Source organism: Acinetobacter chengduensis (genome assembly GCF_003664645.1).
GTDB lineage: Bacteria > Pseudomonadota > Gammaproteobacteria > Pseudomonadales > Moraxellaceae > Acinetobacter > Acinetobacter chengduensis.
Genome location: NZ_RCHC01000003.1, coordinates 115344 through 173014 on the forward strand (window position 1 = coordinate 115344; position 57671 = coordinate 173014).

A 57671-nucleotide genomic window follows, 5' to 3' on the forward strand; every position below is an offset into this window, starting at 1 on the left:
CAGAGCGTCCAGGCGCATTGCTGACATTCTTGGAACGTCTTGGCCCAACGCATAATATCACGTTATTCCACTACCGTAATCATGGTGCGGCTGAAGGTCGTGTCTTAGTAGGCATGGAAGCAACCGATGCCAAACAAAACCCTGATGGTTTAGTCGAAACATTGGAAAGTATTACTTATCCTTATGCTGAAATTACCAACAACTTGGGTTACCAACGCTTCTTGAAATAACAACTTTATAATTAAAAAGCCTGCATTCATGCAGGCTTTTTAGTCTCAGATCAACATGTCTAAATAACTAAAAAACCATCTACAATAGTTCGCTTATGTTGATTGCAAGCAATCTGATATTGAAAATAATTCAATTTTCAATTGCTCCTCTTTAAATTGCTTTTCAAACTTTTTGCAAAATTTATTCAGCTTTTCTGCGTGTTCTGGTACAGCAATCCAATAATATTGATCTGCATAAATGAGTAACATCCGATAATGATGTGCAACTAATCGCTCATAAATTTTAGATAAAATCATCTCAATGACTTGTTCTTTGACTTGATAATTTTTTCCAATCTTGTCTTTATGTTTATCATAATGGTATAGCGTGGGTTGCACCGCTTGCATTATTTCAAATTGTGCTTTGTCTAAATCTATCGCCAAGTCTTGCAACACAGCAGCCTGATGAATTTGGCTGTCTAAAGTATGTTCGGGATGTAACCCGACTAGATAACTTCGAGTATGATCCTTATTTTTCTCAGTCATCATCCATGCTTTAAAATGTGAAAAATCACGGCGCTGGCTTTCTTTAGGTACTTTTTTAAAATCTAGCTCTGGAAACCACTGCTGTAGAATTTTATAAATTTTTTTATCATTCATGGTGATCGCACTTAAATATAAGGCCAAACAATCGACCCATTTTAACCATTAAAAGCCTTTTGCATACACATTCATCAATTGAATTGACTCATGAGCTAAAGCATAGCAATGCAACTTGAACGATTGATGACAACAATTTAAATAGGCTAAATTCAATCCTATTATACAAAAAACCCCTTAATAAAAGCCTTCCATTTACAGCTAAATCAATCCATTCGAACCATAGGTTCAGATGCAGTAAACACCCGATTAAAATGATGAGTAATATTTTGGATTAACTCATCATTGGCGGGTACAAGCATCCAATATGGGTTGTCGTGCTCAATGGCCAGTAGCACCAAATCGTAAGGCTCCACAAACATTTGTATATTGCTTAAAATCACTTTATAGGTAAATTCAAAATCATAAGCATGCAGTTGATCTTCTTCATACTCCACATTTAGGTCTGCGCTTTCATACATATCGTGAAAAGTCGCCAGCTCATCTTGAATATGATTTTTTAATTCATTCCAATCAATTTGAAATTGTTGTAGTCGATGACATTCAGCGATCCCATTTTGCTGTATGTCTAGACCATCTAAGCGCATTAAATTGGGATAAAGCTGATTAATCCATGCTTCAAAGTTAGAAAATAGTTCTGGCTCATCGGGTAAAGGCACATCCTTTAATTCTGGAAATGCCAATCGTATTTGTTCATACAAAATTGCACTCATCTCCCACTCCTTACAGCGTGGCCCAGTATTTGGCTTTTATTTCTTTACAGCATGTAAGCTGAATAGCTGGACAGATCAGAAAAAGATACTATATCGAGAATAAGCTTAGATGAATCTGTTGCAAGCAAACAGCAGATAATCGTTAGTAAATATGATCGCAATTCAAAAGGACGAGATATGGCGCAATTTGCAGTCATTGGTTTGGGTAGTTTTGGCGCAACAGTCGCGACTGAATTAATTGGACTTCATCATGATGTGATTGGAATAGACAGTAATAAAAAATATGTAGAAAGTATTTCGGAGCAACTAACACATGCGGTCATTGCCGATGCAACCGATGAACATGTGCTTCAGGAATTAAATATACAAAACTGCGATGCTGCTGTTGTTGCGATTGGTGAAGATATTGAAGCCAGTATTTTATGTGTGCTTCATCTAAAAAATATGGGTTTAAAAAAGATTTGGGTAAAAGCAAAATCCAAAGCACACCACATGATTTTAACGCATTTGGGCGTGACCAAAATTATTCACCCAGAAGAAGACATGGGCGTTCGTGTCGCGCAATCGCTCAGCTACCCAATGGTCAGTCGTTATATGGTTTTAGAAGATGATCATTACATTGTAAAAGTTCAACTTAAAGAAGCACAAAATGGTTTGCGTTTTCATCAGTTAATGGATCAAAGTGAAGTAAAAACCTTATTGCATAAACGAGATAAGGAAATTTTATTTAGTATTGACCCTAATATGATTCTGCAAACCAATGATATTTTAGTTGTTGAAGGTTTACTCGAACCCCTACGCCGTCTAGCTAAGCACTTTAAAACCGAATGAAACTACATAATAAAAAGCGCAAGACCCTCAATCTCAGCCCACCCAGTATATTAGCACTGGGCTTCTTGAGTTTGATTTGTATTGGTACTTTGTTGCTGAAACTACCCTTTGCACATCATCAAGAACTCAGCTGGTTACATGCTTTGTTTACTGCAACCTCTGCGGTGACCATTACCGGATTATCCGTGGTCAATGTGGGCGAAGCATATACCGTTTTTGGCAAAGTCATTATTATGCTTTTGCTTCAATGTGGTGGTTTAGGCTTTATGACCTTTGCCATATTAGCCGTCATGAGCCTGTCCCCCAAAATTGGCTTAAAACAGCAAATTTTAGCGCAAGATACCATTGGAGAAACCAGTTTACGCAAAGTAAGTTACACCGTTAAAGGTGTATTACTCTACTCCTTATTTTTTGAAGCCATTGGCACCATTGTATTAACGCTCGCATGGCTCGATGATTATAATTTTGCCCAAGCATTTTTTTATGCCGCCTTCTACAGCATTTCAGCCTTTAACAATGGGGGCTTTTCACTTTTCCCCAATAGCTTAATGAGCTTTGCAGACCAATACGTGATTACCTTTACCATCAGTATGCTGTATATCATTGGTGGGGTTGGTTTCTTGGTGCTGATGGACATTAAACGACATAAAAAATGGCGAAGCTTAAGCACCAACAGCAAACTGATTTTAAGTAGCATCTTAGGTTTAAATATTACTGCATTTCTGATTATGTGGGGTTTAGAAGCCAATAATCCTCTAACCTTGGCGCACATGAGTTTGGGGGATCAAGCCGTCAATGCTTGGTTCCATGCGACCGTGCCCCGTTCATCTGGATTTAATAGCTTGCCGCTTGAGCACATGAGCAATGCATCTGCATTAGTCACCATGCTTCTGATGTTTATTGGTGGCGGTTCACTCAGTACAGCGGGGGGCATTAAAGTGGGCACCTTTATTATTATGGTGCTTAGCGTAATTACTTTTTTAAGACGTCAAGATGAACTGCGCGTGTTCAACCATTCGGTATCTAAAGTTACATCATTTAAAGCATTTGCTGTAGTTTCTATTACCGTGATGCTGATTTTTCTTGGCTTCTTCAGTTTGTTGCTCCTTGAGCCAAATAAAAACTTTTTAGACCTATTATTTGAAACGGTTTCAGCTGCTTGTACAGTGGGCTTATCGCGTGGCATTACGGGTGAATTACAACCTACAAGTCTATGGATACTCATGCTACTGATGTTCGCTGGTCGTTTAGGGCCACTGACCTTGGCTTACTTAATTGCCACACCTAAAAAGAGTCGCTTAAAACATCCTCAAGCTGAAATTCAAATTGGATAATAAGAGCTGACTGTTATCAACCATCTGCATTGTTCCTATAAAAAAACCACGCCGAAGCGTGGTTTTTTTATGACTATGTAATTCATGACTCAATCACATTAGTACCAATTCATTAAAGATACACCCAAGCCAACATAGGTTGCGCGGTGGTTATAATCAATTAAGCTTTCGCCGTAGCCATCAAATAATTGCACTGTACCACGCAATTTACCGCTGATTGGGAATGACCAATCAAACTGCATTGCACCATGAGAGTCATCACCACCTTTTAAAGAGTGACGTAGCATGAGGCTAAACTCGTGATCATTCCAACGATAAAATGCCGTCATATCACCACGGCCCACATAGTTTTTAATATCTGGGTTATTGTCGTCTGGCATGTTTTCTTCAAGTCTATACCAAGGACGAAGCATCAGCGCAAAGTTATCACGCTCAAAACCTAGATTTAAAATGACACGGTTCCAGCTACGCGACCACGGATCAGAACGACCATTTGATTGGTGGTTAAAGGTCAAACCCAACATGCGCCAATTTAAGCCCAGTAACTCATAATTAGTACGAAAAACAATACTGGCTTCTGGCTCATAATTGGTCTCACGAAATGGACGTGATTCATCTTCGTTATATACCTGCCATCGAGATGACTGCGTATAACCTAACCAAACATCGCCATTGTCACCAAACAAGTTTTCGACCGCTTTGGTTTTTAACGACAACTGGAATTTAGCCTCCATCGATGTTAAACGTGTTTCTTCCGCTGCTGTCACTTTATTGAGTGGATTTGGGCTATTAGGTTGCTGATTTTTATCCGAACTCCAAAAGCCAGGTAATAAATACACTGGCTGATAGGCACGAATATTCCATGTACCTAACTTGCTTTCAGGCGAAAGCTCCCAACGTCGATCTAATAAAGACAAATCAGGAGATAACTTCGGCGCTTCGACTGCAAATAAATGCTCAGACAGTGCATTATTTACTTTATCTTTCAAGCTAAGCTTGGCCGTCGGTTCAGGTTTAATTTCCTGAGCGGCTTGACGTTCCGAAACCAACGATGGCGCATTCACAGCAGGCAAAGGTCTAAACAAAGTGTCATAGCACGTCAAACGCTCAACGTTTGAATCCAATGCTATACATGCCTGTGCAGATGCTGGGTTAGGCGTATCTTTTACGAGAGGCGTAGATGCTGTTTGTACATCAGCATGCGCGGTTACGGCCACGCATGCAGTAAAAGCAACACCATACTGTAAAGACTTACGCACAGAGTTACGAAACGTCATAAAGTTCCCTTCTTGTTTTATTTATTTAGTTCACTTGTTTAATATCAAAACCAAGTTCCACCAAGATGTCACGTTTCGCAACAGGTGCAACCACAGCTTTAGTTGGCTTTTGCGATTGAATATAGGTTGTCGCTACACGCTTCAAATCATCCAAGTTCACCGCAAGCAAACGCGTACGCAATAACTTACGATAAGCAGGTGTACGCTTATGAAGCAATGAATAACATGCAGTAATCGCTTCACCTGCTGGTGAACCCGGTTTGTCCATGCTTGCAATTAAACCTAAAATCGCTTCTTCCAACTGATGCTCTTGTTGTGGCGCATTTAACAACCATTCAATGCTGGCATCAAAATCAAGGAATGTTTCTGCCAAACGTGGATCACGGTAGCTATAGAATCGGAATGAACATGCATTGCCGTCATAGCTTGCACCGCCACCATAAGCACCACCTTTTTCACGAATGGCACTGTGCAAGAAGCCATTACGCAAATAAACAGCCAACACCATTAACGGCGCTGCATCTGGGTGTGATACTTCAACAGCAGGATAAGCAGCTGAACAGAATTGAACATTGGCTTGAATTAACCATGCTTCATCATTTTCTGTAACTGTTGCTTTAACTTGAGTCAACTCGCGATCATTTGGTTCAATTGATAATTTATCCCAAATGGTTTGAATTTCTTCAACTAAACGTTCAGATTGATGCTCTTCACATACCAACAAGAATTGTTTAGGTGCTTTTAAAATACGATGATGAATCAACTTCAATTCGGCAATTAGGGCATCGTAAGCGGTTTCATCTTGTTCAATTTTCGCTGTAAGCTCTGTTAACCAATTCAGTGCACCTAAACCGGTATTATTGTAATCACGTAATGCTAATGCACTGTGATTACGCCCAGCAATTTGCATCGCATAGCTATGACCAGCACCAGACACACGTGACTGCCAACGTGTTTTACGTTGTTGTAATAACTCGATAATACGATCTTTTTCATCAAAACGTAGTTGCTCGAACGCTACTTTTAACAAACGAATCGCGTCTAAATTATTGACCAAAGACTTCGTGGTCAAAGTTAACCATGCTGTAATTTGGTTTTTATCATCAAGTTTAGAGCGTAATGAAGCCCCCATACCTAAGCCACCACTCACAGCTGTTTGCAACTGTTGTAGTTCTAGATAGTCATACTCACCAGCACCCACTTCACCCATCAAAATAGACAATAAGTTGAAATACGGCGACTGTACGATATCTTGTGGAATTTGTACCAATACTTGTTGGTAATAAATCCCGTTGGTTCCCGCATGGTATAAATTCAATGGCGTATCTAAACCATTACTGATAATTTCACGCAGTTGACCTTGTACAATCTGCAATTCTGCAGGTACATCTTCTAAACCGACTTTAGGTAAAAGATTCAAGTCATCTGGTGTATCTTGGCGTATTTTCAATGCTTCAGTTTGGGCTTCAATTTGAGCTTTCTGTTCATCAGTTAACGCTGCACCAATTGCTTCCAAACGCGCTTTTTCTGTTGCAGCTTCTTTTGCTGACTTTTCAGCATCCGGAACCAACGTCATTTGTACACGGTGCGGGTTATCAATCAAATGCGTTTGGATCAAGTTTGAAAGCCACATTGGATCTTTCAATTCTTCTTTCACTTGTTCAATGGCACTATCTACATCCCACACATGAACAGGATCAGAATGATGGATTGCGCTACCTAAACCATTCAAAATGAGGCTTAAGCCGTATGGTGTACCATCACCATTAATTTCACGTTGGTGCAATTCAATTTGATGCAAAATTGCCTCAACCATTTGTGCATCAACTGGTGCAGAAGCGACCTGTTCAAGCACTTTAAACACGCCCGCTTTAAATTCTTCAGCATGCTCAGGATTTGAACCTTGTACACCACAGTAGAAAGTCATTTCAAAGTTTGAATCATCTACACCCATAATTGGGCCTGTAGACTGCGCATAACCACAAGTTTCTAGGTAATGGCGTAAAGGCGAAGCAGAATCTTCTAGTAAAATCCCTTCAACCAAACGCATGCCTAAGCGCAATTTAATATCGCTTGCTTCAGGCAATAACCATGAAATGATGTGATAAGTTTTATCTTTCAGATCTTCTGCATCTACTGCATAGCTTTCTGTGACTGTGACTGGAGCTGTTAAACGACGTTCTGCTTTAGAGTATAAAGTCTCACCTTGCTTAAACTTAGACAGTGCCAGTGTTTCAAATTGCTCTTGTAGGTTATATGCAGACTCATTACCAAAGGTCATAAACACCGCATTACTTGGGTGATAATGCGATTTGTAAAAACTTACTAGCTCTTCATAGCTCAAATCTGGAATATCTTTTGGATCACCACCAGAATTGTAGTGGTATGTTGTTTCTGGGAATAAATGATGTGCTAACTGATGATAGAGCTGATCTGAAGGTGAGCTCATTGCCCCTTTCATTTCATTAAAAACTACGCCTTTATAAACAGGCTCGCCATTTTCTAGCTCAATACGAATACCTTCTTGAGCAAAATCTAATGGATTTAGATTGGCTGCAAAAGCCGCATCCATATACACTTCAAGAAGGTTTTGGAAGTCTTTTTTGTTTTGTGTCGCAAATGGATATGCTGTCCAGTCCGCGGCTGTAAACGCGTTCATAAAGGTATTCAGTGAACGACGAATCATTAAGAAGAACGGATCGCGTACTGGGAATTTTTCTGAGCCACACAATGCTGTGTGCTCTAAAATGTGTGCTTCACCTTTTGAATCCATTGGCTGGGTGCGAAAAGCCACTAAAAACACGTTTTCATCATGATTGGCAGCCAAATGATAATGCACTGCACCAGTCACTTTATGTTTATATTCAGACACTAAAATGTCTAGGGCTTCAACATGGTGTTGACGTACCAACTGAAACGCAGGATGTACAGTTTGTGAAATGGTTTCAGTGACATCTACAGTCATGTGGTCTCCTCAATTTAAAGCATTTTTTAAGTGTTCTGAGTATAACCCGAAAAACATCAATTCGATTCATTGATTGATAATTTTCCAAGCAAGTTAGTCTACTTTCCAAATGCTTTCAATGCAGGCCATTTTAAAGCCAATAATTTAGCTTTGACTAAACCAAATAAAAGAATGGATTAGCTCTATTATAAAGAAACCGATCCAACATTTTTATCGCGAGCTTTAGCCCAAATCACACAAAGCACTATAGCAACCAATAACACCGCTGAGGCAGCAAATCGGCTTAAATCCAAACCACCTGAGCTAATCGGTTTATCTAAAAAGTCTCCGACCACGGCACCCAAAGGACGAGTTAAAACAAAAGCCACCCAAAACAGTAGCGTACGTGACACAGAACTAAAACGGTACAAGGCCAAAATGAATAGAATTAGGCCACTAAATAACGCAATACCACCCGTATACCCCAAGCCAGCACTATCAGCAGACCAATCCCCTAAGGCAGTACCCAATGTTTGCGAAAATGTAATCGTTAACCAGTAAAATAGCTCTGCACGAGGATGATTAACCGCATGTGGTGAAATACTACCTTCAGATTTATGCCAGATAAAAAGTGAAATCAGCACTAAACTCAACAGTAGCGTACTCCCACCGACATAGCCAATTCCTAAAGAGCGATCGACAAAATCAGCTAAAGTTGTACCTACGGTGGTACTGGCAATAATGGTCGCCCAATATAAAAAAGGCTGATATGTTTTAGCCCGAATTTGTGCAATTACTAGTGCAATAAAAATCACTGCAAAGATAAACGTACTGACCAAATAACCCAAATTCATAGACATAGAAACCGCATCACCAGCAGTTTCGCCAAAGGTTGTAGCAAAAATTTTTGTGAGCCAAAACAAGGCGGTAATTTGCGGAACTTTCGAAAGCAATTCTTTTGAATATGCTGTGTCATTGGTCGCAATCATTTTAAAATGCTTCATCTATAAAACATAATCATGATTGTTGGTCTCAGAACTTAAAAATAGATTAAAACAATATGACTTTGCTATGACAAACCGATACAAAACGATGAATGGACAGATTTATGTATAGCACAATCAAGTGAAAAATCTTGAGCGTAAAAAAACCCTATCAAAATAGGGTTTTTCATTTCTATATAAAAGTTAAGCGATCAGATATTTAAAATAGTTGTAGTTTGGATGACTTTCTACAAATACATAATTCTGCTTTTGATAAAAACCAGCTGCGCCTTTTTGCTCTGTATTCAAGCAAAGTGCTGAATAAAATGGCTTGGCTTGTTTTTCTAAATGTTGTAATAAAGCTTTCCCTACGCCGTATTGACGGTATTTTGGATGCACATAAAAACGGCGTACACGGCCAATACGGTTTTCGACTCCAGCATCGCCCCACTGTTGATTTAAACCACCGCAACCAATCAGCTGATCTTGATCATAGGCCAACAGTAAAAACTCACCAGTCTGATCAAAACGATTTTTTCCACTTTTGAATTCCTCTATAAGTCTGTAAATAAATTGATAGCCTTCTTGTTGTGCCAATGCTGCGAGTTGCTCGATTTGCGCTGGCAAACCATCGGCTTGTCGAATACTAATTTCCATATACTCACACTTATAATTCATCGTTTTTTATCATTCATACCACCCTAAACGGATAATATGACCCAATGCACCTATCAAAATAAAAAAATCACAATTGATCAATAGCAAAGCGCTACAAATGAAATATAAATCGTGAAAAAACCCAATATATAAGTATATTTTGCTTAATTTTCGCCCAAAACCCACTAAATGAATTTTATTCAACAAACTACAGCAATCCTGAGCATTCGTGTAAACTTAGTTTTTTATTTTTTGATGTGACCGAAAGACATGGCAACTGTTGATCTTTTTGCAATTGGTAATGCGTTAATTGACCAAGAATTTAAAGTATCTGATCAATTCCTTCTTGAACAAAACTTGCAAAAAGGCACCATGCAACTAGCTGATGGTGAGACACAAGCAACGCTTTTCCAAAATCTCCAAGCAAGCCAAGATTATAAAGGCCAAGCTTCTGGTGGTTCAGCAGCCAATACAACAGTTGCATTTAGCGCACTCGGTGGCTCTGCATTTTATGGTTGCCGCGTAGGGAATGACGATTTAGGTTCAATTTACCTTAACGGTTTAAATGACGCAGGTATTGCCACTACCGAAAAATCAATTAGTGAAGGTGTTACTGGCACATGTATGGTTCTTGTGAGCGAAGACAGCGAACGTACTATGCATACTTATCTTGGTATTACAGCTGAATTGTCTGAAGCACAAATTGACTTTACGCCATTGGCAACAGCGAAATGGTTATACTTAGAAGGCTATTTATCAACCAGCGAAACTGCACGTAAAGCGGTTAAACAAGCCCGTGAAATTGCACAAGCAAATAATGTAAAAATTGCCTTAACATTATCTGACCCAGCAATGGTGCAATATGCACGTGATGGCCTCGATGAGCTTGTAGGTAACGGCGTAGACTTACTTTTATGTAATGAGCAAGAAGCCTTGATGTATACACGTACGGATAGCATTGATGCAGCATTAGAAGCACTTAAAGCATTAAGTAAAGACGTTGTCATTACAATGGGCGAACATGGTGCTTGTGTTTTTCATGCTGGCCAAACGTTTAGCGTTGCTGGCCGTGCAGTAAATGCAGTAGATACAAATGGTGCTGGTGATGCATTTGCAGGCGCATTTTTATATGCTTTAAATGCTGACTTCAATATTCAAACTGCTGCTGAACTTGCGATCTTAATTTCAAGTGAAGTCGTTGCTCAATTTGGCCCACGTCTTGCTAATGATCACTACGCAACGCTCTTGAATAGCTTTCAGAAGGAATATGCTTAATGTATAAAATTTGCATGACTGAGGATGTTCCAGAACGCGAAGCACGTTCTTATGAACTTCCTAATGGCGATACCATTTTTATTACGCAACGTGATGGTGGCTTCTTTGCCTACCAAAACCTTTGCCCTCATTTGCAAGTAGAGCTTGAGTTTCTAGAAAATCAATTTTTAGATCGTGATCAAGAAATGATTGAGTGCTCAACTCACGGTGCACTTTTTTTAGTCGAAACTGGTGAATGTGTATCTGGCCCATGTCAAGGTCAAGCACTTGAAAAAGTAGAGATTACCGTGCATTCTGATGGCGGAATCTATCTTAACGAAGAATAAAACCTAAAGGTCTTGCCATGCCAAACTTTTTCACAGAAATCGACTTAATTCCTTTTCATTTAAGTCTCATTGCTGTGGTCTTGCTTGGTGTGGCTGAAACCATTGGTTTTTATCTTCATCTTCGTCCGAGCATGTTATTAAAAAAAATATCGCCTAAACAGCTCGACGACTTACCCATTTTGAATGTTAAATTTTCTAAGATGCTGATTATGTTCTTTTTACTCATGAACTTCAGTCTGGCAGGATATTTTTTACAACTGTGTATTTATGCACAAGAATTGGCTTTTTTCCCTTGGTATTATTTGGCGCTACCCGCATTGATTATTGCCATCTTTTTTACCGTTTTTATGATCCATTGTTTAGATCAAGTGATTCCAAGCAAATATCAACGCCCCAACGTAAACTTACTTGGTCGTCTTGCAACGATCTCAAGTGGTAATGCCCGTCCTGGCTTTTCAGCACAAGCACGTGTGCGCGATGAATTTGGTCAGCTTCATTATGTTCAAGTTGAACCTGAATTTGGTGAACTCGAATTTCAATCACAAATTATTTTGATCCGTTTAAAACGATCGCATTATGTGGCCAAAAAAATCTGCGAAGCGAATCAGCTTTTTAAACTTGATCTTGATACTTAAGAATCAATACTTCGTCTAAAAGTATTTACTATAAAAAAGCCCTTACAGCATCAATCTATAAGAGCACCTAAGATACAATCAAAATGATTATTTATTTTTTAAGAAAACCAGAGACCAAACCCAATACTTGTTGAATGTCTGCATTTGCCTCAGTTTTGCTGGTTTGTTCGCCTTGAGGGGTTAAAGCATCAATAATTTGCGGTAACACTGATGAAATTGCGCTATAGACATCTTGCTTTGGCATTTGAGTTTCTTGGGCAACCTGCTCGACCTCTTGATCATCAAAAAGGCTTTGAACTTGCTGAGGATTCACAGCCAAGTTATCACCTTCACCCGTAGAAACCCAATCATCCACCTGACTGCTAAAGCCTTGGCCTCTGAGCTTATCTAAAGCACCTTGAAGACCACCTTGCTTTTGGATCCATGCCAAGACTAAAGGCAAAACCGCAATTAATAAAGATGATGCTTTAGAACCGCCCACACCTGCACCAGACTGCTGACCTGCACCTAATTGACCTAAAACAGACCCAAGAATACCACCCAATCCACCTTGTGCATTACTTTGCTGATTACTTGCACCGCCTAATTGACCCAGTACAGAACCTAGAATTCCACCTAGTCCACCAGCACCTGCATTTGTATTCTGCTGATTACTTGCACCACCCAAGGCCTGCTTCGCTAGAATTTCCACAATATTGGTTAAATTTGTCATGTTTATTATCCAAATAAAATTATCACTACAGCATACGATGCTTTTATTTCATCCATTGTTGATCTTTGTTAATTTTATTTAGTCAAAAGACATGAGCATCATTTTACCAACGGAATTTGTTCCAGTTTTCTGGGTTCGCCCAAAATTTTGAATTAAACCAGTCTGGTACATGCTTATAGGTCAAAATATTAAATTGCCATAAAGCAAAATCACTGTCATGACTGGTCTTATCAATTAATTGAGTAAAGCCTAAAGCACGAAGCATCTTTTCGTCTTGTAAACAACTTACCACCACAATGCGTTTTGCCATTAAATCGCGTAGTTTGACCAAAATTTGGCTTTTTTGCGTTTCGTTCACATCAAGCCATTCTTCTGTATCGAGTAAGACAAATCCCAAATCAAAACGTTGGGTAAAAGGCAGACTTAAAAAGTCAGTTACGTTAAAATATTGCCAAGAAATGAGATGATGATGACCGTATTGCTCAATATTTTGACCAATACATAATGCAGTTGAAATGGGCTGTTCGGCGGATAAATCGTCTAGCATTGAAGTGATGACATTCTGTTCAGCCATTTACTGCATCCTTATATAAAGTGAGTATTTTGTATGGAACTACAAGGCATTTGCCACAAAATGCATGCAGGCCTTAAAGACCTTAGTGTAACTGATCAACATATACACAAGGCAAATGTTGAATACAAATTCATATTAGATCGTTCAGATATTGAGCTTCCATTCAATGTGGGCCAAGAAATTGAACTGGAATGGACTGGAAAAATCTATTGTGTGTCGTGTGGTTCAAAAACACCAAAGTCTTATTCTCAAGGGCATTGCTTTAAATGCTTTAAAACTAAAGCCTCTTGTGACATGTGCATTATGAAACCTGAAACCTGCCATTACCATTTGGGCACCTGCCGTGAAGATGATTTTGCGCACGAAGTATGCTTTCAACCCCATATTGTCTATTTGGCCAATTCAAGTGCGTTAAAAGTTGGGATTACACGTCTAGGGCAAATGCCAACACGTTGGTTAGACCAAGGTGCAACACAAGCACTACCAATTATGAAAGTCGGCTCACGTCGTTTGTCTGGCCAACTGGAAGTGATGTTTGGTACTCAAGTAGCAGACAAAACTGATTGGCGTAAATTGCTTAAAGGCGAAGCAGCCCCAATTGACCTCATAGATATTCGTGAACAATTACTTGAAGAATTTGCCCCTAAAATTCAGACCATTCGTGATGAATTTAGCCAAAATTTAGAATTTAATGAAGGTATTGAAGTACTCGAAGATGAAAAACCTCGCCAGTTTATCTACCCTGTTGAACAGTACCCTGAAAAAGTAAAGTCTCATAACTTGGATAAAACACCAATTGTCCGTGGCAAGTTGCACGGCATTAAAGGCCAATACCTGATCATGGATACTGGGGTAATTAATATTCGTAAATACACCGGTTATGAACTTAAAGTGCGTGCTGAATAATTTAAGCGCAATTCTTTATCAAAAAGCAGGATATGATCCTGCTTTTTTATTTGTTATGTACACTCTATTAAAATGCTGAGCTGAAATAGAATCAGATTAGCTTAGGCTATTTAATGGTATTCAAAAATTTCAAGTAAGGCTGTACTACCAATTGCTCTGCTTCTAAGATTGGCATGTGACCCACACCATTTAAAATTAAGGGAACATCACTCTTTTTAAATAAGCCATGTAACTCCTGTGCCACCTCCACATTAATGACCTGATCATCTTTGCCCCAGACAATCATCACAGGTGCATCAATCATTCGTGTTGCCATTGCAAAGGATTCAGGCGTATAGAGTTTTGACATCTCAACCAGCGTAGAGACCATTTTATGCGTATTTTTCGACTGCGTAATCATGAGCTTTTCTTGTGCAACTTTAAGCTCTTGTGGAATAAATGGAGGGGCTTGCATGGCAATTTTCATTAAGCGATCAAAATCACCAGGCTTTTCTACCACAATATTTCGCAATTGCTCAGGGCTTTTTAAATATGGCGTATTTGCCGATTTATACACACCAGCAGCATCCACCAAAAGTAATGATTTAACCTCAATCGGATATTGAGCAGCGTATAGCATTGCGATTGCACCACCCATTGAATGCCCCGCAATATGCATATTGGGATCAAATTGTGCAGCATCTGCAAAACGTCGTAATTTTTCCGTGAGATTTGGAATAGATAAATCAAAATTGTCAGGTGTCTTGGTTTCACCATGCGCAGGTAAATCTGGAATAATGACATGGTAATAAGGCGTTAAATAACGTGCGACACGATTCCAGTTATCTCGTGTACCTGATAACCCATGTAGCAATAATAAGGTTGGCTTTGTACGGCTTCCACCCTCACTATAGCGCCATTCAATGTCACCTACTTTTAAGCTTTTGCTTTCAAGTCCAGCCCAAGCACGCTCTTGTTGTAAGATATTTTGAAAATTAATTTCAGCAGCATGAACTACACTACTGATCAACAATAACAGTAAAACACTAAAATACACCTTCATTTGCACTGATCTCCATTTCAATAGTTTTTGACTTATTCTTTTTTGATTTATCCGTATTCCTCTCCAAAAAGCATTTGCCCAAAAGTCACGATCCGACCAAAATCAGCCACAAAAAAAACCAGCCCTTGGGCTGGTTTTTTATATGAGGATTATCTCACTTTATTTAATTTTTGCATGTGCCTTCAAATAACGCGTGTAATCATCAAATTCTTGCTGACCACGAAGTTGTTGATACAACTTTTGTAGCTCAGCCATTTGCTCTGCTGGAAGCGCGCTTGCAACGTTCTTATTCACATTTGTAACCGCTACCACCACCAATTCATTTGGCATACTTGCAGTCGTTACAGACCAAAAGCCTGCTTTTGGCGCAGCCACACTAAATGCAGCACGTTGTAAATCACGTTTTAGTAAACCATCAGCACGTGTAAATGTACCTGCATTTTCAAAGATCAAGCCAGTTTTAGATACTTCTGTTGCTGGTTTAGTCTTGAACTCATTTAATACAGTTTGAATTTTAGCTTTTGCAGCATCATAAGCTTTTTGTTCAATCAGTTTCGCTTTAACTAAAGGCTTAACAGCGTTTAAAGACTGCTCACCAGCTTGATGGTAATCGCGTACTTTTAACCAAACCACGTCTCCATTGGCTAACTGAATACTACTTGAAACGTTGCGGTCACCATTCTTAACATCATCATTAAAGATTTTAGATTTTGTCGCATTTTCGCTTAAAACTGGATGACGTGAAGATAAGGTCAAACCTTTAACTGTTTGAACAGATACACCTTTAACTTCTTGCGAGATTACATCTAGTGCATCGCTACTCACAACTTGGTCATTTAAAGTGTTTACCGTATCAGCAAAAGCATTGGCTTTTTTAGCTGTCGCCAACTCTTCTGTTAAACGTGCCTTTTGTGTTTCAAATGCAGGAACGCTTGCAACAGCACCTTCAACATCAATTAGATGATAACCATAATTAGTTTTTACTGGTGCAGACACTTGACCTACTTTTGCACTCGCAACAGTTTGATCAAAGGCATCACCATAAGCACCCTTGCTATATACAGCAAGCTTACCGCCTTGCGCTTTAGAGGCAGGATCTTCAGAGAACTGCGCAGCCGCTTTATCAAAACTTAGACCGCCTTTAATTTTGTCAACAACAGATACTGCCAATGCTTTTGCTTCAGCGTCCGTACGGCCTTCTGCTGTAATCAAAATATGCTTCACAACTGGTTGAGCATCTTTCTTCAGTTTTTCAACATAATCATTATACGCTTGCTGTAATTCTGCTTCAGTTGGAGCAGTAGTTACAGCTGGCAAATTAGCAGCACTCAAAACTACAAAATCAACATCAGCAGATGTTGGCTGTTTAAACTGAGCTTTATGTTTTTCAAAATAAGCCACAATTTCAGCATCAGTCACTTTAACTGCTTTTTTGTATTCATCTAAATGAATGCTTGCCAACTGAATACTACGTTGCTCAGTTTGCAAATTCGCAATTTGCTGGATATCCACCTTACTCACCAATGGACTATCGGTGAAAGTGGTAGACAGCATTTTGAGCGCGTGATCTTGACGTAAATTATCTAAAAATTGACGATTCGTCATGCCAATAGATGCTAAATATTGAGCAAACATCTCATCAGAGAACACACCATTTTTTTGGAAACTTGGCTGTTGATGAATCATTTGGATTAATTGCTGATCACTTAAACTAATACCCAATTTTTCAGCTTGTTGTAATAGTAACTGACGTGAAATTAATGTATCCATCGCTTTGTTGTTGATGAAATCTAGATTCAGAAGAGTTTCATCACCATTGACGTACGCTAAATACTGTTCTTTAAATGATTTCGTGACATTTTCTAATTCTTTTTGCGAAATGTCTGTTCCATTTACGGATTTCACAGCATCTTTTGACCCGCCACTAAAATAACCCTCAATACCAACCAATGCTAAAGGGGTTAAAAACAAAACGAGCAAAACTTTGCCTAGCCAGCCCTTGATGACTTTGCGAAAAGATTCCATAAGTAATCCAATATTTTATTTGCGACTGATTCTAACTGAAAACCAAAGTTGAATGAATGTGTTGAGCGAATAAATCACATTTATCCATAAAAAAACGCGCCAAAAGGCGCGTTTAGTCGATTAATAGCTTAAGCTACTGAATCTTTCAAGCCTTTACCAGCTTTGAAGCTTGGTACTTTGCTTGCTTTAATTTCTAAAGTTGCACCAGTTTGTGGGTTACGGCCAGTACGTGCTGCACGTTCTTTCACATTGAAAGTACCGAAACCAACTAAAGTTACTGTATCGCCAGCTTTTAGCGCTTCAGTGATCGAAGCAATTGTCGCATCCAAAGCTTTACCTGCGTCAGCCTTAGATAATCCCCCTTTTTCTGCAATTGCATCAATTAATTCTGATTTATTCATGAAAATTACGTCCTCTTAATATCGTTTATTTAAGGTCCAGAAAATAGTTTATTTCGCCATAGCGCCTTTATAGCAATGCTTTGGGGGTAAAGGCAATACTTCTGATCCTCTTTTTTTGCAAAATACGAGAGAAAAAATCCTTGATAAATAAATAATGTGGATCGTACTCTTATTTTTTCTTTAATTGATCTTTTAAGAGCACTTGCTCTTCAGCTAAGGCATCAACTTTTGCATGTAATTGTAAAAGAAGCTTTTCTAAATGCTGTAAATCCTTTGGAGTAATTAAGCCAAGTCGATTTAAAGAGTGATTAACGCTATTATCGAGTAGTTTTTCGACTTTATCTTTTGTATCTGTCACAGACTCTTTTGCTTTTTCGGAAACCTTCTCTACGGTTTGATCGGCAATTTCTGTTGTTTTGGACTCAAGCTCTTCCCCCACCTTGACTAAAGAGTCAAATAACTTATTACCTTCTTCCTCTGCACGCGAAAAAGCACCTAAACCTGCGAGCCAAATTTGCTTCGTATATTTGCGAAAATCAAGTACAGATTTTCGGCTAGAATGCCTTGTACGCTTATTCTCAACAAGGTTTTGCTCAGGTAGCTCTTCATGCTTTTCTTCTTCTATATTGATCTGATCCATCTGTCGGGACGCTCCTAGCTATTTTATAGGCAATTGTATACAGCAAATTGCAATTTCATACCATAATAACAAACTTAGTACTTGATAGATTTGCTAAACTGTTCTACAAAGCAACTTAATTCATGTGTTTTTGTTACACCTGATAGATTTAACAAGCAGGATGCTGTCTTCAGGTAAGGATTGATTATTTATGAGTGATGCGCAACAGAGAAAAGATCAAACTCATCTGCTCCTCACAATGACTCTAATTGTTTTAGAAACAGTTTTCTCATTTATTTTAAAACATGACCGCGTTGTGGCACTTCAAGCTAAAAAGTTTGTAGACCAAAAAATTGCAATCAAAATCAACAGTTATATTCCATACTTCGATTTTTATGTGCAGTTTTCAGACCATGGTATTTTGTTTGATGAAAAAGCGCCTGAAAAAGCAGTTGACCTTGATGTCCGCACTACACTCATGGATTTAATCAAAATATTCGTTTTTGGTAATCGTCGTAGCATTAAAGGTATGCGTATAGATGGTGATATCGTATTAAAAGACGAATTTCGTGATTTACTATCTTTATTTAGTGTCCCAAAATTACTTTCAGATTGGAAACACTGGCTCTCTGAAGCGCCTAGTGACAATGACATTACGGCCTCTAAAAAACGTATTGCACCACTTTTAGAGAAAATTGATCAACAACGCTCTAAAATAAACACCCTACAAGTGGAAGTAAAACAATATAAAAACCGCATTAAACGCATTGAGCGCCGTCAAAAGCGGATTAATGTAATCTTTACAATGATTACTGTTCTATTAATCGCGTTACTAGTGTATAATGTTTGGCCTGCTTAACTGCATAATTTTGCAGTAAAAATAAAACCAATCAACTGTACTTAAAAAAACTTGACTATTTTAGTCAGGATTCTTAAAATCTACACATCTAGTCTAAACATGTGTATCGAATCATGCGCTTAACAACTCGCGGTCGTTACGCAGTGACTGCTCTACTTGATCTAGCTTTGCAGCCAACTGAACAAACGATCACTCTTGCAGAAATTGCTGCTCGCCAGACAATTTCTGTTGCATATTTAGAGCAGCTATTTGCGAAATTAAAACGCCACGGCTTAGTTTCTAGTATTCGCGGTGCAAACGGCGGTTATCACTTAGCTCGTAGCGCTGAAGAAATCACAGTCTTAGAAATCATTGAAGCTGTAAACGAAACTGTTGATGCAACGCGTTGCGACCATAAAGGCAACTGTCAAAATGGTGCAATGTGCTTAACTCACGACTTATGGCAAGAACTCTCCCACCACATTGCCGATTATCTCGCAAAAATCACACTTGCAGACCTTGTAGCTCGTGACAACGTACAAACCGTTGCCATTCGCCAAAATTCTTCAAACTTTGATTCAGCTCTTCTATCGGTTACAGGTATTTGACATGAAACGTCCTATTTATCTTGATTATGCAGCAACAACTCCTGTAGACCCTCAAGTTGCTGAACGTATGATGGAGTGCCTAACATTTGATGGCACTTTCGGTAATGCTGCTTCTCGCTCGCACGCTTACGGCTGGCAAGCAGAAGAGAAAGTTGAATACGCACGTGAACAAGTTGCGAATCTTGTAAAAGCAGATCCACGTGAAATCGTATGGACTTCTGGTGCAACTGAGTCTGATAACCTTGCACTTAAAGGTGTTGCTCAATTCTATGCATCTAAAGGTAAACATATCATTACCTCTAAAATTGAACATAAAGCAATTTTAGATACATGCCGTGAGCTTGAAGAAGAAGGCTTTGAAATTACTTATCTTGAGCCAGAAGCAAAAACAGGTTTAATTACACCTGAAATGGTTCAAGTTGCACTTCGCCCAGATACTATTCTTGTTTCACTCATGATGGTAAACAACGAAATTGGTACTGTAACTGACGTTGCTGCAATTGGCGAATTAACACGCGCTAACAAAACTTATTTCCACGTAGATGCGGCTCAAGCAGCTGGTAAAGTTGAAATTGATCTTTCAACTTTAAAAGTTGACTTAATGAGTTTCTCTGCACACAAAATTTATGGCCCTAAAGGCATTGGTGCTTTATTTGTACGTCGTTCACCTCGCGTACGCGTAAAAGCTCAAATGCACGGTGGTGGTCATGAACGCGGTATGCGCTCTGGTACTTTAGCAACTCACCAAATCGTGGGTATGGGTGAAGCATTTGAACTTGCTGGCAAAAACTTGCAAGCAGAACAAACCCGCCTACGCGTACTTCGTGACAAGCTTTGGAATGGCTTACAAGGTTTAGAACAAGTGTTCTTAAACGGCCACCCAGAACATAACGTAGCAAACTATTTAAACGTTAGCTTCAACTTTGTTGAAGGCGAATCGTTAATGATGTCATTGAAAGACGCTGCTGTATCTTCTGGTTCAGCGTGTACTTCAGCAACATTAGAACCTTCATACGTTCTACGCGCTTTAGGTCTTTCTGACGAATTAGCACACAGCTCTATCCGCTTCAGCTTTGGTAAATACACCACTGAAGAAGATATTGATCATGTGTTAGAAGTAACTATCGCTGCTGTTGAGAAATTGCGTGAGCTTTCTCCACTTTGGGATATGTACAAAGAAGGTATCGACCTTTCTACTGTTGAATGGGCTGAACACTGATTCACCCTCTTGAGATAGCTTTTAATTAAAGGCTATCTCATTGATTAATGTTATTTCACCCCCATATTAAATCTTAAAGGCTGACCCCGAGGTTTGGAGAAGCATCATGGCTTATAGCGAAAAAGTAATTGATCATTACGAAAACCCTCGTAATGTTGGTGTTTTAGACAAAAATGCTGAAAATGTTGGTACTGGCATGGTTGGTGCTCCAGCATGTGGCGACGTTATGCGTCTACAAATCCAAGTTGATGATAACGGTGTGATTGAAGAAGCACGTTTTAAAACTTATGGTTGTGGTTCTGCAATTGCCTCTAGTTCTTTAGTAACTGAATGGTTAAAAGGCAAAACCTTAGATCAAGCACAAGCGATCAAAAATATTGACATCGCAACTGAGCTTGCACTACCACCAGTAAAAGTACACTGTTCTGTACTTGCTGAAGATGCAATTAAAGCTGCTGTAGAAGACTACCGTAGCAAAAAAACAAAAGCTTAAATTTCTAAGTTTTTGAAATAGATATCACGGAGTTTTCATGATCCACTTAACTGAAAATGCGGCTGCTCATATTAGCAATTACCTAAAGAATCGTGGTAAAGGTGAAGGCATTCGCGTTGGCGTGAAAACTTCAGGCTGTTCAGGTTTGGCTTATGTTCTTGAGTTTGTTGATGAAACAAATGAACACGACCAAGTCTTTGAACAGTTTGGCGTTAAAGTTTTTACAGACCCTAAAAGCTTAGTTTATCTCGAAGGTTTAGAGATGGACTATGTGAAAAACGGCCTGAACGAAGGCTTCGAATTTAACAACCCAAATAAAAAAGGCGAATGTGGTTGTGGTGAATCTTTCACTGTCTAATCCATACATTCTGCCTTCTTTATGCATTAAAACAGTGTAAAATCACTGTTTTAATTGCATTTAATGCAACCATTTTTTGCACATCAATCGCGGAATACATCTCCCATGAATCATTTTGAGCTGTTCAATCTGCCCGCAGCACTCGATATCGATTTAGCAGCTTTAAAAGCGCAATTCCTGAGTTTGCAGCAACAATTCCATCCCGACAAAGCTGAAGATAAAGACCAAGCATTGATTCAATCCAGTGAAATCAACCAAGCTTATAAAGTCTTATCACAAGTAGACAGTCGCGCAGCTTATTTACTCAGCTTAAAAAAACAAGATTATCACCTTGATCAATCCATCAGTGATTTTGAGTTTTTACAAGATGCAATGGAAATTCGTGAGCAACTGGATGATGCGCAAGGCTCAGAAGATCTGAAATCTTTACGTGTTGAAGTGCAACAATGGATGGATGGCTTAGTCCGCGAATTTAAAATCGACTACGACGATGAAGACTGGGCTGAAGCACGTGATACTGTACGAAAATTACGCTTCTTCCAAAAAGTCATGGCTGATATTGAGAGAGCTGATGATCGTTTCTTAGATGACGATAGCTTCGATTTAGATGATGATTTTTAATTTTTTTATATTTAACGTTCAAAGGATGTAACACATGGCTCTCTTGCAAATTGCAGAACCTGGTCAATCAAGTGCACCGCATGAACACCGTATTGCAATTGGTATTGATTTAGGCACAACGCATTCACTCGTTGCTTCTGTACTTTCAGGTAAAGCAAAAGTGCTACAGGACGAACACAGCCGCGTGTTACTCCCGTCTATTGTTCACTATGCTACGGATACAACAGTATATGGTGATGACGCAAAAGCTTATTTAACAACAGATCCCAAAAACACGATTGTCTCTGTAAAACGCTTTATGGGTCGCTCAAAAGCAGATATTAAATTTCAACACCCCTACGCTTTGGTGGGTGAAGACAATCAAATGCCTGCTTTCGAAACAGTACAAGGTCGTAAAACACCTGTTGAAATTTCTGCTGAAATTTTAAAACAGCTTAAAGACCGTGCTGAATTAAACCTACAAAATCCAATTAATGGTGCAGTCATTACTGTTCCCGCTTATTTTGATGAAGCTCAACGCCAAGCAACACGTGATGCCGCACAACTTGCTGGCCTCAATGTTTTACGTCTATTAAACGAACCCACAGCTGCCGCGGTAGCTTATGGCCTAGATCAAGAATCTAATCTTGCGCATGACCAAAACTATGTTATTTATGACTTAGGTGGTGGTACATTTGACGTTTCAATTTTACGTTTTTCTCAAGGCGTATTTGAAGTATTAGCAACAGGTGGCCACACTGCCCTCGGTGGTGATGATTTAGATCGCTTAATTGTAAAATGGGCAAAAAAACAGCTAAATATTGATACACTCGATGATGCTGAATATGCACAATTTATTGTGGCTGCACGTAAAGCAAAAGAAGCTCTAAGTGATGTAGCCTCTGTAGAATTACAATTACTCGACCAAACACTTGTACTTGATCGTGCTAATTTTGAAAGCATCATTCAAGTTGCTCTAGATAAAACAATGAGCGTGTGTAAGCGCGTATTACGCGATGCCAAACTTGAACTTAATGATATTCACAGTGTGGTATTGGTGGGTGGTTCAACGCGTTCATACGCTGTACAAGATGCTGTCCGTAATGTGTTCCAAAAAGAACCTTTATGTACCATCAACCCAGATGAAGTTGTAGCGATTGGTGCAGCCATTACTGCCAATCAATTGATTGGTAATACCAAAGACGGCTCATTACTACTAGACGTTACACCACTTTCACTGGGCTTAGAAACCATGGGCGGTTTGGTAGAGCGATTAATTTCGCGTAATACTGCTATTCCAGTTGCACGTCGCCAAGAATTTACAACCTATCAAGATGGCCAAACTGCCATGTTGATTCATGTTGTACAAGGTGAACGTGATTTGGTAGAACACTGCCGTAGCTTGGGCCGTTTTGTACTTCGTGGTATTCCTCCAATGACTGCAGGTCAAGCACGTATTGAAGTAACCTTCCAAGTAGATGCAGATGGTCTATTGACTGTGGCAGCAAAGGAAACCACTTCTGGTGTACATGCACAAATTGATATTAAACCATCTTATGGTTTATCTGATACAGATACAGAGCGTCTACTTCTTGATGGTTTCAAATTTGCAGAAGAAGACAAACATCTTCGTCATTTGCATGAAACCAAAATTGAAGCACAACGCGAGTTAGAAGCGCTTACTCAAGCACTAAAAGCCGATCAGCAGCTTTTAGCGAGCGCTGATTTAGATGCGCTTTTACACGCGAAACAAGCATTAGAAACACAACTTGAATCTAATGAGATTAAAGCCATTGAACATGCCGTAGAACAGCTTAAAATACATAGTGATGCCTTTGCAGCTGCACGTATGAATCAACATATTGATACTGCACTAAAAGGTACAAAGCTCGACGACTGGTCAAACTCAAATTAATTTATAGGTTAAGACTATGCCACGTATTAAAGTATTGCCTCATGCAACAATTTGCCCAAATGGCGCTGAGTTTGAAGTTGAGTCAAATGCAAACCTATGCCAAAGCCTTTTAGACAATGGCATTAAAATCGAACACGCTTGTGATATGTCAAAAGCATGTACAACTTGTCACGTTGTTGTTCGTAGAGGTTTTGATGGCCTTGAAGAAATGGACGACATTGAAGCTGACTTATTAGACCGTGCTTGGGGTCTAGAGCCAGACTCTCGTTTATCTTGCCAAGTTAAAATTGAAAATGAAGATTTGGAAGTAGAAATTCCGAAGTATACGATTAACCATGCTTCTGAAAATCACTAAATTATTGATGACTTAGTGATTTTAGAATCGTATAAAAAAGACCGCAAAAGCGGTCTTTTTTAGTTTAACAATCTACTTACTTATTGTGTGATTTCAGACAAAATGAGTGAACATCGGCTAGTTCTGCTTAACTATGTGTTTCTATTTTTTCAATTTTTTCGATGATTTCATCTTCAAGATTGAGTTTTACAATCCCTTCCGAGTTCGTCATTTTCTGCTGTGTTTGAATACGCTTAATCATTTTTTCAAGTACATGAATCAGCTCTGGGTACTCAAAATTTTGTACTTCATCTAAGTTCAACAGCAAATGGAAACCCTTATACTCATAGTCAAACCAGCGTTGATAATCGACTTTTTGCGAAGTATAACGCTCCATCACTTGCCATGTGCGTACCGGTCCTTGAATACCCTTTAAGTAAATCGGTGCTTTAGGTGCACATAAATAATCATTTTTAATCAGTTTATGCGTATCATCTGAAATTAAGATTTCATCAACTTCAGCAGCACTTTGTAAACGAGCAGCCAAGTTAGCATCACGACCTACAATCGTATATGCCATACGGTGTGCTGCGCCATAGTTTCCTACGTGGCAATATCCTGTTGAAATACCCATACGGATATGCAGTGGCGGATACCCCATCTTGATCCAACGCTCACGAAGTAGTTTCATCTGCTGGCGCATGACCATTGCCATTTCCAAACATACTTTGGCATCTTGCTCTACACCTTGACTGTGTGGATCACCAAAGAAAATAAGGATTGCATCACCCATAAACTTGTCGACCGTAGCTTCATATTGCTTCGCAATTTCAGTCATGTGACTTAAATAATCATTAAGCAAGAAGGCTAAATCGTCGGGAATGAGTGTTTCTGAAAGCTCCGTAAAGCCTTGAATATCTGAAAAGAAAATTGTCATTTTCTTACGCTTGTATTCAATTTTGGCTTCAGACTCCCCCTTCATAATAGACTGCCACAATTGCACTGGCGCATAACGGCTTAGCTGATTGGCAAATTCCATATAGCGGTTCATCTGATCATAATAGTGATTCTTTTTGTTGGCCATATATTGGACTTGGGAGATTTGATAATAACTACCCACGCCAAAATAAGTAATCAAACACAAGAATCCCACCACCGTCAGTTCACTGCTGGTGGTGTCAAAGTATTCGTGGAAGTCAAATATAAAGATGGTGCATAAATAAAAAATTGAAATCCCGATAAGACTGGCTAGAGACACCATCAAAAAGGAAATTCTGTTATTTATTGCCGTATACAGTAGCGCAAAAAGCGCTAAAAATGTCAGCACCAAATTGAGATGCACTGCCGACAACATCACCGAAATAATTAAAATATCGATGATAAAAAGTACATTTCGCTTAACCTTATTATTAAACCGATAAATTAACCAATGTGAAAATTTTGGCGTAATTAAAAGCATAGCAAGTAGGAAAAACGGAATATAAATTTGGTACTGCGTATCTGGCTGAGTGTAATGATAGACGATGGCAACCAACGACAGCATTAGGTAGCCCATCAAGCGATGGACATACTCAAACTGTCTTGGTTCTTTATTAATCCATTCGTCTAACAATGCCACTCAGTTACTCCTTGCGGACATAGATAGCCACACCTTCCTTAAATGGAAATATGTGTTCAATCCATACGCCAATCAAATGGCATATCACCTTGACCACGCAATGCCAACATTAAAGTCTGACGCATGTGAGCCAGTACTTCATTACTGTATGGTACAGCTGGTGTGCCCCAAACTGGTTTAGGCCATGCCACATCATTCTGGTAGCGTACAACATGATGGAAATGCAGTTGTGGAACCATATTTCCCAATGCCGCTACATTCATTTTATCTGCGCGAAATACGCGAGATAACTGGCTAGACAACCAGCTTGATTCACGTAGGAATTGTTCTTGGTCTGCTTGGCTCAGTTCATATAGTTCTGTAATGCCTGGAACACGCGGTATAAGAATCAACCACGGAAATTGCATATCATTCATCAAACGACATGTTGACAGTGGAAAGTCGCCTACATAAAACGTATCTTGAGCAAGTTGTGGATGTAAACTAAACATATCTTTATAAATGATGCAAAATTAGAATGATGGCTAATACTATCACATCCTATTGGGTGTGAAAATTATAGGCTATGTGTTTCAGTACAAATAACTTAGATTTGCTTTGAAGCAAGTCACACTTTTAACTTTAATAAATTTCTCCAAAAAATCAAGTATTTCTTTGTACATACAAATAGCATACTCGCATTTTTTGGAGAATATTCATATAAATATTTTCATGTATCTGTGATCAATTCAACTCTTTCAATAGACTGTCTAGTAAATCGTTTATAAACTGTATTCGCTTCTCATATTCTTCTAACATCACCATCACCTTTAAGCGTTGCCCACCTTCCATACGGAAGAAAGTTGGATGCTTTTGCATCATTTGAATGATGCTAATCGCCTGTACAGGTGTATCTGGCGAAAATTCGATGTTCCCACCATGTCCACCAATATCAATTTTAGTGATACCTAACTGCTCTGCTTTTAGGCGCACTTGATGTACGGCAAATAACTGCTTGACGGGCTGTGGCGGAATACCAAAACGATCAATCAATTCCATACGAATATTATCTAATTTATCGCGTGAATCTGTATTACTGATGCGCTTATAAAACAGTAAGCGTTGGTGGACATCTCCCAGATATTCATCTGGAATTAACGCGGGCATGTGTAAAGAAATTTCTGCAGTCAAAGATAACGGTGCATCAAAGTTTGGTGTTTTGCCTTTTTGAATGGCTTTGGTCGCTTTTTCCAACATTTCCATATACAGGCTATAACCGATGGCTTGCATCGAGCCACTTTGTTGTTCGCCTAGTAAATCTCCCGCACCACGGATTTCTAAATCTTCCGTGGCCAACATAAAGCCTGCTCCTAAATTGGCAGCACGGCTAATTGCATCTAAACGCTTCTCTGCATCACCTTTAAGGCCTTTAATGGATGGAACCATTAAATAGGCATACGCTTGATGATGTGAACGACCCACACGACCACGCAATTGATGTAATTGGGCCAACCCCAGTTTGTCTGCACGTTCAATTAAAATGGTATTGGCATTGGGTACATCAATACCGGTCTCAATGATGGTTGAACATACCAACACATTATATTCTTTATGATAGAACTGCTGCATGACCTGTTCTAATTCACGTTCACGCATTTGACCATGTGCGACAGCTACACGTGCTTCGGGTACTAAACAACGAATGGTTTCTGCACAGCGCTCAATCGTATCTACTTCATTATGTAGAAAATACACCTGACCACCACGGAGCAATTCACGCAAAATTGCTTCTTTAATCGCATCATCTGTATGCTCTTGTACAAAAGTTTTAACAGCTAAACGTCGCGCTGGTGGCGTGGCAATAATAGATAAATCGCGCATACCACTAAATGCCATATTGAGCGTTCTTGGAATAGGTGTAGCAGTCAATGTCAGCATGTCTACATCAGCACGCATTGCTTTAATGCGCTCTTTATCACGCACACCAAAACGGTGCTCTTCGTCCACAATCATGAGACCCAATTGCTGGAATTGCACATTTTCTTGCAAAATTTTATGTGTCCCAATCACGATATCAACTTTGCCTTCAGCCAAATCCTCTATGGTTTTGGTATGCGCTTTAGATGATCCAAATCGTGAAAGGACTTCTATACGTACAGGCCAATCAGCAAAGCGATCTTTAAACGACTCATAATGTTGTTGTGCGAGCAATGTTGTCGGCACCAACACTGCAACTTGTTTATTGTTTTGCACGGCGACAAAAGCAGCTCGCATTGCCACTTCAGTTTTACCAAAGCCAACGTCACCACAGACCAATCGATCCATTGGCTTTGCCAATTGCATATCGTGTAGTGTTGCCTCAATTGCATTGGCCTGATCGAGTGTTTCTTCATAAGCAAAACCACTGGCAAACTGCATATACATACTGTGATCAAGCTCAAAACCAAACCCTGGCTTCGCTTGGCGACGTGCTTGAATATGTAATAACTCAGCAGCCACATCATGTATTTGCTCTAATGCTTTACGTTTTGCTTTGCTCCACGTATCAGTTCCAAGCTTATGTAATGGCGCCAAATCTGGATCGCCACCACTATAACGGCTAATCAAATGCAGATGCGTTACAGGTACATATACTTTGGCTGCATCTGCATAATCTAGCTGTAAAAATTCATGATCTTGCTCATCAATACTAAGTGTCACCAGTCCCGCATAACGCCCCACGCCATGATCGATATGTACAACAGGCGCACCCAAGTTAAGTTCAGTTAAACTGCGAATTAAAAATTCTTCAGAAACTTCTTGCTGGCGTTTACGTCGACGCTGTACCACGCGGTGCTCATAAAGCTGATTCTCTGAAATCACACTGAGCGTATTCGTGAGTAACAAACCACGCTCTAAAGGAGCATTGGTAATTGCTACAGCATGCATAGATGCAACAAAATCTTCGAAATCTTCAACAGTTGGAATATTGCCTAAACTTGGACGTAACGCATCCTTTAATGTTTCACGTCGACCTGCACTTTCTGCTACCAATAAAACAGGATGATTCGCTTCATCAATATATTTTTTAACTTCTGTAAAAGGCTTTTCACGTTTTGGATCAACCGCCAAGCGTGGGGGCGCTTCGGCAACAATATTGACTACGCCGGCCTTTTCATCAAAAACGTCTTGTGAAGCAATCACACGACCAAACCGATTGAGTTGCTCAAATACTTGGTTAGGCGATAAGAACAAATGCTCAGGCGCTAAAATTGGTTGATCTACATTATGTCGGCGGTCTTTATAACGACGTTGTACTTCAGTCCAAAATTGGATTAAACCATCATCCAAATGCGAATCTGTAATGACAATGCCATTCTGAGGTAAGTACGATGTTAGGCAAGATTGAGTCTGAATGGCTTCCGCACTAAAAAATAACGGAAAATAAAACTCAAGCCCTGGCGAGGCAATACCATCCAATACATCCTGATAAATTGGATTCTTTTTAGGATTGGCTGTTGGAAATTGTTCTGCATAACGATCACGAAATACGGCGCGACCTTCTTTTAATGGAAATTCTTTTGCAGGAAGTACGGTAAAGTTTTTTAAAGTTTCTGTAGTGCGCTGAGTTTCTGGATCAAAGAATTTGAGTGTGTCGATCTCATCATCAAACAAATCAATCCGAATCGGTGAAGTTTGCCCAGACGCATAAATATCCATAATACTGCCACGAACAGCGAATTCACCATGATCATAAACCGTATCAACCAAGTGATAGCCTGCTTGGACTAAACGTGTTTTTTGTTTTTCTAAGTCAAATTTTTGACCCACTTGAATATCAAAGTGTTCGCCTAATACCCAAGAACTCGGTGCAACACGCTGTGCCAGTGTAGATGCTGAAATTAACAGCACACCTGAATTTGGCATATTAGATAATATTGCTAAACGCTCAGAGACAATATCTTGATGTGGCGATAAGCGATCATAAGGAAGAATTTCCCAATCTGGGAAGATGGTTGGTTTTATGCCATAAAACTCAAGCTCACTTTCCAACTGCCCCAAATGCTGATTATTACGCGCAACAATAATGAACAGCTGTTGATGCTGTTGTGCGATTTCTTTAAAAAGCAGACCCGTCGCTGAGCCTTGCAAATTGCCAATCCAGCGCTTTTCGCCTGCTTTGAGCTGTTTTAAATTGAGTTGAATAATTTCTTGTTGGAACATGTATATAGCTTTAGCGTCTAAACAACATAGCAGTTATTTTAACACGATGCATTTCAACATAATGTGTTTTATCGCATTGCTTTACATGCCTTTACAACTGAATGCGAACTCACGTTGCCTTAGCGCCCTTTTTTCTTATGTTCACGTAAAAAGTTGCGATAGTATTCGCTGAGTACCTGTATTAACTGCTTAAAATCTTGCAAGTTTTCAGCTGTATTTCCCAGCTCAATATTAAAGTTCTGACGGGCTATTTCTAAATCAATTTTTTCATTAATAATCATGCCTGCATTATAAACTGCACCCAAATCATTAAATGAACTCACGCGACGATTAGAAAAGTAATTCAATCTTGCCGATAGCATGTCATTCAGTACCACACCTGCAACAATATATCCCTGTATTTCGTCATATTGTATTTGATGCTGTTCTTTAAAAAGTTGTTCTGCGCTGGGCTCAGAATTTTTAAACAATGAAGTGAGTTTATTGAACATATCGGTGTGTCCATGAGTGACATTTTGAATATTCTAAAATGTTTTATGCATGACAGTGGCCTTATGCTGACAAATTATTTAGCAAAAGCATAGAAATCAACCGTGCCATTAAGCACACCCATGCTTCATTCAAGTTTCTTTCGCTTAAAAATTCGGACGCTTAAAAATTAGAATGTAAAAGCCACCACTTCTCTATACATATTAAAGTGGTGGCTTAGTCAATGAAAATAGCTAAAGCAGTGCAATATCTTTTCTATCAGACGATGTTTCTATTACAAACTATATAGATGTCTTAAGACACGGCAGCCAACTCTGTCAGTCCAGATTCTACTTCTGAGACTAGATTGTTAAATGCAAAAATTTCATCAAGCTGTGCTTGGCTCAATAAATTCTGCTCAAGTACCACTTGTTGAATGGTTTTATTCTCTGCTATACATTGCTTGCCAATTTCATCACACTTGGCATGACCTAAAATGGGGTCTAACAAAGTAACAATACCAACGCTACGCATCACTGCGTCATAGCAAGCCTGCTCATTGGCTTGAATGCCTTGAATACATTTCTGATCTAGGGTTTCAATTGCACGGCATAACAAATCAATCGACTCATTCATAGATACCGCAATCACTGGCTCCATGACATTTAACTGTAACTGCCCCGCTTCGGCCGCCATAGTAACAGCCAAATCATTGCCAATGACTTTAAAAGCTATTTGATTTACGACTTCTGGAATCACTGGATTGATCTTGGCTGGCATAATCGACGAGCCCGCTTGTAGCTCAGGTAAGCGAATTTCTGCAAGTCCCGTACGCGGGCCAGAACTGAGTAGACGTAAATCATTACAAATTTTTGAAAGCTTGACCGCCAATCGCTTGAGTGTACTCGACAATATAATAAATACACCGCAGTCGCTCGTTGCTTCTACATAGTCTTCGGCGCCGACCAAAGGTAAACCCGTGATCTGTTTAAGTGCCTGCACTGTTTCACGTGCATACCCCTTGGGCGTATTCACCCCCGTACCAATGGCAGTTGCACCTAAGTTGATTTCTAACAATAACTGACGAGTATTATCAATTAACTTTAGATCCTCTTTTAATAAAGTCGCAAAAGCTCGGAACTCTTGACCTAAGGTCATGGGCACAGCATCTTGCAATTGTGTACGTCCCATTTTCACCACATATTGGAACTCGATGGCTTTGGCTTGAATGCTGGCAACAATTTTATGTATCGCTACCAACAATTGCTCTAGATGATAAAACACCGCCAATCGTAATGCTGTTGGGTATACATCATTGGTTGATTGCGATTTATTCACATGGTCATTAGGGTGAATATGTGTGTATTCACCTTTATTAAAGCCCATTTTTTCCAAAGCAATATTCGCAATCACTTCATTGCAATTCATATTGATTGACGTCCCTGCACCCCCTTGATACACATCTAAAGGAAATGATGTGCTCCACTGAGCAGGTTGTTCAATCAATTGGTCACATGCAAATTGAATCGCTTCACTCACATCTTGACTCATTTTAGAAAATTTAAAATTCGTTTGTGCCGATGCTTTTTTAACTTGTGCCAATGCGCGAATAAAAGGGAGATTTTCACCGACTTTAGTGGAAGATATTTGGAAGTTTTCCAAGGCTCTTAACGTATGAATGCCATAGTAGCTTTCTGCTGGAACTTCTTTTTGCCCCAACAAATCATGCTCTATTCTTGTTTTAACCAACTGAACCATTGCCACAGTAAATACTCTTCATGAAATGCACTAAAAGTGTGCAACACCAATACTATAAGGACTGCTTTTACGCTCCACAGATGTTTTACTTCATTATGAAACATAAGATTACAACTGTTGAGTCTAAGTAATAATCGTAAAGTTGCGTAAGCTCATCTCATCTATATAAATATTTTTATAATGATTTTCAGTTAGATAGAATTTTGATAAAAATAAGACTCACAAAGATGTGTAGATTTACATCAGAAATAACGCTACTCACCCAAAAATGTAAATTCTTCACCTTTTGTCACTATGTAACCAAAATTACAATGAGTTTCACAAAGCGATAATAATTCTCACCGAAATGTAACAGAGCGTAAATTTTAAACTGTGCTTGAATCAGCACCTCGGTGAAATCGAGCAAAAATTCATCTTAGGAAAGATGGTTAATTGAACAGACAAAGGATGGCATAGCTATGAGCCAACTAAATCCTACGCTAATCACGTTTATATTTTATATTGTGGCAATGATTGGCATTGGATTGTACGCCTACAAGGCTACAACCAACTTTGACGATTACATTTTGGGCGGACGAAGCCTAGGTAGTGTCGTTACCGCACTTTCTGCTGGTGCCTCAGATATGAGTGGCTGGCTACTCATGGGTTTACCTGGTGCAATTTACTTATCTGGCTTGTCCGAGGCATGGATTGCGATCGGTCTGATTATTGGTGCTTGGCTAAACTGGCTCTTGGTTGCAGGTCGACTCCGTGTACACACCGAAGTTCAGCATAATGCACTCACCTTACCCGACTATTTTACCAGCCGTTTTGGCGACTCCAAAAAAATACTACGTATTATTTCAGCAGTAGTTATTTTAATCTTTTTCGCGATTTACTGTGCTTCGGGCATGGTCGCTGGCGCACGTTTATTTGAAAGTTTATTTGGCTGGAACTACACCACTGCCCTTTGGATTGGTGCTGTGGCAACCATCAGCTACGTCTGTATTGGTGGCTTTCTTGCCATCAGTTGGACCGATACCTTCCAAGCAGGCTTAATGATTTTTGCATTACTGCTTGCACCAATTATGACTTACATTGCAATTGGCGATAATGCAGCGCATGTCGGTGCAATTGTAGAATCTGTACGTCCACATGCAAATAATTTGATCTCAGATTTGAGCACTGTTGCTATTTTATCTTCTATGGCATGGGGCTTAGGCTACTTTGGTCAACCCCACATTTTAGTCCGCTTTATGGCAGCAGACTCAGTAAAATCCATTCCTGTTGCACGTCGTATTGGTATGACGTGGATGATTCTTTGTCTTGGAGGTGCGGTAGCGGTAGGTTATATCGGTATTGCGTACTTCCATGCTAATCCAGCACTGTCTGCTTCGGTGACTGCAAACCCTGAAACTATTTTCATGGAATTAACCAAAATCTTGTTTAATCCTTGGGTTGCAGGTGTAATTTTGGCAGCAATCTTAGCTGCTGTGATGAGTACCTTAAGTTGCCAACTTTTAGTGTGTTCAAGCACGCTAACAGAAGATATTTATAAAGCTTTCATCCGTAAAAATGCTTCTCAAAATGAATTGGTTTGGGTTGGGCGTTTGATGGTGATTGCCATCGCAATCCTTGCAATTGTGCTTGCGCTCAACCCTCACAGTAAAGTTTTGGGCTTAGTGGCTTATGCTTGGGCAGGTTTTGGTGCGGCTTTTGGTCCACTCATTATTTTGTCTTTGTTCTGGCGACGTATGACATTAAACGGTGCAATTGCGGGTATGGTTGTTGGCGCTGTAACAGTGATTGTGTGGAAAAACACCATGGCCGCGACTGGTATTTATGAAATTATTCCAGGATTTATTTTCTCAGCTATCAGTATCATCGTGTTTAGTTTACTCAGTAAGGCGCCATCGAAAGACGTTACTGCTCGTTTCGATCAAGCCAACGATTTGTATGAAAAAGAAATGCAAGAGATGAAAGCTGGAAAGTAAATATTCATACAAAATTTAGGGGCCTCGGCCCCTTTTTTGTTCACTGTAAATTATGAAGTTAAGATTTTTTAACAGGTTGTTTTATACTAATTTGGCTGGTTTCTTTAATTACTTCCATCACAGGATAGCTTCTGGTTTCTTTAATCCCCGGAAGTTGCCAAAGCACCTGCCCTGATATTTTTCTAAATTCTTCCATATTGGCACAGCGAATTTTTACCACAAAATCGAATCCACCACTGATCATGTGACATTCAACAATTTCTGGATAATCAATCACAGCATCGGAGAATTCTTCTAGCACATTGGGTGTAGTCTTATCTAATAAAATTTCTACAAAAACCACAAAGCTCTTGTTGAGCATATCTGAATTGAGCTTTGCTTCATAACCTAAGATATAACCATCTTTGGTGAGCTTTTGTACACGCGCCAAAGCCGCCGTAGGTGAAAGATTCACTGCTTCAGCCAGCTTAATATTTGAAATTCGACCATCTTTTTGCAGAATATCCAATATCCTGATATCTGTGCGGTCTAATAGCATAATTGGGTTTGTCATCTGAATTTTTCCCTAAAAATGACACCAAATATAGTGAGTTGTGCAGCATATTTTCTGTGATCATAAATTAAATCCAGTTCAATACTCAATTTAATTTTCTATGTCACAGGATGTTGACTAAAATGTTAGAAGCAACTTCTCCTATCAATACAGATAAATCTACTGATAACAACCCAACGGGTTATATTACCCAATTTGCTCAAAAATCGGAATTTGAGCTTGAAATTAACCGCGCTTGGCGTCGTTCAGAAAGCGAATGCGTTGAAAATTTATTGGCACATAGCCAAATTGATCAAGAACTTTCAGATCGTATTTATCAACTGGCTTTTGATTTAGCACACAGTTTACGTGAGCAAAAAGGCGACTCAGGCAAAGCGGGTATTGTTCAAGGTTTATTGCAAGAGTTTTCACTTTCTTCACAAGAAGGTATTGCGCTCATGTGCCTTGCTGAAGCACTTTTGCGTATTCCAGACAAAGCAACACGTGATTTACTCATTAAAGATAAAATTAACCAAGGCAACTGGAAAGATCATCTTGGGCAAAGTAATTTAATGTTTGTGAATGCTGCCGCGTGGGGCTTGATGCTCACCGGCAAGCTGATGGAAACACCAAAAGCCAATAGTTTGTCGGGCTTACTGACAAGCCTACTCGCACGTAGTGGCCGTGGTGTTATCCGTAAAGCTGTGGACGTTGCTATGCGCATGATGGGCGAGCAATTCGTAACTGGTGAAACAATTAATGAAGCCTTAAAAAATGCAGAGACATTTGAAGACAAAGGCTTTCGCTACTCTTACGATATGTTAGGTGAAGCAGCACTCACAGATCACGATGCCGAACGCTATTATGATGACTATACCAATGCAATTCATGCGATTGGTAAAGCATCTTCAGATAAAAATGTGTATGACGGCCCTGGTATTTCAATTAAGCTTTCCGCATTGCACCCACGCTACCAGCGTTCGCAAATTGACCGTGTGCAAGATGAACTATATCAAAAAGTTTTAAATTTAGCGGTATTGGCCAAACAGTATGACATTGGCTTAAATATTGATGCTGAAGAAACAGAGCGTTTAGAAATTTCATTACAAATGCTCGAACGCTTATGCTTTGAACCTAAGCTCAGCAATTGGAAAGGCATTGGCTTCGTGATTCAAGCCTACCAAAAGCGTTGTTTCTATGTGGTTGACTATGTCATTGATTTGGCAAAACGTAGCCACAAGCGCTTAATGATTCGTTTGGTTAAAGGAGCGTACTGGGACAGCGAAATTAAAAAAGCACAAATTGAAGGTATGGATGAATACCCTGTATTTACCCGTAAAGTTCATACCGATTTGTCTTATATTGCCTGTGCACGCAAACTATTGGCTGCGCCTGATCAAGTTTATCCACAATTTGCCACACACAATGCGCAGACTTTAGCAACCATTTACCATTTGGCAGACCCTTCAAAATATTACGTCGGTCAGTATGAGTTCCAATGCTTACACGGCATGGGTGAACCGCTGTATAAGCAAGTTGTAGGCGACAAAAACAACAATAATTTGGGTGTACCTTGTCGTATTTATGCGCCTGTTGGTAACCATGAAACCTTACTCGCATATCTAGTCCGTCGCTTATTAGAAAATGGCGCAAATACTTCTTTCGTTAATCGTATTGCAGACAAAACTTTAAAAATTGAGGATTTGATTGAAAACCCACGCCAAACAATTGAACAAGCAGCCCAAATTGAAGGTCAAGTTGGCTTAAAGCACCCTGCTATTCCCTATCCAGTCGACCTTTATGGTGCAGATCGTCATAACTCAGCAGGCTTGGACTTGGCCAATGACCGTGACTTATTGGCACTCGATTTGACCGCTCAAGAACTCAGTCAATTTGAATGGCAAGCATCACCAATGGGCGCAGACTTAAACTCAGATGCTGAGACGGTTGTACTTTCAGTGTTAAACCCTGCAAATCATCTAAATTTAGTGGGCCATGTGACTGAAACCAGCCTAGAACAAATTGATCTTGCACTAAGTGCTGCCACCGAAGCTCAAGATGCTTGGAAAAACTTGGCTAAAAATGAACGCGCAGCATGCTTACAACGTGCAGCTGACAGCATGGAAGCTCAGTTACAACCCTTAATGGTTTTACTGTGTCGCGAAAGCGGTAAAACCTACGCGAATGCCATTGCAGAAGTCCGCGAAGCTGTAGATTTCCTACGTTATTATGCTGCTCAGATGATTCATCTTGAAGCTTCTACGCACATAGAGCCACTGGGCACAGTGCTCTGTATTAGCCCTTGGAACTTTCCACTGGCGATTTTCAGTGGTCAAATTGCAGCAGCATTAGTCACTGGTAATACGGTTATTGCAAAACCTGCTGAACAAACCCCACTAATTGCAGCACAAGCCGTGCAAATTTTATGGGATGCTGGCGTCCCTAAAGCGGTATTACAACTGTTACCCGGCCGTGGTGAAACTGTAGGTGCGAAATTAAGTGCCGATGCACGTATTAACGGCATTATGTTTACAGGTTCAACTGAAGTCGCGCGCATCTTGCAAAAAACCGTTGCACAGCGTTTAAGCCTTTCTGGTCAATCCGTACCTTTGATTGCAGAAACGGGTGGCCAAAATGCCATGATCGTCGATTCATCTGCACTCACTGAACAAGTCGTGTTAGACATTGTAAATTCTGCTTATGACAGTGCGGGTCAACGTTGCTCTGCGCTTCGCGTGCTGTGTGTACAAGAAGACAATGCTGAAACAGTTATAACTATGCTTAAAGGTGCCATGAAACAGCTTCAAGTAGGCCGACCTTATTTATTAAGTACAGATATTGGGCCAGTAATAGATCGTGAAGCGAAAGAGATGATTGATCAGCATATTACGCAAATGCGCTCGAAAGGCCATAAAGTACATCAAATCATGCGCAATCATGATAGCGAAGATTTACAGCAAGGGACTTTTGTACTGCCTACCCTCATTGAGCTTCCAAACCTGAATGACTTAAAACGCGAAGTGTTTGGCCCTGTTTTGCATGTCATTACTTACAAATACGGCGAACTTGATCAATTACTTCAGCAGATTAATGACAAAGGTTATGGTCTCACCATGGGCTTACACACACGGATTGATGAAACCATTCAAACCGTCATTCGCCATGCAGAAGTTGGTAACCTCTACATTAATCGTAATATCGTAGGCGCAGTTGTTGGTGTACAGCCTTTTGGTGGCGAAGGTCTTTCAGGAACAGGTCCTAAAGCAGGCGGTCCGATATATATGTACCGCTTGATGCAACATTGCAGTCATAAACAATTGGCAACGCCATACGCAGTTGGGCCAGCCCAAAGCTTGCCAAACCACCAAGACCTGTATGAAGCGTTTAAACAATGGGCAGAAAAAACCTTCCCACAATTTAAACTGCACATTCCAGCAGCCTTTGGTGTGGGTCAAAGTTATGAGTTACAAGGCCCAACGGGTGAAAGTAACCAATATGTTTTACTGCCTCGCCATCGTGTACTCAGCATAGCAGCCCAAGAGCAAGATCAAATTCAACAGTTACTTGCACTCTTTAAAGTCGGTTGCCAACCTACTGTACTGCCAGAAAATACTTTTGTATTGAAATATCTATCACGTATGCCAAAGCCCGTGGCTGATCGTATTGCAGTCGTTGCAGATCTAAAAAATGGACAATTTGATGCCGTACTCTTCCACGGAACGAAGTCTGAACTACTCAGCTTACAACAGCATATTGCCAACCGTGATGGTGCCATCATTGGTATTACCCGATTAGAGCCAGGTCAATATGACATCCCTCTCGAGCGATTTGTCATTGAACGTGCAATTAGCATTAACACCGCTGCAGCGGGTGGTAATGCTAGCCTCATGACCATGAGCTAACCCTATCCAGGCTTCCTCAGAGCAAGGATCACCGAAGTTGTATTCGTACGGCTTCGGTTTTTTATTACAACACTTCATGCCTAGAGTTTCTTGCAACATTTTTAGAATAATTTGACCCTTCAAGTTCAAACTTTGTTACCATCCCTGTTTTGAACATACATGTGATTTTTTCTGTATATGACTTCTTCTTATCAGCAACAACTTGATGCAAAAGTTGAGCGTATTTCAGCGCAATTTGCCGAATTTAATCCCCCTTCATTAGAAGTATTTGACTCACCTGAGCAAAACTTTCGCATGCGTGCAGAATTCCGTATTTGGCATCGTAAAGAAGGCGGTATGTTCTATGCAATGTTTGAACGTACTGAAGATGACAAGAAAAAAGTTGTAGAGATTAAAGAGTTCCCAATTGCAGATCAAAGCATTAATGACTTAATGCCGAAGCTACTTAAAGCATTGGAAGCAGACCCAATGCTGTCTGCACGTTTATTCCAAGTCGATTTCCTCGCAACGCTCAGTGGTGAAATGCTGGTGTCTTTACTCTACCATCGTAAGCTAGAACCAGAATGGGAAGTTGCAGCTAAAGCTTTGGCCAAAGAACTCAATATTCAACTAATTGGCCGTTGCCGTGGTCAAAAGTTTGTTTTGGAAAATGAATTTGTGGTAGAAGAATTACAAGTATTCGATCGCCAATATAAATACAAACAAATTGAAAATAGCTTTACCCAACCAAATGCAAAAGTGTGTCAAAAAATGCTGGAATGGGCATGTAATGTTGCTCAGCAATCCGATAAAGACTTACTCGAGCTTTACTGTGGTAACGGTAACTTTACCCTACCATTGGCTTCGCACTTTAACCGTGTATTAGCCACAGAATTAGCAAAATCATCTGTATATGCCGCACAATGGAATATCGAGCAAAATGGTGTAGATAATATTCAAGTTGCTCGCCTATCTGCTGAAGACTTTACGCAAGCCTATAATGGCGAACGTGAATTCCGTCGCTTACAAGAAGCTAATATTGATATTTCAACGTATGACTTCGATACCGTATTTGTAGATCCACCACGTGCAGGTATTGACGATGAAACATTAAAACTGATTCAACGCTTCGAACGTATTATTTATATTTCATGCAACCCTGATACCCTACATGACAATTTAAAAACCTTGTCAAAAACCCACAAAGTGACCAAGTTCGCAATGTTCGATCAATTCCCGTATACACATCATGTAGAATCTGGTGTTTTACTTGAAAAGATTTAAACAAATTATTTCATGTCATAAATAGATAACAAAAAGAGCTTAGCATTAAGCTCTTTTTTATTACTTAAAAATAAAGAAGTTAAAATATACAAGCCCACAACCATTTCTTTATTTCGTTCATCTTCATGAGATCAATCGGAAAATCTAGGGTTTAACTGATGCTTTTATCACTTTGGTAGACTTGCATTATTTTACAGATTGACTATATTTCGTTCTATCAAAGGTCGTTAATGAAGGCTCTATGAGTTTTTGGCAAAAATTGTTCTCAACTGAACAGAAAAACGAGCATAAAAACCAAATTGCTTGTGTTGAAAATGATTGCTCATGCAAATCTAATGAACAGCTTCTAGAAGCGCTTGCAAAAGCCACTGATGAAGATGTCATTCTTGGCATAAAGAAAGTTCTAGCTTCTCGTGGCTATAGTCGTAAAGAGCTCAATGAGCTACAACATCTACCATTGCACTAAATTGTAGATCGTACAAAAAAGGCATTTCATCCCCATGAAATGCCTTTTTTAATGTCTGTAATTTAGCTACTTTTAACTTAAAGCTTTTGGCTAATTTAACTAAATGACTGCTTTGTTTATAATTTTTTTCATCATTTTGTTATGATGATATTTAATAATGAAAAATTCGAATAAATAAGGGAAATTTGAGATGAAACCAAGTCTATTGATTTTACTCGGAAGCCTCAGTTTTATAGTGGCTGGATGCCAACGCTTACCCGAAGAATGTCAAAATTATTGGAACAACATCGAAAAAATATCAAAACAGATGCACATGTCTGAGCTTCAAATTAAAACCCGTAAACAAGAATTTGTAGAACAAGTCACCGCCATGAATAAACAAGAAGCAACTGAATACTGTAGTCGACAAAGTTCTTTTCTTAATTTAATGAAAGAATAGCCAGATTCAGTTGGATTATCAAAACACGCTTTCTCGCCCTTACACATATTCCAATGCGCATCAGTGTGCTTAGTTCGTGTCTAAAGGCTATTTATGGCATGACTTAAATTCACCATAGGCAAGCATCGGCCCCAATCGTCGCCATGCATCAAATCTGTTTAATGCTGGAATATATGCACTGGATAACGACCCATCTAAATATAGTGCATCCTCAATTTTTAAAGCCTCCTTAAAGAAAGTTGCAAACTGATAGAAAGTCACTGGCTCATTACTAATCACAAAATATAACTGTTGGTTTTTCAGTCCCACACCATTTCGAATTTTATAGGAGCTGGCATCTTTTAAAAAATTACTATTGATCTGCCCTTGAGTAACCAACATTGGGCCTGACTGTGTTGCATAACGTGCCTGAAATGTACTTTTTGCATATTCTGCGGTGGTCTGTAAGCGAACATCGTGATCATTCCAGGCCAATACACCATTGGGCTGAATCAGGAAGTTACCAAAGCCCTGTGTGGCTGTATTTAAGGCATGAAGTTGTTGGCTATTTTCAACATATAAACCGACTGCTGAATAATCATGCTGAAACATCCCCGCATTCATTGCAAAACTTAAGGGTCGACATGCCTGCTGCATACGCTTAGCTAAATGCGTTAAAGTGCTATAAGGTTCGCCATTGCTCTGATACAAATGCAAACTGAGCCCTTTAAAATTTTTCACTTTCACCACATCGGCCTGAATCGGTTCAGACACACGCCACTGCTCAATATCAGCATCTGCGCGTAGTGTCATACTCATCACTATAAAACCGAGCAAAATGCCATGCCCTACCGCGGGTTTATACATGCTGTCCACCTGTCGAATGCTCATACAAAGTCTAGCCTAAAGAGTCGATTAATTCACAAAAAAGAAGTAGACTTAAGGCTTAAGAATACACTTGTAACTTTATTGGCGAACGTAAGACATGCATCAGCAGAGCAGACGGTTTCCTTTAGGGGCGCATTTAATCGTCAAACATTTTGGTTATAGTCATCACGGCATTTATGCAGGACGTGGCAGAGTCATTCATTACTCTGGATTTGCACACCTATTTAAAAAACATCCCATTGAAATGACTTCAATTGAGGAATTTAGCCGTGGCAAAAATATCGAAGTACAAAACTATACTCATCCTAAATTTACAGGTAGACGAGTTGTGCGTCGTATGCGTTCACGCATGCATGAAAACCATTACCACCTGATTACCAATAACTGTGAGCATTTATGTACATGGGCGATTACTGGTATCGAGAGTAGCCCTCAAGTCTACCGTATGATGAATCGTCTCACGACAATTGGCTATGTCAGTTCTGCAATGAGTTTTATGAACAGCATGTTCTTAACCCTCACTACGACCAGCTTTGCACTGGTGTTGTATATTAAGAAAAAACTACGCGATAAAGCCAATCGCAGACTGAAACAGTATTTCGATTTTAGCAATCAGCAACACAAAAATCGCTAAGCCGTTTTCGCCCTATACCGCCTTTACACATCTGCTATTTCTGGCATACACATAGCCAAAATACCCGCCACATGATAATTTAAAAGTTTTATTCTTCTTAAGTTTTATAGACTAATTCTAATTAAAATCATAAGCTTGTGCTATCAACATCGTATTTTTGGCACGCAGGTATTTTATTATGCTTCAGTTTAATGCGGATCAGCTCAAAGTTATTCATCTGAGCGAAGGCTATCATGCCTGTTTAGCCCCCGCAGGTAGTGGTAAAACTGAAGTCCTCACCGAACGTATTGTGCAAGCTTTGGCACGTGATGTAAAAGCCGATGATATTTTATGCCTGACCTTTACCAACCGTGCAGGCTTAAATATGCAAGAGAAAGTCTCTGCTCGCTTAACGCAGAGCTTTCCACAATTGTTTATTGGCAATTTACACGCCTTTTGCTTCAAATTATTAACCAAGCATTATGCGAAGCAACATCGCGACCTCATTCATGAAGAACTGCAAAAACGCTTAATACGCCAAGCCTTAGAACAATTAAATGATTTGATTGGTCAACCCCATCAAGTGATTTTAGCTCAGCTACAGCAGTGTTTATCACGCTATGAACTTAAAGCAAATGCACTCGATGGTTTAGACGCTCAAGCGCTCAACTACTGCCATTACAATATTTTTAAAAATGAAGACCCCTACGCTCGATGGAATATGGAGGCGATTCGCAATTTATGTTTGCCCTTAATCTCTGAAGCACGGCATTTTTTAAAACCTGAACAGAAAAGTTATATTCGTAACCGTTTACGTACCCTTGATCAAAACATTCCAGACCACTGTGTTAAATATGCATTTGTCTTGGCGGTATATTTTAATGAAGCCTATCAAGCACTCAAAAAGCACTATCATTTTTATGACTACGATGACCTTATAATTGATGCTCTCGTACTGCAAAATCAGTCTAATGCCAAACGCTATGGCTGGATTCAAATAGATGAAGTACAGGACCTTGCCCCTCTACATTGGCTTTTAGTCGATCACCTAACAGCTCAAGATGCCCATATTTTAATTTTAGGCGATGTAAATCAATCGATTTATCGCTTTCAAGGTGCCTCTGTAGAATTGACCCAAGAACGCTTAGGGCAAAATGTGCATGTATTGGAAGAAAATTACCGTAGTCCAGACAATCTTGTTCAATTGTCTAATCAGTACGCGGCATGCTGTCTAGATCCTGCTTATAAAATTACTGCACGTGCCCACAAAAAAGCACATCCACGTGCTTTACTGCATTTACACCGTGAATTTGATACAGAACAGACCCGTGATCTGATTCAACATATTCGCAAACTTAATCAAACAGATGAATCAACTGCGATTTTACTATCGACTAACCGACAAGCAGATGCGTTTTCAGATCAGCTCAATCAGCATGAATTAACGCATTTTTTTGTTGCACAGAACGATTTATTAAGCCGTGAATTTTATCTAGACTTTATGGCCTTTGTGAGTGCCTTAAACGACCCAGAAAACCGTTTGGCTTGGGCACGTCTGTTGTGGCGCTTTGGTAATATTCAGCACTATAAACCATCACATTTAAAAGAGACCGAAGCACAATTTGCCGCTATTCAACTGGTTCATGAATTACGCGAGCATGGTTGTTGGCTGAATAATTTTATTAACATCAGTGACTGCTACCAACATCAACAGCAGTGCTTTGCCCAGCATGTACAAAGCAATCGTTTTGCTTACTTTGATACAGAAACCACGGGGCTGGATTTAGTCCATGACGACATTGTTCAAATTGCAGCAGTCACACAAGATCAAGAACTTAATTTATATTGCTTATCGAATCAGGACTTAAGCGAAAGTTATAAAATTCATGGGATTGATGCTTCAATGCTAGCTAAACATGGTTTAGATACCCAGCAACAACTGCATGCTTTTATACAATTTAGTCAGGGTAGAGCATTAATTGCGCATAACTTAAAGTTTGATCAGGCCATACTGACAGAAAATTTAAAGCGCTATGCGCCAGAGCTATCGGAACTATTTTTTAGCCAACACAAATTTTGCACCCTGCAACTGACTCGCCAGCTATTTCCAAATTTGGATAGCTATAAACTCGGCCATTTATTGGCACATTTTAAATTAGAAGGCGAAAACAGCCACAATGCCCTAGATGATGTGAAAGCTGGTCGTGCATTATTAGGCCCATTGCTGGATAAAATTCAGCAGAATCAGACCTCACTGAGTGCTTGTATTGCACAGGCCGAAAAGTGCTTAAATGCATTTAACCAAAACTTTAGCCCGCTGTGGAATTTGGCACAATACAGTATACGGCGTAATGGTGATTTTAAAATTCAGCAACTGTTTAAGCTCTATACCCACTATATGCAAGAGTTTAACCCCCAGCTGTATGAACTGCATATTGATTCAAGTATTGAACAACTTCGAGTAAAACTGCTCAACCATGCAAATTATCATTTTGAGCATATTCATAATCCGTATCAATATTTTGAGGAAGCCATTTCATTTTATCAAACCGCCAAGGAATCTGATCTCATTACTCCAAATGATCAGCTGATTGTCAGTACGATTCATCGCTCCAAAGGACTTGAGTTTGATCATGTCATTTTGCCAGACTTAACCCATCAAAATTTCCCTGGATATATGGTGGTCAAAAAACAAAATAGCACATCTGAGCTACACAAAAATGAGGGGCATCAGCTTTATAAAGAACAGAAACGTTTACTGTATGTGGCTATTACTCGTGCTAAACAGAGCCTCACCATTGGTAGCTATAACTTTAAAAGCATTGAACAAAGCTGGAGTCATCCTCGTCGCTATACAATCACCAGATTTATGCATACCCATCAATCAAACTTTGAGTCAATTTAATGCACACACTCAACTTTAAATGTTTTCATATTTGATTGAGTGGCTGTTAGGTTACTCAATTAAGCGCACAAAACGCTTTAAAGCAGATTTCCTTTGGCTGTCGCGCGTACAGGTGGTGGTAACTCCAAATCTAAGGAACTTAGCATTTCACGCTCTATACCCCTTACAATCGCGTCTAAAGCCAAATCATTTTCTTGTACACCAAAAGGTTCTTCTAATTCTGCACTTAAAGCATCTAATCCTAAAAATAAATATGCAATGAGCGCCACAATAATAGGTGTCCATACACCAAGACTGCTGGCTAAGCTAAAGGGTAGAATAAAGCAAAACGAATATACCGCCCGATGCAACAACACTGAATATGAAAATGGCAACGGTGTTGATGAAATTCGGTCACATCCTGCATGGATATCGCCCAATGCCACGACATGCTGACTCACAGTTTGATAAATAATATCGCTGATTATGCTTTGCTGATACAACTTGGCTAAATCCTGTTGCACCAATTCCAGCAAATATTGAGGTGCATTGAAATGATTTTGAAGTTTATGCCATTGCTGATCATTCAATCCCAAGGCCTGTTGGGTTTGGCTTAATTGCATGTCTTGCTTACGTAAGCGATCCCGTAATAAAGCACTAAACTGCATCACTCGAAGCATCATAATTTGACGTGAAGCCTCTGGTAAAACATGGCTATCACGGCAAATATGCCGTGTTTGTGCAATCATCGCGCCCCACAGCTTACGGCCTTCCCACCATCGGTCATAGCAAGCGGTATTTCGAAAGCTGAGAAATATCGAAAGAATCACACCAAAAATTGTAAATCCAATAGCAGGGACTTCAGGCATGTTTACATAATGACGAGCATTCAAATATACCAAAGCAGCCGATATTAAGACGACAATGCTTAGCGCAGGTACAACTTTAGGTAAAATTGTGCCATGCCATGCAAATAACAATTTAAAACTATTGGCTTTATCTCGAACAATCATCTGCTTACCTTAGATTCAGATTCCAAAAAAAAGCCCAACCGAGGTTGAGCTTTTGAATCAAGATCGGAAGCGGAACTCATGCATGTTGTGCGCTAGTTTTCACTCAACATGCCTGTGATCCCCTCTTTCATTTGATGCTATAAAATTATTTACCTGGTTTAAAGCTGTCTTTTAAGTCCAAAATACGGTTAAACACAGGTTTTTCATTGCTGTAATCATACTGATCCGCAACGAAATAACCTTCACGTTCAAATTGGAAACGATCTTCAGGTTGTGCTTGTGCCAATGAAGGCTCAATTACAGCTTCCACAATCGTTAAAGAGTTTGGATTCAAATTCTCTAAGAAATCTTCACTGATTTCAGGATCAGCTTCTGTGAATAGACGATCATAAATACGAACTTCTGCCTTCACACCTTTGGTTGCAGACACCCAATGTACAACACCTTTTACCTTACGGCCTTCAGGGTTTTTACCTAAAGTTTCAGGGTCAATCGAACATTTCAGTTCAACCACTTCACCATTTTCGTCTTTAATCACTTCGTCGCACTTAATCACATAAGCATGGCGTAAACGAACCTCACCACCCGGAATTAAGCGTTTAAAGCCTTTTGGCGCAACTTCTTCAAAGTCTTTACGGTCAATATAAAGTTCAGACGTTAATGGAATTACACGCTCACCCATGTCTACATTTGGATGACGTGCATGTACCAAGTCCATATCTTCTGGCAAATTGGTTAAAGTCACTTTTAATGGATTTAACACCGCCATTGCACGGCTTGCTGTATTTTCTAAAGATTGACGAATACAGAATTCAAGCATTGCAACATCGACAATACTGCCATCAACTTTAGTTACACCAACACGTTTACAGAAATCACGTAAGCCTTCTGCCGTAAAGCCACGACGACGCATACCGACTACTGTTGGTAAACGTGGATCGTCCCAACCATTGACGAAACCGCCATCGACTAAACGACGTAATTTACGCTTAGAGGTAATCGTATAGTCCACATTTAAACGGCTAGACTCATACTGACGTGGCACAGCTGGAGAATGAACTTTTTCAATAACCCAATCATAGAATGGACGGTGGTCAACAAACTCTAAAGTACACAGTGAGTGTGTTACGCCTTCAATCGCATCTGATAATGGATGTGCATAATCGTACATTGGGTACATTTTCCATTTATCACCTGTTTGGTGATGTTCAGAATGCAGTACACGGTACAAAATTGGATCACGCATGTGAACGTTTGGAGATGCCATATCAATTTTGGCACGAAGTACAGCTTTACCTTCACCAAGCTCGCCATTACGCATTTGCTCAAAACGTGCAAAGTTTTCTTCAACCGACGCATCACGTTGCGGTGAGTTTTTACCTAACTCTACAAAATTACCACGGTTAAGGCGAATTTCTTCAGGGCTTTGCAAATCTACGTATGCATCACCTTGTTCAATTAGTTGTACAGCCCATGCATATAATTGGTCAAAATAGCTCGATGCATAGCGTGGTTCGCCATTCCATTCAAAACCTAACCATTTTACGTCATTGGCAATACCATCTACATATTCTTGCTCTTCTGCGTCTGGGTTAGTGTCATCAAAACGAAGATTACATAAACCTTCAAATTCTTCTGCAACACCAAAGTTTAAGCAAATGGCTTTGACATGACCAATATGAAGATAACCATTTGGTTCTGGTGGGAAGCGCGTAACAACTTGTTTTGAACGGCCAGCAGCCAAATCATCCGTAATAATTTGACGAACAAAATCTAAGCCAGGCTGTTGTTCTTGCTGCGCAGCATCGACAGACGCATTATTACTTGGTGTCGGGTTATTTGGCAGGGTTGAAACAACATCATTCGGCTTCATAGTTAAAAAATCACTTTTAATGAAAGAAATATAGGGATAAACAGGGTTTGTTAAACCTCCATCATTCTAGCTGATCTGCCAGATGATTAATGAATGTTTTACAGCCCCTTAAACGATATTTGATCTATTTTACAAAGAAAATAACGTTTTTACTTGCCTTGTAGTTTACAGTTTGCTTATGCTTCTCACAACCAAAAAACCCATGGCTTTGTTGTCCATGATTAGGAGATTACACAATGAGTTTTCCTCAAGTCGAATTAAACACCAATAAAGGTCGTATTGTTCTTGAGCTTAACAGTGAAAAAGCACCAAAAACTGTAGCTAACTTCTTAGAATACGTTCGTGACGGTTTCTATGACGGCGTGATTTTCCACCGCGTAATCGACGGATTCATGATCCAAGGTGGCGGTATGGATGAAAACTTTAAAGAAAAAGCGACACGTGACGCAATTGAAAACGAAGCTGACAACGGCTTAGCCAATGACCTTGGTACAATCGCAATGGCACGTACACAAGCACCTCATTCTGCTTCTGCGCAATTCTTTATCAACGTTGGTAACAACTCTTTCCTTAACCACTCTGGCAAAAATGCCCAAGGTTGGGGTTATGCAGTATTTGGTAAAGTAACTGAAGGCCTAGATGTTGTAAACGCAATTAAAGGCGTTCGTACAGGTAACCGTGGCTACCACGCTGACGTTCCACTAGAAAACGTTGTTATTGAATCTGCAAAAATCATTGCTGAGTAATTTTTAAATCCTCCCCAGCCCTCCTTTGATAAAGGAGGGAGCTAGATTCTCATTCGAATATGAGATTATCCTCCCTTTTTAAAGGGAGGTCGGGAGGGATTTTTAAAAGGAAACTTCCGTGACCTATCTGTTTATCGCTGATTTACATTTGTCACCTGAACACCCTCGACTCGTTCGGGGGTTTTTGGATTTATTAGAGCACTATAAAACCCAACACACTCAGCTATATATTTTAGGTGACTGGTTTAATGCATGGATTGGTGACGACTACAGTGCACCATGGCTTGATGAAATCGTGCATGCTTTACAAGATTTTTACGCATTAGGAAATCAGGTCTATTTTGTGGTGGGTAATCGTGACTTCGCCTTAGGTCAAAAGTTTCTGAACCAATTTCATGGCATATTGCTCCAAGAAGTTTCTAATTTAAAAATTAATCAGTTACATATTCGCCTTGAACATGGTGACCTACTCTGCACAGATGATGTGTCCTATCAGCGTTTTCGTAAAGTTATTCGTAACCCGCTGGTCTTGGGTTTACTCAAAAAAACACCTTTAAGCTTTCGTCAAAAATTGGCAAATGGTTTTCGTCAAAAAAGCCAACAAGCTAATCAAGTCAAAAGCTATGACGTGATGGATGTGAATCAACATGCCGTTGAACATGCTTTAGCAAATGTTGATGTATTAATCCATGGTCATACACATCGTCCAGCCATTCACCACGTTGCAGATAAACAACGTATTGTATTAGGTGATTGGCGTGCACATGAGGCACAGATATTAGAAATATCAAACCAAAATAACCACAACACACGCCTAAAGCTTTCTAGGTGGTGTTATTAAGTTTCAAAATACTTAAAACTTTCTAAGCTTTACACTATTTTGCGCCATACTTTACAAATTAAAATGAATATTAAAAAACCAAAAACTGCCCGTAAGCAGTTTTTTAGTTATGCTGGATGAGATGCCCAAGTCTAAGCGGCAATTTCAGCCTGTTTGGCTACTGGGCTATTACCAATTTGCCAAACATAAGGCAATGTAGTTTGATTAACTACCCAATCCCCAATCACTTTTTGCTTATAAATAAGTGGATTATGTGAAGAGACTACACGCGCATTACGCCAGAAACGATCCAGTTGTTTCGCTGTGGTACTTGCCGAAGCACCTAGACTATTAAATAGTTCTGTACTTAAATTAAGCACCAATTCAGAGATAACCACCTGCCCCTGAGAGGACTCTAATTCAGCGCGATCATTGGCGTGTTGCTCCAAAGTAGCATCCGACTGAAAATGACTGAGGTATGCCTCATCTAAAGCTTTGGCTGTGGCTAAGGTGATGGCTTCATTGGCATAGGCCTGGGCTGAAGCCTTACCAATCACTTGTAATATTTGAGCATCATGACGTACCAACTCTGCATTGCCATGACTAAAAATACGTGTACGCTGACGAACTTCTTCGCTAAACGTTTCAACTGCACTCTTAGCAATACCGGCCAAGGTAGCTAAATGCACCACTTGATAAAAAGCTGTTTGGTATTTAAAACGCTGTTCAAATGGCAAAATATGATCTCGTTCAATTGCCACATCTTGAATAGTTAAAGTACCACTTCCTGTGGTTTTTTGCCCAAAACCATCCCAATCATCACTAATTTTTATACCAGTATCGTGAGTTGCAACCGCAGCAATCACATGCTGATTGGTCGTTTCATCTAAAGCAAAAAGATCAATCCAATCCGCAAAAATAGTACCTGTCGAATAATACTTTTGCCCATTTACGCTTAATTTCCCGTCTGGATTCGCCGTTACTCGTGTAGCAACGTCGCCTATTTCTACTTGGCCAATTTCAGTCCATGCATTTCCGACCAAATCGCCCTGCACAAAGCGCTTAAACCATACACTCTGATCATGATCTTTATGTGCATTGAGTCGGTCTTCAACAAAGGCAAAATGCCCACGCAATGCCTGTACCACATTTGAATCTGCTTGAGCTAATTCAATCAATAAGCGAAACAGTTGCTGTTGAGACAATCCATCACCGCCAAATGCCGTGGGTACACGTACTGCGCCAAATCCTGCATTTTTTAGTGACTCTATGGCATCAAAAGGTAATTTCCGTTGTATTTCGCGTTCTAATACACCAGAAGCAATCTGCTGAAATATAGGACGAAACTTTGTCGCAACCTGCTCGTAATCAGCACCGAGTGATAAATTTTGATTATTTTGAATGCTCATAATAGTTTCCTTTTAGCTCCAAGCATGACGTGGAAGCGCAATATCATTTAAGTAATAATTTCCAACCAGATTGAGTTTCCAACGCACAGGATCATGTAGCGTATGGGTACGGGCATTGCGCCAATGGCGGTCTAAGTTAAGTTCAGATAAAGTCGACCGTGTACCTGACAGTTCAAAGAGTTTATTGGCCGCCAAGAGCGCAATTTCTGTGGTCAGCACTTTAGATTCGGCCGTGAGTAAAGTCGCAAGCGACACTGTTTCCTCAGTTGGCTCAAGCAAAGCTTGATCAATCGCCTCTGCTGCTAAATCTAAAACAGCCTCTGCAGCGCGTAATTTAATTTTTATTTCACCAATATTGGCTATGGTGTAAGGATCATGTACAGCCTGCTCTAAACCCGAATCAATCCACGGACGTGCATGCTGACGGACATAATCAATCGTTTCTTGAACCGCGCCACGTGCAATGCCAGCATCGACCGCAGATTGAATAAACTGTGAAATTGCACCCGCAACAGTAGGACGCTCAAATGCTTGATGAATAGGGACAACATATTTTAAATCGACCTTTACGTTGTCCAATAGTACCGAACCGCTAACTGTGGTGCGCTGGCCAAAGCCACTCCAGTCATTAATAATGGTTAAACCTGGCGTATGCTGTGGTACTAAGGCTGCATAAGGTTTGCCATCATTGACTGCAACCACAGGTACCCAATGTGCTAATAATGCACCCGTTGCAAAGAATTTTTGCCCATTAATCACCGCATGATCAGATTCAAAATCGATTCGCGTGGTGAGATCAGCTACAGTTTTTGAACCTTTTTCTGAAAATGCATTGCCAAAGCGTTTGCCTTCTAATACTTGCTCAAAGAAAAAAGCTTGTTGCTCCGGTGTTGCATCTAAGCGGATATGCTCTACAAAGGCCCAGTGGTTTTGGGCAATTTGTCCCAAAGAAGAATCCGCACTTGAAATGATTTTCACCACTTCGGCCAGTGTCTTATAACTGACTCCTGCACCGCCATACTCACGTGGTACGTTGATTCCCCATAGTCCAGAGGCTGAATAACGCTGTACTTCTTGTAGGGGTAAGCGGCGTTCGTGGTCACGTTTGGATGCTTCCTTAGCAAATTCATGCGCCAAATTTTCAGCAATGGCAATCGCCTCTTCATCGCTACGAATCACATGTGCTAAACCGTCGTGGTGATAAAAATCACGTGGAATATTTTGTGCATCTTTTAATTTAATTTCAATTTTTGATGTCATTTTTCCAATGCTCAAGTGAATATTTATAATCAAGCTAGCATTTTTTATTTTGATTTTTTATATATTAATCTTCAAACCAAATCACTTTATTTTAAATAGTAAATTCTTATATATTTAATTTCGAAGCTGCGTAAATATTTATTACAGAATTATGATGATTAACATAATTTAAAATAAAAAATCACCACAAATAATAATTAAATTCATATATTTCAAAATCTTAAAAATAAACTAAGAATTTTCAACATATTGATTAGTAAATCATATTTATTGCTATACGTATTATCTTATAAACATTCATTTTTTTATTCACAACTGAGTTGCACATTTTTCTTATTATAAAAGCAAGCTCAATATATAGATCAGATCATGCCAAAACAAATTCGCTTTAATGCCTTTGAAATGAATTGTATTGCCCACCAATCTCCTGGTTTATGGCGACATCCACTCGACCGATCCACAGAATACAAAGATCTGGAATATTGGACAGACTTAGCTAAAATTTTAGAACGTGGTGTATTTGATGGTGTATTTATTGCAGATGTGTTAGGGATTTATGATGTTTATCATGGCTCTGCCGAACATGCTTTAACAGGTGCGGTACAAGTCCCCGTCAATGATCCCTTACAGATTGTACCAGCGATGGCGGCGGTGACGAAACATTTAGGTTTCGGCGTAACGACCTCTATTTCGTTTGAGCACCCTTACCCCTTTGCACGACGTATGAGTACTTTGGATCATCTTACCAAAGGGCGTGCAGGCTGGAATATTGTGACCTCATACTTAGAAAGTGGTTCAAAAAACTTAGGCCTTAAAACTCAAGTCAGCCATGACAACCGTTATGACATCGCAGATGAATATTTAGAGGTTTTGTATAAACTTTGGGAAGGTTCTTGGGAAGATGATGCTGTGCTACGCGATAAGCAAAAAGGCATTTTTGCAGATCACCGTAAAGTTCATCCCATTCAACACGAAGGCCAGTATTTTAGCGTACCCGGTATTCATATTTGTGAACCGTCACCACAGCGCACTCCTGTTTTATACCAAGCTGGAGCATCTACACGTGGGCAAAAATTTGCCAGCCAAAATGCCGAGTGTGTATTTATTTCCGCACCTACACAAGTCGCTGTTAAAAAATTAGCCTCAGGCATTCGTCATAATTTAGTGCAAGAAGGTAAAGATCCAAATTCTGTGCTGATCTATACCATGTTGGCCATTGTTGTAGATGAAACTGATGAAAAAGCTCAAGCGAAATTTCGTGAGTATCAGCAGTATGGTAGCTACGATGGTGGATTAACGCTTGCCTCAGGTTGGTCTGGCGTGGACTTTTCTCAATTTAAGCCCACAGACCAAGTCGAATATATTCAAACCAATGCCATTCAATCAATGTTGCAGTCTTATGTAGAAGCAGATCCTAACAAGGTATGGACCATAGAAGAAATTGCTCACTGGACCAGTGTTGGTGGCAATGGGCCTGTTATAGTTGGTTCAGCAGCTACTGTGGCTGATCGATTACAAGAGTGGATTGAAGTAACAGGCATTGATGGCTTTAATCTCGCATATATTTTGGCACATCAAAGTTTCGAAGATATTGTGAGCTATGTTGTACCCGAACTACAACGTAGAGGTGTTTATCCAACAGAATATCGCGCTGGTACCTTACGTGAGAAGCTTTTTGCACAAGGGCCAAGACTTCCAGATGATCATCGTGCAGCGCAATATCGCTACCCTAAGTCAACACCCAAAGTAACACCAAGCCTTGAAGTAGAAACTGCCAGTATCTAACACGACTTACATTCAAGCATAAAAAACGGCAACTATTAAAGTTGCCGTTTTTTATTAAAATACTATATTACACAGCATTTCAATATCAGATTTAAGAGTTTAAACGATACAATTGATTTGGACCTGTATAGAAACTTTTACCATCCAAATTTAAAGCAATAGTTTCGCCTGTTTCTAATTCAATCATTTGACCTACATCCACCCAAACAAAACCATTTGGTGTATTTTGTTGGCGTTGCATAGGTACCAATTTCACATTAATTTCGCCACCATTTGACTGGCTGGCAATATACCATTCATTTAATTTTTTCATTACAATTACTCAAAGTTGAGCATTTGTGACAATCACGCAAAGAGATAAATTAACGCAGATAGAGGAATTATTCTGTATTACTAACTACTAGATGCAATCTAAGCAACTCACTTAGATTTTATATAAATCACAAACCGCTATATAAATAGAAAAGCAGGAACAATACCCGCCTATTAGTTATTCTTTTATACATTTTTTAACTTAACAAAGCAAATTTAACTTGTAACATTTTTTAAACAATCAGTATAAAAGCTGTTATTTTTTTCTTATGCTTCACGGCTTTATTCAATAGTATTTAAAAATATTGTGTTTTATTTCATGCGCTTTCATATCTACAATTCAAGACATGAAAGCGCACAATGCTACTCTTTTAAGCATTACAATTTTAACAATCTATAGCTTAATAACCTGCTGAGGCTTGAACCAGCTCTGCATCAGGCTTGTACCGTTGCAACAATGTTCTTAAAGACTGCATTAATACGCTGGTATCCACACCTACAGCCACAAATTCAGTACCTAAGGCTAAGTATTGCTCTGTAGCCTCATGTTGCGTAGATAATATACCAGCTGCCTTACCAGATGCACGAATACGCTGGATGGCATCAATGACTGCTTTTTGCACTTCAGGATGATTTGGATTTCCCTCATACCCCATGGTTGCAGAGAGGTCTACAGCACCAATAAAAATACCGTCAATGCCTTCTACTTTTAAAATGTCATCTAAATTGGCTAGACCTTCAACAGACTCAATTTGAATCAATAAACAAATATTTTCATGTGCAGTCGCATAATAGTCTGGAATGCTATTCCAACGTGTAGCACGTGCTAGCGCAGCCCCTACACCACGTACACCCTGAGGTGGGTAACGTACTGCTTTGACCATTAATTCTGCTTGCTCAACCGATTCCACCATTGGAATGAGTAAAGTCTGTGCACCAATATCTAAGAGTTGTTTAATCAATTGCACACTTCCAATCGGTGGACGCACTACGGCTTGAGAAGGATAGGCCGCAATACTTTGTAACTGTGACAAAGTCGTGCGCAAATCACTCGGTGCGTGTTCACCATCGATCAGTAACCAATCATACCCAGCATTGGCTGCAATTTCTGTCCCATAAGCATCTGCTAGCCCGACCCATAGGCCAATTTGCTGCTGAGTTTTTAATTTACGTTTAAAATGGTTTGTATAATCTATCATGTACTTGCTCAGTGCAGGAGAAGAGACTCCCTTTGATTAAACGCCTTTTGGTAGATTCTGCCAATAGAGATTTTCTATTAATTTATTGTTCAAAGTTATTAATGAATAGACTTGTAGTGAACTGTAAATATTGAGATTATTAACACAATTAGCCTTTATAATATTTAAAGTAATGAAATTAAATTTTTCTAAATCCAATAAAATTTTCAATATTTTTCTTATCCTGCTTTTTGTTGTGATCTTTACTGATCTTGACCCTACACTTACATACATCAGTTCGTACCTTAAAACCCCATTAATACTCATTTACTTGGCAAGTACAGCTTTAATTCTGTATGAATTTTTACATCAACTTCATCTCAATTTCAATGAAACAAACTTACTAAAAAAAGCTCATAAAGATGTACAGGATTCTTTAAATCAACTGAATCATGATGAAAAATATTTTTTATCTCAATTTACTGAAAAACAGGTACTTGAACTAATTTTTGATCCCAAAAATCCAACGATTCAAATATTGCAAAGCCAAAAATTTATCATTGATTTAAACAAGTCTGAAGGCTCAAAAAAATACTACCGAATTCATCCTAATGTATATAGATATTTAAGAGCCCACCCAAAAGTTTTGTATTAAAATAGAATGCTCATTTTAGGCCGTTTTGGAAGATTGCATCATGGATTTGTTAAACGTATCAAAAAATCGTTATACCACTAAAGCATACGATCCCAACAAGAAAATTCCACCAGAACAATTTGCACGTTTACTTGAAATTCTTCGTTTAACGCCCTCTTCAATTAACATTCAACCTTGGCACTTTTTTATCGCTGATCATACATTAGCGAAAGAACGCATTGCAAAAGCCTTGGTGGGTAAATATGCCTATAACGCGCCCAAAGTACTTGACTCATCGCATACTATTTTGTTTTGTACCCAAGCAGATATCAGTGAAAATCATTTAGAGCATTTGTTAAATCGTGATGAACTAAGTGGCCGCTTTAAAGATGAACAAGCCAAGCAAGGTCAAAAAGACAGTCGCACTGGTTATGTAAATTTCTATCGCAATGAAAAAGGTGATATTCAGCGCTGGGCTGAAAATCAAACCTTTATTGCACTGGGTCAAATGCTTTTAGCTGCAGGCATTGAAGGTGTTGATGCAACTCCGATTGGTGGCTTTGATGAAGATATTATAAGCGATGAGCTACAGCTTGTTGAGAAGGGCTTAATTCCGTCCGTATTATTAACTTTAGGCTATCGTAGTGAAAAAGACTTTAATGCCAAACTGCCAAAATCACGCCTGAGCCAAGAAGAAATATTTACTCAGCTTTAATATTTTAAACAAAGCGACGAAAGGGGGATTATTCCCTCTTTCATATCATTTTAGGACTTATTTTTTAAACATAAATCGAGTATATTTTGCGCAACTCAATATATTGGTCTATTACCATGTTTGTTGCACCTAAATTACCAATGAAATTTTATTGCGCTTCATGTCAATCCATTTATTTGCAACCATACCAAGCCAAAATGCGTCTTTTTTACCCACACTGCCCTCAATGTCAGCAACCTGGACAATTACAAGGTACAGTAGAAACTCAAGATATAATCAAACACCCTATTCCATTGATTAAAAGCTATTTAAAGGGCTTCAGCCAATCTTTAAAAAGATAAAAATATTCTATTAAAATAATGCCTTAGCAATATAAAAAATATTATTGCTTATTTTTTGGCCTGTATTTTGCTTTTATTTAAATATATTTTTATTTTCAAATACGGGGAATGCTCATGTCTATGTTGTTTAAC

General features: G+C 39.4%; 52 protein-coding genes and 1 pseudogene (2 of these 53 cut by a window edge). 28 read left to right on the plus strand and 25 right to left on the minus strand.

Annotated features, from left to right (window positions below; all coding sequences use genetic code 11):
* Positions 1–230, plus strand: the final stretch of a protein-coding gene (gene ilvA / locus D9K81_RS03710; protein ID WP_120373297.1) for a threonine ammonia-lyase, biosynthetic. It extends 1309 nt beyond the left edge of the window; 230 of the gene's 1539 nt are visible here — the last part of the coding sequence; its start codon lies beyond the left edge, outside the window; the stop codon is at positions 228–230.
* A 93-nt stretch (positions 231–323) separates the two neighbouring features.
* On the opposite strand, the gene D9K81_RS03715 is transcribed toward ilvA, so the two are convergent.
* Positions 324–869 (minus strand): hypothetical protein, encoded by a 546-nt coding sequence (locus D9K81_RS03715; protein WP_147395905.1) that lies wholly within the window; start codon positions 867–869, stop codon positions 324–326.
* Positions 870–1075: 206 nt separating this feature from the next.
* On the minus strand, positions 1076–1582 hold the full coding sequence (locus D9K81_RS03720) for a hypothetical protein (RefSeq protein WP_120373299.1): 507 nt from the start codon (positions 1580–1582) through the stop codon (positions 1076–1078).
* A 177-nt stretch (positions 1583–1759) separates the two neighbouring features.
* Between D9K81_RS03720 and D9K81_RS03725 the strand changes: the two genes are divergently transcribed.
* The gene (locus D9K81_RS03725) at positions 1760–2413 is read left to right on the plus strand and encodes a potassium channel family protein (RefSeq protein WP_120373300.1); all 654 of its coding nucleotides are present in this window, start codon (positions 1760–1762) and stop codon (positions 2411–2413) included.
* A complete protein-coding gene (locus D9K81_RS03730) occupies positions 2410–3747 on the plus strand; it encodes a TrkH family potassium uptake protein (RefSeq protein WP_120373301.1) in 1338 nt (445 codons plus the stop codon). The genes D9K81_RS03725 and D9K81_RS03730 overlap by 4 nt, the downstream gene beginning before the upstream one ends.
* Positions 3748–3845: 98 nt before the next feature.
* Here the strand turns inward: D9K81_RS03730 and D9K81_RS03735 are convergent, their stop codons facing one another.
* The 4 genes from D9K81_RS03735 to D9K81_RS03750 all read right to left on the minus strand — a co-directional run bounded on the left by D9K81_RS03735 (position 3846) and on the right by D9K81_RS03750 (position 9608).
* Positions 3846–5024 carry a phospholipase A gene (locus D9K81_RS03735; RefSeq protein ID WP_120373302.1) on the minus strand — a complete coding sequence of 393 codons (1179 nt, stop codon included), beginning with the start codon at positions 5022–5024 and terminating at the stop codon, positions 3846–3848.
* Positions 5025–5049: 25 nt separating this feature from the next.
* Entirely contained in the window at positions 5050–7989 is a 2940-nt protein-coding gene (locus D9K81_RS03740; protein ID WP_120373303.1) for an insulinase family protein, read from the minus strand.
* A 185-nt stretch (positions 7990–8174) separates the two neighbouring features.
* Positions 8175–8972, minus strand: coding sequence for a COG4705 family protein (locus D9K81_RS03745; RefSeq protein ID WP_227602055.1), 798 nt, complete (start codon positions 8970–8972; stop codon positions 8175–8177).
* A 183-nt stretch (positions 8973–9155) separates the two neighbouring features.
* Complete coding sequence (locus D9K81_RS03750; RefSeq protein WP_120373484.1) at positions 9156–9608, minus strand: GNAT family N-acetyltransferase; 453 nt, start codon at positions 9606–9608, stop codon at positions 9156–9158.
* Positions 9609–9878: 270 nt separating this feature from the next.
* Between D9K81_RS03750 and D9K81_RS03755 the strand changes: the two genes are divergently transcribed.
* Genes D9K81_RS03755 through D9K81_RS03765 form a run of 3 tightly spaced genes read left to right on the plus strand, consistent with a single transcriptional unit; the run spans position 9879 to position 11844 of the window.
* Entirely contained in the window at positions 9879–10883 is a 1005-nt protein-coding gene (locus D9K81_RS03755) for an adenosine kinase (RefSeq protein ID WP_120373305.1), read from the plus strand.
* A gap of 14 nt (positions 10884–10897) precedes the next feature.
* Positions 10898–11209 (plus strand): Rieske (2Fe-2S) protein, encoded by a 312-nt coding sequence (locus D9K81_RS03760; protein WP_171406867.1) that lies wholly within the window; start codon positions 10898–10900, stop codon positions 11207–11209.
* 17 nt (positions 11210–11226) lie between these two features.
* The gene (locus tag D9K81_RS03765) at positions 11227–11844 is read left to right on the plus strand and encodes an OB-fold-containig protein (protein ID WP_120373307.1); all 618 of its coding nucleotides are present in this window, start codon (positions 11227–11229) and stop codon (positions 11842–11844) included.
* A gap of 91 nt (positions 11845–11935) precedes the next feature.
* On the opposite strand, the gene D9K81_RS03770 is transcribed toward D9K81_RS03765, so the two are convergent.
* Entirely contained in the window at positions 11936–12556 is a 621-nt protein-coding gene (locus D9K81_RS03770) for a YidB family protein (RefSeq protein ID WP_120373308.1), read from the minus strand.
* Between the two features lie 103 nt (positions 12557–12659).
* A complete protein-coding gene (locus D9K81_RS03775; RefSeq protein ID WP_120373309.1) occupies positions 12660–13130 on the minus strand; it encodes a DUF6231 family protein in 471 nt (156 codons plus the stop codon).
* A gap of 33 nt (positions 13131–13163) precedes the next feature.
* Between D9K81_RS03775 and D9K81_RS03780 the strand changes: the two genes are divergently transcribed.
* Complete coding sequence (locus D9K81_RS03780) at positions 13164–14036, plus strand: DUF2797 domain-containing protein (protein WP_120373310.1); 873 nt, start codon at positions 13164–13166, stop codon at positions 14034–14036.
* 106 nt (positions 14037–14142) lie between these two features.
* On the opposite strand, the gene D9K81_RS03785 is transcribed toward D9K81_RS03780, so the two are convergent.
* From D9K81_RS03785 to D9K81_RS03800, 4 genes are all read right to left on the minus strand, one after another.
* Positions 14143–15078: an alpha/beta fold hydrolase gene (locus D9K81_RS03785; protein ID WP_120373311.1), complete on the minus strand. Its 936-nt coding sequence runs from the start codon at positions 15076–15078 to the stop codon at positions 14143–14145.
* A 159-nt stretch (positions 15079–15237) separates the two neighbouring features.
* Positions 15238–17103, minus strand: a complete 1866-nt coding sequence (locus tag D9K81_RS03790; RefSeq protein ID WP_120373312.1) for a SurA N-terminal domain-containing protein — start codon at positions 17101–17103, stop codon at positions 15238–15240.
* Between the two features lie 128 nt (positions 17104–17231).
* Positions 17232–17504 (minus strand): HU family DNA-binding protein, encoded by a 273-nt coding sequence (locus D9K81_RS03795; protein WP_106984768.1) that lies wholly within the window; start codon positions 17502–17504, stop codon positions 17232–17234.
* A 169-nt stretch (positions 17505–17673) separates the two neighbouring features.
* Positions 17674–18144: a phasin family protein gene (locus D9K81_RS03800; protein WP_120373313.1), complete on the minus strand. Its 471-nt coding sequence runs from the start codon at positions 18142–18144 to the stop codon at positions 17674–17676.
* Between the two features lie 190 nt (positions 18145–18334).
* Here D9K81_RS03800 and D9K81_RS03805 point away from each other — a divergent pair, with 190 nt between their 5' ends.
* From D9K81_RS03805 to fdx, 8 genes are all read left to right on the plus strand, one after another.
* The gene (locus D9K81_RS03805; RefSeq protein WP_120373314.1) at positions 18335–18982 is read left to right on the plus strand and encodes a hypothetical protein; all 648 of its coding nucleotides are present in this window, start codon (positions 18335–18337) and stop codon (positions 18980–18982) included.
* 113 nt (positions 18983–19095) lie between these two features.
* Positions 19096–19569 (plus strand): Rrf2 family transcriptional regulator, encoded by a 474-nt coding sequence (locus tag D9K81_RS03810; RefSeq protein WP_106984839.1) that lies wholly within the window; start codon positions 19096–19098, stop codon positions 19567–19569.
* Position 19570: 1 nt separating this feature from the next.
* Positions 19571–20788, plus strand: a complete 1218-nt coding sequence (locus tag D9K81_RS03815; RefSeq protein WP_120373315.1) for an IscS subfamily cysteine desulfurase — start codon at positions 19571–19573, stop codon at positions 20786–20788.
* A 106-nt stretch (positions 20789–20894) separates the two neighbouring features.
* Positions 20895–21281, plus strand: a complete 387-nt coding sequence (gene iscU / locus D9K81_RS03820) for a Fe-S cluster assembly scaffold IscU (protein ID WP_067667749.1) — start codon at positions 20895–20897, stop codon at positions 21279–21281.
* Positions 21282–21318: 37 nt separating this feature from the next.
* Positions 21319–21639 carry an iron-sulfur cluster assembly protein IscA gene (gene iscA, locus D9K81_RS03825; protein WP_106984772.1) on the plus strand — a complete coding sequence of 107 codons (321 nt, stop codon included), beginning with the start codon at positions 21319–21321 and terminating at the stop codon, positions 21637–21639.
* A 105-nt stretch (positions 21640–21744) separates the two neighbouring features.
* Positions 21745–22260: a Fe-S protein assembly co-chaperone HscB gene (gene hscB, locus D9K81_RS03830; RefSeq protein WP_120373485.1), complete on the plus strand. Its 516-nt coding sequence runs from the start codon at positions 21745–21747 to the stop codon at positions 22258–22260.
* A 34-nt stretch (positions 22261–22294) separates the two neighbouring features.
* On the plus strand, positions 22295–24154 hold the full coding sequence (gene hscA / locus D9K81_RS03835) for a Fe-S protein assembly chaperone HscA (protein ID WP_120373316.1): 1860 nt from the start codon (positions 22295–22297) through the stop codon (positions 24152–24154).
* A gap of 16 nt (positions 24155–24170) precedes the next feature.
* Entirely contained in the window at positions 24171–24509 is a 339-nt protein-coding gene (gene fdx / locus D9K81_RS03840; protein ID WP_120373317.1) for an ISC system 2Fe-2S type ferredoxin, read from the plus strand.
* 127 nt (positions 24510–24636) lie between these two features.
* Here the strand turns inward: fdx and D9K81_RS03845 are convergent, their stop codons facing one another.
* From D9K81_RS03845 to aspA, 5 genes are all read right to left on the minus strand, one after another.
* Positions 24637–26043: an adenylate/guanylate cyclase domain-containing protein gene (locus D9K81_RS03845; protein WP_120373486.1), complete on the minus strand. Its 1407-nt coding sequence runs from the start codon at positions 26041–26043 to the stop codon at positions 24637–24639.
* 119 nt (positions 26044–26162) lie between these two features.
* A complete protein-coding gene (locus D9K81_RS03850) occupies positions 26163–26597 on the minus strand; it encodes an HIT domain-containing protein (RefSeq protein WP_106984776.1) in 435 nt (144 codons plus the stop codon).
* A 232-nt stretch (positions 26598–26829) separates the two neighbouring features.
* Positions 26830–30288: a transcription-repair coupling factor gene (mfd, locus tag D9K81_RS03855; protein WP_120373318.1), complete on the minus strand. Its 3459-nt coding sequence runs from the start codon at positions 30286–30288 to the stop codon at positions 26830–26832.
* A 119-nt stretch (positions 30289–30407) separates the two neighbouring features.
* Positions 30408–30779 (minus strand): hypothetical protein, encoded by a 372-nt coding sequence (locus D9K81_RS03860; protein WP_120373319.1) that lies wholly within the window; start codon positions 30777–30779, stop codon positions 30408–30410.
* 292 nt (positions 30780–31071) lie between these two features.
* On the minus strand, positions 31072–32514 hold the full coding sequence (aspA, locus tag D9K81_RS03865; protein ID WP_120373320.1) for an aspartate ammonia-lyase: 1443 nt from the start codon (positions 32512–32514) through the stop codon (positions 31072–31074).
* A gap of 458 nt (positions 32515–32972) precedes the next feature.
* Here aspA and putP point away from each other — a divergent pair, with 458 nt between their 5' ends.
* Positions 32973–34487 (plus strand): sodium/proline symporter PutP, encoded by a 1515-nt coding sequence (gene putP, locus D9K81_RS03870; RefSeq protein WP_120373321.1) that lies wholly within the window; start codon positions 32973–32975, stop codon positions 34485–34487.
* 58 nt (positions 34488–34545) lie between these two features.
* On the opposite strand, the gene D9K81_RS03875 is transcribed toward putP, so the two are convergent.
* Complete coding sequence (locus D9K81_RS03875) at positions 34546–35040, minus strand: Lrp/AsnC ligand binding domain-containing protein (protein ID WP_120373322.1); 495 nt, start codon at positions 35038–35040, stop codon at positions 34546–34548.
* A 122-nt stretch (positions 35041–35162) separates the two neighbouring features.
* Here D9K81_RS03875 and putA point away from each other — a divergent pair, with 122 nt between their 5' ends.
* From putA to D9K81_RS03895, 4 genes are all read left to right on the plus strand, one after another.
* A complete protein-coding gene (gene putA, locus D9K81_RS03880; protein ID WP_121523115.1) occupies positions 35163–38921 on the plus strand; it encodes a trifunctional transcriptional regulator/proline dehydrogenase/L-glutamate gamma-semialdehyde dehydrogenase in 3759 nt (1252 codons plus the stop codon).
* 177 nt (positions 38922–39098) lie between these two features.
* Positions 39099–40184: a tRNA (uridine(54)-C5)-methyltransferase TrmA gene (gene trmA / locus D9K81_RS03885; protein WP_120373324.1), complete on the plus strand. Its 1086-nt coding sequence runs from the start codon at positions 39099–39101 to the stop codon at positions 40182–40184.
* A 241-nt stretch (positions 40185–40425) separates the two neighbouring features.
* Positions 40426–40650: a hypothetical protein gene (locus D9K81_RS03890; protein WP_120373325.1), complete on the plus strand. Its 225-nt coding sequence runs from the start codon at positions 40426–40428 to the stop codon at positions 40648–40650.
* 190 nt (positions 40651–40840) lie between these two features.
* On the plus strand, positions 40841–41089 hold the full coding sequence (locus D9K81_RS03895) for a hypothetical protein (protein WP_120373326.1): 249 nt from the start codon (positions 40841–40843) through the stop codon (positions 41087–41089).
* 87 nt (positions 41090–41176) lie between these two features.
* Here the strand turns inward: D9K81_RS03895 and D9K81_RS03900 are convergent, their stop codons facing one another.
* Positions 41177–41959 carry a phosphodiester glycosidase family protein gene (locus tag D9K81_RS03900; protein ID WP_227602056.1) on the minus strand — a complete coding sequence of 261 codons (783 nt, stop codon included), beginning with the start codon at positions 41957–41959 and terminating at the stop codon, positions 41177–41179.
* A gap of 94 nt (positions 41960–42053) precedes the next feature.
* Here D9K81_RS03900 and D9K81_RS03905 point away from each other — a divergent pair, with 94 nt between their 5' ends.
* Both D9K81_RS03905 and D9K81_RS03910 read left to right on the plus strand, forming a co-directional pair.
* Complete coding sequence (locus tag D9K81_RS03905) at positions 42054–42590, plus strand: lecithin retinol acyltransferase family protein (RefSeq protein ID WP_120373328.1); 537 nt, start codon at positions 42054–42056, stop codon at positions 42588–42590.
* Between the two features lie 178 nt (positions 42591–42768).
* Positions 42769–45474 (plus strand): 3'-5' exonuclease, encoded by a 2706-nt coding sequence (locus tag D9K81_RS03910; protein ID WP_120373329.1) that lies wholly within the window; start codon positions 42769–42771, stop codon positions 45472–45474.
* Between the two features lie 77 nt (positions 45475–45551).
* Here D9K81_RS03910 and D9K81_RS03915 read toward each other — a convergent pair whose 3' ends face one another.
* Both D9K81_RS03915 and D9K81_RS03920 read right to left on the minus strand, forming a co-directional pair.
* Positions 45552–46466 carry a bestrophin family protein gene (locus D9K81_RS03915; RefSeq protein WP_120373330.1) on the minus strand — a complete coding sequence of 305 codons (915 nt, stop codon included), beginning with the start codon at positions 46464–46466 and terminating at the stop codon, positions 45552–45554.
* Between the two features lie 145 nt (positions 46467–46611).
* Positions 46612–48339 (minus strand): glutamine--tRNA ligase/YqeY domain fusion protein, encoded by a 1728-nt coding sequence (locus tag D9K81_RS03920; protein WP_121523117.1) that lies wholly within the window; start codon positions 48337–48339, stop codon positions 46612–46614.
* Between the two features lie 236 nt (positions 48340–48575).
* Between D9K81_RS03920 and D9K81_RS03925 the strand changes: the two genes are divergently transcribed.
* Together D9K81_RS03925 and D9K81_RS03930 are read left to right on the plus strand one after the other, a co-directional pair.
* Entirely contained in the window at positions 48576–49085 is a 510-nt protein-coding gene (locus D9K81_RS03925; protein WP_120373332.1) for a peptidylprolyl isomerase, read from the plus strand.
* A gap of 118 nt (positions 49086–49203) precedes the next feature.
* Complete coding sequence (locus D9K81_RS03930; RefSeq protein ID WP_120373333.1) at positions 49204–49926, plus strand: UDP-2,3-diacylglucosamine diphosphatase; 723 nt, start codon at positions 49204–49206, stop codon at positions 49924–49926.
* Between the two features lie 131 nt (positions 49927–50057).
* Here the strand turns inward: D9K81_RS03930 and D9K81_RS03935 are convergent, their stop codons facing one another.
* Together D9K81_RS03935 and D9K81_RS03940 are read right to left on the minus strand one after the other, a co-directional pair.
* Positions 50058–51314, minus strand: a complete 1257-nt coding sequence (locus D9K81_RS03935) for an acyl-CoA dehydrogenase family protein (protein WP_120373334.1) — start codon at positions 51312–51314, stop codon at positions 50058–50060.
* Between the two features lie 12 nt (positions 51315–51326).
* Positions 51327–52499, minus strand: a pseudogene (locus tag D9K81_RS03940) (SfnB family sulfur acquisition oxidoreductase); the annotation flags it as partial.
* Positions 52500–52943: 444 nt separating this feature from the next.
* Between D9K81_RS03940 and D9K81_RS03945 the strand changes: the two are divergent.
* Positions 52944–54359: an LLM class flavin-dependent oxidoreductase gene (locus D9K81_RS03945; RefSeq protein ID WP_120373336.1), complete on the plus strand. Its 1416-nt coding sequence runs from the start codon at positions 52944–52946 to the stop codon at positions 54357–54359.
* 91 nt (positions 54360–54450) lie between these two features.
* On the opposite strand, the gene D9K81_RS03950 is transcribed toward D9K81_RS03945, so the two are convergent.
* Positions 54451–54672 carry a transposase gene (locus D9K81_RS03950; protein ID WP_120373337.1) on the minus strand — a complete coding sequence of 74 codons (222 nt, stop codon included), beginning with the start codon at positions 54670–54672 and terminating at the stop codon, positions 54451–54453.
* A gap of 400 nt (positions 54673–55072) precedes the next feature.
* Positions 55073–55870 (minus strand): 4-hydroxy-2-oxoheptanedioate aldolase, encoded by a 798-nt coding sequence (gene hpaI / locus D9K81_RS03955; RefSeq protein ID WP_120373338.1) that lies wholly within the window; start codon positions 55868–55870, stop codon positions 55073–55075.
* A 172-nt stretch (positions 55871–56042) separates the two neighbouring features.
* Here hpaI and D9K81_RS18385 point away from each other — a divergent pair, with 172 nt between their 5' ends.
* The 3 genes from D9K81_RS18385 to D9K81_RS03975 form a co-directional block, all read left to right on the plus strand.
* Positions 56043–56504: a super-infection exclusion protein B gene (locus tag D9K81_RS18385; protein WP_120373339.1), complete on the plus strand. Its 462-nt coding sequence runs from the start codon at positions 56043–56045 to the stop codon at positions 56502–56504.
* Between the two features lie 40 nt (positions 56505–56544).
* Positions 56545–57198: an oxygen-insensitive NAD(P)H nitroreductase gene (nfsB, locus tag D9K81_RS03965; RefSeq protein WP_120373340.1), complete on the plus strand. Its 654-nt coding sequence runs from the start codon at positions 56545–56547 to the stop codon at positions 57196–57198.
* Between the two features lie 455 nt (positions 57199–57653).
* A protein-coding gene (locus D9K81_RS03975) for a hypothetical protein (RefSeq protein ID WP_227602057.1) crosses the window boundary here: on the plus strand, positions 57654–57671 show its start. 213 nt of this gene lie beyond the right edge of the window; only the first 18 of its 231 coding nucleotides appear in the window; the start codon lies at positions 57654–57656; its stop codon lies off the right edge, out of view.

Bases quoted from the DNA above. Each gene is read 5' to 3' on its own strand.
- D9K81_RS03715 (WP_147395905.1), bottom strand. From the start codon at position 869: ATGAATGATAAAAAAATTTATAAAATTCTACAGCAGTGGTTTCCAGAG.
- D9K81_RS03720 (WP_120373299.1), bottom strand. From the start codon at position 1,582: ATGAGTGCAATTTTGTATGAACAAATACGATTGGCATTTCCAGAATTA.
- D9K81_RS03725 (WP_120373300.1), top strand. From the start codon at position 1,760: ATGGCGCAATTTGCAGTCATTGGTTTGGGTAGTTTTGGCGCAACAGTC.
- D9K81_RS03730 (WP_120373301.1), top strand. From the start codon at position 2,410: ATGAAACTACATAATAAAAAGCGCAAGACCCTCAATCTCAGCCCACCC.
- D9K81_RS03735 (WP_120373302.1), bottom strand. From the start codon at position 5,024: ATGACGTTTCGTAACTCTGTGCGTAAGTCTTTACAGTATGGTGTTGCT.
- D9K81_RS03740 (WP_120373303.1), bottom strand. From the start codon at position 7,989: ATGACTGTAGATGTCACTGAAACCATTTCACAAACTGTACATCCTGCG.
- D9K81_RS03745 (WP_227602055.1), bottom strand. From the start codon at position 8,972: ATGAAGCATTTTAAAATGATTGCGACCAATGACACAGCATATTCAAAA.
- D9K81_RS03750 (WP_120373484.1), bottom strand. From the start codon at position 9,608: ATGGAAATTAGTATTCGACAAGCCGATGGTTTGCCAGCGCAAATCGAG.
- D9K81_RS03755 (WP_120373305.1), top strand. From the start codon at position 9,879: ATGGCAACTGTTGATCTTTTTGCAATTGGTAATGCGTTAATTGACCAA.
- D9K81_RS03760 (WP_171406867.1), top strand. From the start codon at position 10,898: ATGACTGAGGATGTTCCAGAACGCGAAGCACGTTCTTATGAACTTCCT.
- D9K81_RS03765 (WP_120373307.1), top strand. From the start codon at position 11,227: ATGCCAAACTTTTTCACAGAAATCGACTTAATTCCTTTTCATTTAAGT.
- D9K81_RS03770 (WP_120373308.1), bottom strand. From the start codon at position 12,556: ATGACAAATTTAACCAATATTGTGGAAATTCTAGCGAAGCAGGCCTTG.
- D9K81_RS03775 (WP_120373309.1), bottom strand. From the start codon at position 13,130: ATGGCTGAACAGAATGTCATCACTTCAATGCTAGACGATTTATCCGCC.
- D9K81_RS03780 (WP_120373310.1), top strand. From the start codon at position 13,164: ATGGAACTACAAGGCATTTGCCACAAAATGCATGCAGGCCTTAAAGAC.
- D9K81_RS03785 (WP_120373311.1), bottom strand. From the start codon at position 15,078: ATGAAGGTGTATTTTAGTGTTTTACTGTTATTGTTGATCAGTAGTGTA.
- D9K81_RS03790 (WP_120373312.1), bottom strand. From the start codon at position 17,103: ATGGAATCTTTTCGCAAAGTCATCAAGGGCTGGCTAGGCAAAGTTTTG.
- D9K81_RS03795 (WP_106984768.1), bottom strand. From the start codon at position 17,504: ATGAATAAATCAGAATTAATTGATGCAATTGCAGAAAAAGGGGGATTA.
- D9K81_RS03800 (WP_120373313.1), bottom strand. From the start codon at position 18,144: ATGGATCAGATCAATATAGAAGAAGAAAAGCATGAAGAGCTACCTGAG.
- D9K81_RS03805 (WP_120373314.1), top strand. From the start codon at position 18,335: ATGAGTGATGCGCAACAGAGAAAAGATCAAACTCATCTGCTCCTCACA.
- D9K81_RS03810 (WP_106984839.1), top strand. From the start codon at position 19,096: ATGCGCTTAACAACTCGCGGTCGTTACGCAGTGACTGCTCTACTTGAT.
- D9K81_RS03815 (WP_120373315.1), top strand. From the start codon at position 19,571: ATGAAACGTCCTATTTATCTTGATTATGCAGCAACAACTCCTGTAGAC.
- iscU (WP_067667749.1), top strand. From the start codon at position 20,895: ATGGCTTATAGCGAAAAAGTAATTGATCATTACGAAAACCCTCGTAAT.
- iscA (WP_106984772.1), top strand. From the start codon at position 21,319: ATGATCCACTTAACTGAAAATGCGGCTGCTCATATTAGCAATTACCTA.
- hscB (WP_120373485.1), top strand. From the start codon at position 21,745: ATGAATCATTTTGAGCTGTTCAATCTGCCCGCAGCACTCGATATCGAT.
- hscA (WP_120373316.1), top strand. From the start codon at position 22,295: ATGGCTCTCTTGCAAATTGCAGAACCTGGTCAATCAAGTGCACCGCAT.
- fdx (WP_120373317.1), top strand. From the start codon at position 24,171: ATGCCACGTATTAAAGTATTGCCTCATGCAACAATTTGCCCAAATGGC.
- D9K81_RS03845 (WP_120373486.1), bottom strand. From the start codon at position 26,043: ATGGGCTACCTAATGCTGTCGTTGGTTGCCATCGTCTATCATTACACT.
- D9K81_RS03850 (WP_106984776.1), bottom strand. From the start codon at position 26,597: ATGTTTAGTTTACATCCACAACTTGCTCAAGATACGTTTTATGTAGGC.
- mfd (WP_120373318.1), bottom strand. From the start codon at position 30,288: ATGTTCCAACAAGAAATTATTCAACTCAATTTAAAACAGCTCAAAGCA.
- D9K81_RS03860 (WP_120373319.1), bottom strand. From the start codon at position 30,779: ATGTTCAATAAACTCACTTCATTGTTTAAAAATTCTGAGCCCAGCGCA.
- aspA (WP_120373320.1), bottom strand. From the start codon at position 32,514: ATGGTTCAGTTGGTTAAAACAAGAATAGAGCATGATTTGTTGGGGCAA.
- putP (WP_120373321.1), top strand. From the start codon at position 32,973: ATGAGCCAACTAAATCCTACGCTAATCACGTTTATATTTTATATTGTG.
- D9K81_RS03875 (WP_120373322.1), bottom strand. From the start codon at position 35,040: ATGACAAACCCAATTATGCTATTAGACCGCACAGATATCAGGATATTG.
- putA (WP_121523115.1), top strand. From the start codon at position 35,163: ATGTTAGAAGCAACTTCTCCTATCAATACAGATAAATCTACTGATAAC.
- trmA (WP_120373324.1), top strand. From the start codon at position 39,099: ATGACTTCTTCTTATCAGCAACAACTTGATGCAAAAGTTGAGCGTATT.
- D9K81_RS03890 (WP_120373325.1), top strand. From the start codon at position 40,426: ATGAGTTTTTGGCAAAAATTGTTCTCAACTGAACAGAAAAACGAGCAT.
- D9K81_RS03895 (WP_120373326.1), top strand. From the start codon at position 40,841: ATGAAACCAAGTCTATTGATTTTACTCGGAAGCCTCAGTTTTATAGTG.
- D9K81_RS03900 (WP_227602056.1), bottom strand. From the start codon at position 41,959: ATGAGCATTCGACAGGTGGACAGCATGTATAAACCCGCGGTAGGGCAT.
- D9K81_RS03905 (WP_120373328.1), top strand. From the start codon at position 42,054: ATGCATCAGCAGAGCAGACGGTTTCCTTTAGGGGCGCATTTAATCGTC.
- D9K81_RS03910 (WP_120373329.1), top strand. From the start codon at position 42,769: ATGCTTCAGTTTAATGCGGATCAGCTCAAAGTTATTCATCTGAGCGAA.
- D9K81_RS03915 (WP_120373330.1), bottom strand. From the start codon at position 46,466: ATGATTGTTCGAGATAAAGCCAATAGTTTTAAATTGTTATTTGCATGG.
- D9K81_RS03920 (WP_121523117.1), bottom strand. From the start codon at position 48,339: ATGAAGCCGAATGATGTTGTTTCAACCCTGCCAAATAACCCGACACCA.
- D9K81_RS03925 (WP_120373332.1), top strand. From the start codon at position 48,576: ATGAGTTTTCCTCAAGTCGAATTAAACACCAATAAAGGTCGTATTGTT.
- D9K81_RS03935 (WP_120373334.1), bottom strand. From the start codon at position 51,314: ATGAGCATTCAAAATAATCAAAATTTATCACTCGGTGCTGATTACGAG.
- D9K81_RS03945 (WP_120373336.1), top strand. From the start codon at position 52,944: ATGCCAAAACAAATTCGCTTTAATGCCTTTGAAATGAATTGTATTGCC.
- D9K81_RS03950 (WP_120373337.1), bottom strand. From the start codon at position 54,672: ATGAAAAAATTAAATGAATGGTATATTGCCAGCCAGTCAAATGGTGGC.
- hpaI (WP_120373338.1), bottom strand. From the start codon at position 55,870: ATGATAGATTATACAAACCATTTTAAACGTAAATTAAAAACTCAGCAG.
- D9K81_RS18385 (WP_120373339.1), top strand. From the start codon at position 56,043: ATGAAATTAAATTTTTCTAAATCCAATAAAATTTTCAATATTTTTCTT.
- nfsB (WP_120373340.1), top strand. From the start codon at position 56,545: ATGGATTTGTTAAACGTATCAAAAAATCGTTATACCACTAAAGCATAC.